Genomic DNA, 57,671 nt, shown 5'->3' on the forward strand with positions numbered 1-57,671 from the left:
AAAATCATTTCATATAGATGATGTAGTTACCAATTCTGGAGTCAATGGCTCTAAACGGCTTTTAAAACATCTAGGCATGTTAAAAACCGTTTTTAAATCTTCTAAACCTAAAAAAGAATGTGTTTTCATTGAAAACAGCAAATGGCTTCGCGCCAAATATTCTGGTATGTTCAAAGCTGTAATTCCTATCGGGTCGCATGTTGAAAAAGAAGATATTCTAGGACACATTACAGACCCATATGGTAAGTTTAATTATTTTGTTCGAGCTAGACATTCTGGTTTTATTATCAATGTGAACGAATCACCAATCGTATATCAAGGCGATGCATTATTTCATGTGTCTTTAGAATTGAAAAAGTAACATATGGTCAAGTCTGAATTACGCAAAACATACAAAGCGAAAAGAAATGAACTATCTCAAAATGATGTGGATAATTTAAGTCTTGACATTTCAAATCAACTGCTTGGACTGCCAGTTTGGAAGTATTCCTTTTATCATATCTATTTATCTATTCAAGAACAAAAGGAAGTTAACACTGACTATATTTTAAATATTTTATCAGGAAAGGACAAAAACATTTTACTTTCTAAGAGTAATTTTAAAACAGGCTTGATGACACATTTTTTGTTAACCGATAGTACGCACATCAAGAAAAACAGCTACAATATCCCAGAACCCATTGATGGTATTGAAATCTCGAATGATAAAATTGATGTGGTCTTTATTCCACTTCTTGCTTTTGACAAAATGGGGAACCGCGTGGGTTACGGCAAAGGGTTTTATGATCGTTTTTTGAATTCCTGCAAACCTGAAACTATAAAAATAGGCTTATCATTCTTTGAGGTTGAAAATGAAATAACTGATATTTTCGAGAGTGACGTTAGGTTGGATTATTGTGTAACACCCAAGCAAACCTATCGTTTTTAATTATTTATTACAGCTTTCGCAATACGTCTTTCTTAAAAACGCATTTTCCAACAATTGAAATGTAACCCCTCCTTCATTTACCGAGTCGAATAATTTACAAAAACGCTCTTTATTCATATTAATTGCGTTTAACATTATTGTTCGATAACTCTTCTCTCTAGTCAACTCCTTGTTTATAAGTGTAAGATTTAAGTAATAGAATAATAAATCTTCATCAATATCGATAGTTTTAGCCTTAGGATTTAATAAATCAATAGCCATATTTGGACTACCGTATTTATTAAAATACTGGGCTAAGTTTAAATAATCATTACTAGAAGAATTAAACTTTTTATAATTGGTATTAACATAATTCACAGAATTTTGTTTACTCGTACGGTCACCCTGAAGCAGAAAGTATTCAGAAAGAATAATATTTAAATTTGCTAACATCCTAGAAATATCTCCCTCAGAAATACCATATTTTTTTAATGAATAAATCTGAGTATTAAGATCCGTTTTTTGAACATTAGCAGCATCCCAATACAATAATTTTATTCTTACAGCGGCTAAATTATACTTAATAGCAGCGTTATTAGGAGCAAGTTTTTCAAGTTCTTGCAACTCATTATAAGTAATTAAAGCATAGGTGAAATCAGTCATATACCTAAAAGCCGAATTTTTATTTAAAATATCAACAAATTCCTTTTGTTTGGGGACCTTCATTTTATCTAAAAAGCTTAATCCCTTTGGGTTTCTCCTAATCCTTTCAAATATAGAGTTTTGAATACCTTTAGCGACTTCAATATTTTTCTTCGCAACCTCCTGATTAAACTTTAATAATAATTCATCCAGTCCCAAAGTACTATATTTATCTTTCTTCTCTATCTCCAATTCCACAACTGCTTTTCTGTGGTTTTTAAGAATAGGCTCCATTTCTCTTGAAATTGTTCCTGCAATCTCTTCTCTCACCTCATATTTACTTAAAGGTTTCAAGTACTGATACTTTGTTCCTTCAATGTCGTTAAAAAACTCTACCCAGTTTTCAGAAGCTGACACTTCAGTTTTTATAGCTGAACCTTGAAACTCTTGTAATGCTTTTACTATACTATTACCACGTTTTACTTGTAGAACTTTATTTCTACTTACTATTCCTTCAATAGAAGCATACGCCTTTATTTTAATACTTTTAATATTAAAATCTGTCAAACTTAAGGATTCATAAATAGGTTTAATATCAGCTTTAGAATATGTGACTTGATTTTTCTTAAATGGAATAATAAATTTTAATGATTCATCCTTAGCAAGCGACTGACTATCTGAAGACTGAATCTGTTTTGGATTAATGGTTAAATTATCCAAATACATTCCCATATCCAATAAGTCCCAATCATAAGATTTTAAATCATAGATAACATAATAGCGACACAGATTTTTATTACTTAAAAACAGAATATTATATTCTAAATCTTGATTCAACAAATCCATAGGTATCTTACCTAAATTAACTTGATAAATATTATTACTATTTAAATCTAGTCCTTTTTTTAAATCACGTGAGTAAACGGGTTCGAGTAAGTGACCACGAATTTCTTTAATTGGAAGAGATGGATTCTTACAACTATATTTGTCTTTAGCAACAATATCAACCGCTAAACCATCACCGGGATTTTTAAATAATCTATTAAACCAGTCTATATCATTAACTTGAAAAAAAAGATTTGCCCCTACTCTTTCAATTGAAAACTCAACCTCTTCAGGTTTTTGGTTAAATATCTGATAACAGGTTTTACATTTTTCACCTTCATCTTTTTCTGGAAAAACAATATCATAGGTGTTTTGGGAGAACGAAAGTTTAAAAAACAAAAAACAAACGATTAAGAATAGGCACTTACCTTTCATTAAAAACGAGGGAATTAGATTGAGTATAATAGCAAGAGATAAATATAATAAATAAACTTGATGTAGTAAATACTTACTTAAAATCTATTTCAAATTAATTCTTAGAAAATGCTTTTTTATTAAACACAATTAACATAATAAATCCAGTACTAATAGCCATATCAGCTACATTAAAGACTGGCTCAAAGAAATTAAAGCGCTTCCCTGCATAAAACGGAAACCATTCTGGAAAGTCTATTTCAAATAATGGGAAATAAAGCATATCAACAACATGGCCATGTAACAATGAGTCATAACCTCCCGATTCGGGCAAGAAAGTTGCTACTTGACTATAACTATCATCAAATAAAACACCATAAAACACAGAATCAATAATATTACCTAAGGCTCCTGCAAATATTAAAGCAATGGCCAAAATGAGTATTTTAGAATTTTGCTTTTTTGTAGAATCATAAAGCCAATAACCAATTCCAAAAATAGCAACTACACGAAATAACGTTAGGGCAATTTTAGCAGATCTATCAGAAATAAAGGAAGTGAAGTCACTAATTTTTGTTCCCCAAGCCATTCCATCATTCTCAATAAAATAGATTTTAAACCAACTAAAAACATCAACACTTTCATGAAGTGCAAAATGTGTTTTTATGTAAATTTTACTTATTTGATCAAAAAGTAAAATAACAACAATTAAGACTATAGATTTTTTAAGTGACATGTTTATTTAATTAATCTCTTTTTAAGCAGAAATAACAAAGTTTTGTAAATGAAAAACGTCTCAATACTGAGACGTTTTAAATATAAATTTCCACAAGATTATTGCATGTTTTTAGCTTCAATACTTAACGTAGCATGAGGCACAAGCTCTAGTCTCTTTTTGTTAATTAATTTTCCTGTTACGCGACATATACCGTATGTTTTATTCTCGATACGAATAAGCGCATTCTTTAAATCACGAATAAACTTCTCCTGACGAATAGCTAATTGAGAATTCGATTCTTTACTCATAACAGCACTCCCCTCATCAAAAGCCTTAAAAGTTGGCGACGTATCTTCTGTACCATTATTGTGGTCATTCATATACGCACTTTTAATAAGCTCTAAATCATGTTGTGCTTTCTCTATTTTATCAGAGATTAATTGCTTAAATTCTGCTAAATCTGCATCCGAATATCTTACACTATCTGTCATAATATTAATGTTTTTGGATAAATAATTTGGTATTTACATCATCAAAAGCAATTTCTATACCATCTTCTAATTTATCTATTATTTCTAATTCGTTAGTTAATGTTTCCGATTTAATGTAAGTCATATTTGCATCAACTGCATTAACAACTTGCACATCTTTTTGAAGCGTTACATCAATTCTATCAGTAACTTCAAAACCCGAATCTTTTCGCAAATTTTGAATACGGTTTACTAATTCTCTAGCAATACCTTCTTGTCGCAAATCGTCAGTTATAGTTACATCTAAAGCCACTGTTAAAGCACCTTCGTTTGCCACTAACCACCCTTCAATATCTTGCGATGTGATTTCTACATCGGTTTGCTCTAAAGTAATATTTTTTCCGTTTACTTCAACGTCTAAAATACCATTTTGTTCTATTTTTTTAATATCCTCTGAAGTAAAGTTATTAACTACTTGAGCCACAGCCTTCATGTCTTTTCCAAAGCGAGGACCAAGCACTTTAAAATTAGGTTTAATTTGCTTTACTAAAATATCTGAAGCATCTTCAAGAACTTCTATTTCTTTTACATTAACCTCTGATTTTATAAGGTCTGAAACAGCCAATATCTCATTTTTTTGAGTTTCACTACTAATAGGAATCATTATTTTCTGCAAAGGTTGCCTCACTTTTATCTTCTCTTTAGCTCTTAAAGACAAGACCAAAGATGAAATAATTTGAGCGCTTTCCATCTTACGTTCTAATGACTTATCAACATAAGATTCGTCAAAAACAGGAAAGTCAGCCAAGTGAACACTCTCAAAAGTTTCCTTTTTCGTAACCGCATTTAAATCTAAATACAACCTATCCATAAAAAATGGTGCAATAGGCGCGCTTAATTTCGCAATAGTAACCATACAATTATAAAGCGTTTGATAAGCTGATATTTTATCTTGTTGATAATCCCCTTTCCAAAAACGTCTTCTACTTAAACGTACAAACCAGTTACTTACGTAATCTTGTGTAAAATCTGAAATAGCTCTAGCCGCTTTTGTCGGTTCGTAATCTGCATAATAGGCATCCACTTTTTGAATAAGCGTATGTAATTCAGATAAAATCCAACGATCTATTTCAGGTCTTTCATTTAAAGCAATATCTGTTTCACTATAACTAAAACTATCAAGATTAGCATATAATTGAAAGAAAGAATAGGTGTTATATAGTGTCCCAAAAAACTTACGCTTTACTTCTTCTACGCCTTCTAAATCAAACTTTAAATTATCCCATGGATTTGCATTTGAAATCATGTACCAACGCGTTGCATCGGCACCATAATTACCTAAGGTTTCAAAAGGATCGACGGCATTACCAAGACGTTTGGACATTTTCTGTCCATTTTTATCCAAAACTAATCCGTTAGATACCACATTTTTATAAGCAACCGAATCAAAAACCATGGTTCCTATGGCATGTAAAGTATAAAACCATCCACGTGTTTGATCTACACCTTCTGCAATAAAATCTGCTGGGTATGTCGTTCCTTTATCAATTAAATCTAGGTTTTCAAATGGGTAATGCCATTGTGCATAGGGCATTGACCCTGAGTCGAACCAAACATCAATTAAATCGCTTTCGCGGAACATTTTTTGACCTGTTGGTGATACCAATACAATATCATCAACTATATTTTTATGTAGATCAATTTTTGCATAGTTCTCTTCTGAATGGTTTCCAACTTCAAAATCTACAAAAATATCTTCAGTTAAAACACCTGCTGATACAGCTTTAGCCATCTCACCTTTTAGTTCTTCCACAGAACCAACACAAAGCTCTTCCTTACCGTCTTCAGTTCTCCAAATTGGCAATGGAATTCCCCAATAACGTGAACGTGATAAATTCCAATCATTGGCATTTGCTAACCAATTACCAAAACGCCCTTCTCCAGTACTTTTCGGTTTCCAATTAATTGTATTATTAAGTTCATGCATTCTATCTTTTACATCTGTTACCTTAATAAACCAAGAATCTAATGGGTAATACAAAATGGGTTTATCTGTACGCCAGCAATTTGGATAGCTGTGTTTATATTTTTCAACCTTAAAGGCCTTGTTTTCTTCTTTTAATTTGATAGCCAATTCAACATCAATAGAACGTTCCGGTGCTTCACCATCATTATAATATTCATTCTTAACATACTTTCCGGTAAACTCAGCCATCTCAGGTCTAAATCTACCCTGCAAATCCACTAATGGCACCAAATTCCCATTATCATCTTTAACTAACATTGGTGGCACTTCTGGCGTTGCTTGTTTTGCAACTAAGGCATCGTCTGCTCCAAAAGTTGGCGCAGTGTGTACAATCCCTGTTCCATCTTCCGTAGTAACAAAATCTCCAGAAATCACTCTAAAAGCATCTTGAGGATTATCGTGAGGCAATGCATAAGGCAATAATTGTTCATATCGAATACCTACCAAATCTTTACCTACAAATTCTTTTATAATATAAAAGGGTATCTTTTTATCACCTGAATTATAAGATGATAATTCAGACTGATCATTTACTTGATTGAACTTTCCCGAAAATTGGTAGCTAACTAATTTCTTAGCTAACACCACTTTAACTGGTTCAAAAGTATATTGATTAAAAGTTTCAACTAAGACATAATCTATCTTAGGCCCTACGGTTAACGCCGTATTACTTGGTAACGTCCAAGGGGTTGTGGTCCAAGCTACAAAGTGTATATCACCTTCATTTTGTAAAAAGGCTGGCAAGGTATTAGCAATAGCTTTAAACTGTGCAACCACTGTAGTATCGGTAACATCTTGATAAGTTCCTGGTTGATTCAACTCATGAGAACTTAAACCAGTTCCAGCTTTTGGTGAGTAAGGCTGAATCGTGTAACCTTTATACAGTAGGCTTTTATTATATATTTGTTTTAATAACCACCATACAGACTCCATATATTTAGGCTCGTAGGTAATATACGGGTCATCCATATCTACCCAATATCCCATTTTTTCCGTCAAGTCATTCCATACATCTGTGTAACGCATCACTGCCTTTCTACAAGCTGCATTATACTCTTCAACCGAAATGGTTTTACCAATATCTTCCTTTGTAATACCTAATTCTTTTTCAACACCTAACTCAATAGGCAAGCCATGAGTATCCCAACCAGCTTTACGCTTTACTTGGTATCCCTTCATGGTCTTGTAACGTGGAAAAATATCTTTTATAGCCCGTGCCAAAACATGATGCACTCCTGGAAGTCCATTTGCAGATGGAGGCCCTTCATAAAACACATAAGGTTTTGCTCCTTCTCTAGTAGATACACTTTTCTCAAAGATGTTATTTTCTTGCCAATATTGCAGTATACTATCTGCTACATTTGGCAAGTCAAGTCCTTTATATTCAGGAAATTTCACGCTCATTTACTATTGATTCTTATAAGTTCGCGAATTTAAGAAATTTTAGTAAAAAAGAAGTTAAAATTAGAACGAAGTAATAAACTTAATATGCTGATAAGACTTTTTAAATTAAAGAATTCAAACAATGAAATCTATCAAATCCTCAATTTTAGAAATAAGTTGAATTCTAATCACCGTATTTTTAAGTGAAATCTTATTGTACTTGGACACAAAAATAGTTGTAAAGCCTAGTTTTTCTGCCTCTAAAATACGCTGCTCCACTCGTTGTACTGGACGGATTTCTCCTGAAAGCCCGACCTCAGCAGCGAAACAATAATCTTTTTGCAAGGATGTATCTTCATTTGAAGACAATATAGAGGCTACAACTGCTAAATCTATGGCAGGATCATCTACCGTAATACCTCCAGTTATATTTAAAAAAACATCTTTAGCTCCCAAACGAAAGCCTGCTCGTTTTTCTAAAACAGCTAACAACATATTCAATCGTTTAGCATTAAAACCCGTAGCACTTCTCTGCGGAGTACCATAAACGGCAGTACTTACCAAGGCTTGAACCTCAATCATAAGCGAACGTAAACCTTCTAGCGTAGCCGCAATAGCATTACCCGATAACTCCTCATCTTTTTCTGAAATAAGAATTTCAGACGGGTTAGAGACTTCACGTAAACCCGAACCTTGCATTTCATAGATACCTAATTCATTCGTAGATCCAAATCGGTTTTTATGTGCCCTTAAAATCCTAAAGACATGATTACGATCACCTTCAAATTGTAACACAGTATCTACCATGTGCTCTAAAATTTTGGGGCCTGCTATGTTACCATCTTTAGTAATATGGCCAATAAGTAAAACGGGGGTTGCTGTTTCTTTGGCAAACTTAATAAGTTCTGTAGTACATTCTTTAATCTGAGAAATACTCCCAGAAGAAGATTCGATATAATCACTATGCAAAGTTTGAATAGAATCGATAATTACTATATCAGGTTCTAAAACTTCAATTTGCTTAAAGATATTTTGAGTTTTTATCTCAGTTAATATGTAACAATTACTATGGTTTGGGTTTATTCTTTCTGCCCTCATCTTTATTTGCTTCTGACTTTCCTCACCAGAAACATAAAGCGTTTTATATGGCAGTTTCAATGAAACTTGTAGTAACAACGTACTCTTCCCTATACCAGGTTCACCACCTAAAAGTGTCAAAGACCCTGGAACAATACCTCCACCCAAAACACGATTAAACTCACCATCGAAAGTATCTAAGCGTGGTTCTTTTGAAGTATCAATCTCGTTAATTCTTAAAGGGACAGAAGCTCTTTTTGCTTTTGAAGTAGGTAATTTCCAATCACTTTTTTCCGGTTTCTGCACAAGCTCCTCAACAATGGTATTCCATTCCTTACAAGCATTACATTGCCCTTGCCATTTAGCGTATTGAGTTCCACAATTTTGACAAAAAAAAGTAGTTTTTACCTTAGCCATTAATTAATATCCAAAATCTTCTTTTATAGATTCTGCACGGGCCAGCGCATCATCTTTTGTTATACCAGCTATTTCATCTTTTAAAACAGCCGACTGAAATGTACGCATTGCTTTTTTAGTTTCTCCTGTTTCTTCCAAAAATCTTCCTAAATAATACGTGCCCAGCATAGTTTCTGGATAAACTTTCCTCGCAATTTTACCAAGTTCATCATATTCTTCGAATAATTCTTTCTTTTCAATAGCCGCTGCAATAGCTTTAAAATCATTGACTAATATTTTTTTATCTATGCCATATACCTCATAAATAGTTTCATACTTTTCCTTTAAATACACCACAGGAGAGATTTCTAAATTAAGAATAACCTCTTTATATTCCTTTTTAGTAATAGGCACAAAAACTTTAAACATTTCTTCTAAAGCGTTGGGAATAGCATGAGCTGGTACACCGTAATGTGACGGACTTTCAAAAGAGTCAAAATCATATGACAAATTAGTATTTTTAATAGCAGCAAGATCCCGATTTAGGGTTTCCGTCATTTTTTTTATTGAAGCAGAATCATTAGTAGTATTGGCTAAATAATAAAATGTTTTAGATTCTATTTCGCTTAGTGCGCGCGGTAAATAATCGACCATGTTAGGCGCTAATTCTGGACTAATAGCAATGTAGCTTTGAAACAAAGGGTCTGGTTTCAATAAATAATAGTTTATAAAATTAGCCGTCTCACCGTGTCCTACGGCCACTCTAAATTCTCCTGCGCGATATGTTTTTTCAATATAAGGAATAAGTTCCATGCCTATAAATTCAAAAAATGCAGCACCTCTTTCAACTGGAAAAGAATTTTGATCAGAATACATACAATCATCAAAACGCTTACCCCACTGATTAACACCAACCACAATGGCTTCTGGCATATCTTCCCAATAAGAATAATAATCAATATTTCCTGCGACAGCCTCGAACATATAATCCCCATCTAATACCACGAACAATGGGTAAGTTTTATTTTCATTTGAATCGTAATTTCTTGGTAATTGAATTTTCAATTGACGCTCTTCTTCTAATTTTGAAGACCGAATTGTTTCATATTTAATTTGAGCGAAAACGCCTTTTGGAACAAAAAATAACGTTAGTAGGATAACAGCTAGATGTTTCATTTTTATTTAAATTTGAGGTTTAATACTAAAAAGTAAACTATTTTTAATCTAAGATGCGCTCATAACTCACGACCTCTTCTTTCATTTCTTTACCCGCCACAGCTGGCTTGTAATTTTCAAAAACTTTTTCAACGCCTCGCGCAACTCCACTCATAACCATTGTATGATGTGACATATCGATAAAGTCATCAAAATAAAATTTAAAATGATTATTGTGGATATATTTTAGCTCTTTATTTACATTCAATGCATGGACTCTTCTTGATTTGGAATCGTTCATTGAACTGGCTATGTAATAGATAACATCACTATTCAAAGATTGAACTCTTTGGATAATTTTTTCGCTCATATCTTCTGTAAACTCAGGACTTAAATTCACGTATGCTTGAAATAGTGATTGTTCGTTTAGTAAAAATGAATTCATAAGGCTAGCACTGTGTTTATAACCAACAACAACTCTAAAATTATTTGAATTAAATTTTTGATCTAGATATGGCAACAACTCTTCTCCAATAAACTTTGAGAATTTAGCATCGTAACCCGATACTGAACTGGAGTTGTTATCCCCAACTTTGCTACCATTATAATTGGCTCCAACTATAATAGCTCCTGGCATATTCTCAAAATAAGCTTGAAAATCTGTTTGACCGATTACTGGTTTTAATAAATAATCTCCATCAAGTACTAAAATAATTGGATACTCTAAATCGCTATTTTCACCGTAATTTTTTGGTAATTTAATACTTATAGATTGCTTTGAATCCAGCACTTCAGAATCAATAGATTCTTGAGCTGTTTGAGCCATAACACTTCCATAAACAAATAGGAAGAGAACAAAGAGTAGGTCTTTCTTCATAATGTAGGTATAATTAGATTTGGTGCGTCAAAGATAATAAAATATAGATAAAGTGTTTATTTTTTTCGACGAAATGCAATAATTAAAATCTATCTTCCTTGATTTCGTATATTTTTTCGAGTAAAATATCCTTATCTATAAATTGAGAAGGTTTTAGCAACAAACCAGACTGAAACCTTTGTAAAGCTTTTTTGTAACTTCCAATGGCATCATAATAAATGCCATAATAATAAGCCCCTATCATTGATTCTGGGTAAGTTTTTCGAGCCAGTTTTGCCAATTTCAAAAGAGATTCATGATCGTCTCTCTTTTTACATGCAGCCGCAATGGCTCGTAAATCATTTTCTATTACAACTTTTTTAAATCCGTAGAAAAACTCAATCTCTTCATACTTTTTCTCTAAATACTCGAAAGTCGATCCTGTATAGGTTACCAACTCTTCCGAAAATTCCTTTTTACTTATAGGTTTATAGAGCTCAAATATTTCGTTCAAAGCACTAGGAATAGCGCGTCCTACAAGCGTGTAATGATTTGAATCGATAAAATCATCAAACTTATAATCGATGTTTGGGTTCGAAAATTTCTTTAATTTAGCGTTTGCTTCAAGAATAGAAGTTCGTAAAACTCTTATGTCCCCATCACCTGTAGCCAAATAATAGAACAACTTCTTTTCTCTTTCTATATTTGACAACCTTAAACTTAATCTATTTGATATTTCTGGTGCAAAATCAGGACTTATAGCTATATAGGCATCAAATATTGGCTCTTCTTTAAAAATATAATAGTTAATAAAGTTGGCTGCTAAATCATGTCCTGCAACAACCCTAAACGGCGATGTTTTGAACTCTGAATCAATATATGGTAATAACTCCATGCTTATAAATTCAAAAAAAGTCGCGCCGTCTTGAGATGGTAAATATGTTTCCGAGCTAAATTCAAAATCCGTAAGCCGCGTTTCTGCTTGATTTACCCCAACAATAATACAATCTGGAATCTCGTCCCAATAAGCCTGATAATCAACATTTCCAGCAATAGGCTCAAATAAGTAATCGCCATCAAAAACTATAATAACCGGGTATGTCATATCGTCTTCAGCATTATAATTATTCGGCAACCGAATCTTTATTCCTCTTTTTTTACCTAATTTATATGAATCAAATTCCTCAAATAAGGTTTGAGAATGAGCCATGTTATACAAGACGATAAAACAAACAAAAACTAATTTTAATTTCATTGAAAATACATTGATTTAGGCACCCACAAGTTAACAAATAGTTTTAAAGTAGCTCACTATTATTTTTTCCTATTATAAATAGGCAAATACGTTAACGACACTCCTCCAAATACAATTATTAATAGCGTTTGAGAGGCCCACATAATCCAACCAAAAGCAATACTAGGCTCTTCGGCTATTCCAAAAATTGAAAACGCCGCATATATAGCCAGAGGATATGATCCAATACCTCCATTTGTAGCTGCTATACTAAAGCTTGCCGAAATAAACCCAATTAAAATGGCTCCTAAAGACACCCCTTCTAAGTCCTTAATTGCAAATGAGGTAATATAAAACATAAGTACATACATACCCCAAATAAACAAAGTATGAAAAATAAATGCCCATTTCTTTTCCATTTTAAAAATACTAAATGCTCCTTCGATTAACCCATGAATAAACGACCTCATTTTTATCGCCAATTTAGACTGGCTCTTTTTAATGAATTTAAAAAACAATAAAACTATTACAAAGGCAAACGTAAGCATCAATAGTATTTTGGCTGGGTCAAACCTTTCCACTAAAAAACTGTAAATAAAATCGAATTGAAGAAATAACGTAATTGAAATTATACCGAGCATAACGATCAAATCTGCTATACGTTCTGCGACAATAGTCCCAAATCCTTTTTCAAATGGCACACCCTCATAGTTCGTCAGAATTGAAGCTCGAGCTACTTCACCTGCTCTTGGAATAGTATAATTAATTAAATATGTTGCAAAAACAGCCATAATACTATTGCCCAACTTAACATGATAACCCATAGGCTCTAATTGAAAACGCCACCGATACGCCCTAGATAAATGACTCAACAAGCCTAAAAACATTCCTAAAACAATCCATTTATAATTGGCATTTTTGGCATATACCCAAAGTTCTTCTAGAGACACTTTAGACAATGAATACCAAACCAAAAAAACTCCCAATAGGAGAGGGAGTGTGATTTTGATAATATTTTTTAGCTTTTTATTCAAAAGACTATTTCAACAGATTGGTCGCCTCATCCGGAAAAACCAATGACGGTTTAAAAGTTTTAGCCTCTTCAATATCCATAAAGGCATATGTAATTAGTATTAAGGTATCTCCAACTGAAACTTTACGTGCAGCAGCACCATTTAAAGTAATTTCCCCTGTATTTCGAGGTCCTGGTATACAATATGTTTCTAACCGTTCTCCATTGTCATTATTTACGATCTGAACTTTTTCTCCTTGTATAATATTGGCAGCTTCCATTAAATCTTCATCAATGGTAATACTACCTATATAATTAAGTTCTGCACCAGTGCATTTAACTCTATGAATCTTAGATTTTACTACTTGAATTTGCATGCGGCAAAGGTAATTAATTTAATGCGATATTATCAATTAGTCTAATATCATCTGCATATACAGCAATAAAGGCTCGATATGCTTTTTTATTCGATTTACGTTTAACAGGTTTTAAGGTTTTGGCATCTGCAATAATGAAATATTCTAAATCTAACAATTCATGACTAGCAAACTGTGCCTCAACCCATTCTGTTGTTTTATTAGCACTTTTTGTGCCAAATTTTTCTTTGGCAGTATTTAATGTCCTATAGATTAAAGGTGCCGCCTTTTTATATTCGACCTTTAATCTGGTATTGCGTGAGCTCATTGCCAAACCATTGGCTTCCCGATGAATAGTACAGCCCACAATATTTACAGGAATCTGATACTTTTCAACTAGTTTTTTAATAATTGCCAGTTGCTGAAAATCTTTTTCTCCAAAATAGGCGTTATCAGGTTTTACAATTTCAAAAAAACGTTTTACAATAGTTCCAACACCGTCAAAATGTCCGTTTCTAAATTTACCCTCCATTTCAAATTCTAATCCGTCAAAATCAAACTTTTCAGATACAGGATTACCATCATACATATCTTTAACAGTTGGAGCATAAACCAAAATAGAATCTTTGCTTAGGGTTTTTAATAAAGAAACATCCTCTTTTAATGTTCTAGGGTATTTTTCTAGGTCATCACTATTATCAAACTGAGTAGGGTTTACAAAAACGCTTACAACTACTTTCTCGTTTTCAGACAGAGCCTTTTTTACTAATTGCAAATGCCCTTCATGCAATGCCCCCATAGTAGGAACCAGTCCTATTTTCAAGTTTTCAGCTCGTAATCTATCGAGAGTTGATGAAATTTGCTGTTTTTCTGAATAAACTTCCACAATTTAATATAAAATTAACGCTTGCAAACTTAAGATTTTACCCGCAATTAGCATAAATTTTTGTATTTTTGCGTGTTTTTTATTTTCAACAATCAAAAAAAGCAGAACCCTTATAATTGAGCTTTATAATTTTCTTTTAGAAATAAAGAGATTTGTTATTGCCATTTATAAAGTCAAGTTTAAGTCAAATAAACCAAACATATGAAAGATAAGAGGATATTATATGTATCATCTGAAGTAGTGCCCTATTTACCTGAAACTGAAATTTCTTCCATGTCTTTTGAAGCACCTCGAATGGTGAATCAACAAGGTGGGCAAATAAGAATTTTTATGCCTAGGTATGGCAATATTAATGAAAGAAGGCATCAATTACATGAAGTTATAAGATTATCTGGAATAAATTTGGTTATCAACGACTTAGACATGCCCTTAATTATTAAAGTAGCTTCAATACCAAAAGAGCGCATTCAAGTTTATTTTATTGATAATGACGAATATTTCAAAAGAAAAGCAACTTTGACTGATGAAGACGGCAAGCTATTTTCAGATAATGATGAACGTGCTATTTTCTTTGCAAAAGGTGTTATTGAAACCGTTAAAAAATTAAACTGGGCACCCGATATTATTCATGTTCATGGTTGGCTAGCTTCTTTATTACCATTATATCTTAAAGAATTTTACAAAGACGAACCTTTATTTAGCGAAAGTAAAGTTGTAACATCTATTTACAACCAAGGGTTTGATGGAGCCTTGAATAAAGATTTAGTAAATAAAATTAAATTTGACAATATTGAAGAGGAGGCTATTAAACCTCTTGAAGAGCCTTCTTACAACAATTTAATGAAAATTGCTATTGATTATTCTGACGCTTTAATTGTGGGCTCTGAAAGTATTCCAGACGATTTAGATGCGCATCTTAAATCGGCAGACAAACCTATTTTAGAATACAAAAGTAAAGATGAATTTGGTGAGGCATACACAACATTTTTCAATAATTCCGTTTTAAGTTAAACAGCCTTATTCATTGTAAATAAATATGAAAAAGACAATTAAAGTCCTCAAATTTTCCATTGTTTTTATTTTAACAGCTATCACATTCATTGCCTGTGATAAAGATTTCAATATCATAGAAAGTGATGTTTTAAGTAATGAAAATTTCAACTTTGCTACTAAAGATTCAATATGGCCATTAACCGCATATAACAAAAAATTAGATTCATTACAAGTTAATAATTTAGTTTCAAACCTTCTAGGAGTATTTAATGATCCGGCGTATGGTCCAAATAAAGCGAGTATTATTACCCAAATCACGCCATCTATTTTTAATCCGGACTTTGGAACCGAGCCTGTTATTGATAGTGTTATAATGAGCATTCCCTATTTTAGTACTACCACTAGCACAGATGAAGATGGGTTTCCTATTTATAAGTTAGATTCGCTGTATGGAAATATAGATTCAGATATTAAGCTTACTATTTTCCAAAATGGTTATCTTTTAAGAGATTTTGATCCGAATAATGGACAGGATAACACACAAAAATATTATTCTAACGGAAGTAATTCGGCTAACTCAGCTTTAAACGGCACTACAACAATTCTATTTGATGACCATATTGTTAACCCCGAAACCCCACTATTAAATATTGACTCCTTTATACCAAGCAAGGACCCAATAATTACGACTGTGGGAGAAGGTGAAGATGCTGTAACTACGAGAGGAGAACCTGCATTCAGATACCCCCTTAATAATGAATTTTGGAAGGAAACCATAATCGAAAAAGAAGGCGATGCAGTTTTGAGTAATGCCAATAATTTTCACAACTACTTTAGAGGTCTATATTTTAAAGCCGAAGCAACAAATGAAGACGGAACCATGATTCAGCTAAATCTGGAAGGAGGTAGTATAACACTGTATTACACCAATGGAGAAGAAGGTTCGCGGTCGGAGCAAACTTACACACTAAACTTTTCCGGAAATAAGCTTAATACTTTTATCAATAATTATGATATCACGTTAGTAAATGGCGACAAAACTTTAGGTGATGCAAAATTATACTTAAAAGGAACTGAAGGCTCTATGGCGGTTGTTGATCTATTTAAGGGAATGGTAGATTGTGATGGCGATGGTATAGCAAATGACAATGCTCTTGACTGTTTTAAAAATACATTTCGACAACTTGATGAAGAAGGAGAACCTATTAAAGACCCTTTAACCAATAGGATTTTATTAAAACGAATTATTAATGAAGCGCATTTGGTGATTTTTGAAGATGAAAACCTCCCTGATGATGGTGGGCCTAATGATTATCATTTTTATGATCGTATTTATGCCTATGATCTTAAAAACAATATAACTACTGTTGATTACCAGATTGACCAAACTGAAAACACACAGCAACCGTTTAATTCCAAAATAGTTAGTCTTGGTCAAAGAAATCCCGATTCTGGGAAATATAAAATTCGTGTTACCGAGCATTTAAATAATATTTTAATTAGAGACTCCACGAATACAAAGTTAGGGCTTGTAACATCTACCAATGTAAATTACACTGGTAGTGGTGACATATTAAATAGTAGTGATGAAGTCACAGAAATTCCAAGCGCAACAATTCTATCTCCCAGAGGAACAATTATTTACGGTAGCAAGGGAACAGCCGGAAAAGAAAATAAAAAGTTGCAATTAAAGATATTCTATACAGAATCCAAATAACGATAAGTTATTGGTATTTAGATGAATAATTAGAAATCAAATTGTTTAAAATGAATTTCATCGTATAAATCATTGAGTTCATATAAAAATTAAAACTTCTAGTTATATATTTTACATATTTGTCTTGAATTAAAAACCCTAAATCAAAATAATAAAATTATGTGTGGAATTGTTGGATATATTGGCCCAAGAGAAGCTTATCCTATTGTTGTTGAAGGCTTAAAACGTTTAGAATACAGAGGCTATGATAGTGCTGGTATTGCGTTGTTTGATGGTACTAGCCTTAAAGTATCAAAAACAAAAGGAAAAGTCGCTGACTTAGAAGCTCGTGCTTCCGAGGAAATCACTCAAAACGGTAATGTTGGGATTGGTCACACAAGATGGGCAACTCATGGTGTTCCAAATGATGTAAACTCACATCCACATGTTTCTAATTCTGGTGACCTTGTTATTATTCATAATGGTATTATTGAAAATTATGAATCTCTAAAACAAGAATTAATTGCCAGAGGGTACACCTTTCATTCAGATACAGATACTGAGGTTTTAATCAATTTAATTGAAGACGTTAAAAAACAAGAAGGCGTAAAACTAGGCAAAGCGGTTCAAATAGCTTTAAACCAAGTTATTGGGGCGTATGCTATTGCTGTATTTGATAAAAACAAACCTGAAGAAGTCGTTGTAGCACGTTTGGGGAGCCCTCTAGCAATAGGAATAGGGGACAATGAAGACGAATTCTTTATAGCAAGTGATGCATCACCTTTCTTGGAGTACACAAAAAATGCTGTTTACTTAGAAGATGAAGAAATGGCAGTTATTAGATTTCATAAAGGAATCAAGATAAGAAAGATTAAGGATGACTCTTTGGTTGACACTTATGTTCAAGAGCTTCAAATAAACTTAGAGCAAATTGAAAAAGGTGGCTATGACCATTTTATGTTAAAAGAAATCCATGAGCAGCCTAAAGCCATTACCGATACCTACAGAGGTAGGTTATTAAGAAATGAAGCTATAATTAAGATGGCTGGTGTTGAAGACAACATGAAAAAATTTCTTAATGCTAATCGTATTATTATTGTAGCCTGTGGTACATCATGGCATGCAGGGTTAGTCGCTGAGTATATATTTGAAGATTTAGCTAGAATCCCTGTTGAAGTTGAGTATGCCTCAGAATTTAGATATCGTAATCCGATTATTACTGAAAACGACGTTCTCATTGCCATTTCCCAATCTGGAGAAACAGCAGATACACTGGCTGCTATAAAATTAGCTAAATCAAAAGGGGCATTTGTTTTTGGTGTTTGTAATGTTGTAGGTTCATCTATTGCTAGAGAATCAGATGCAGGAGCATATACACATGCGGGGCCAGAAATTGGAGTTGCATCTACAAAAGCTTTCACAACTCAAATTACAGTTTTAACTTTAATAGCACTAAGACTATCTAGAGCCAAAGGCACCATAAATAGTTCTGATTTCCGTCAACACCTTTTAGAATTGGAAATGATTCCAAAGAAAGTAGAAAAAGCCCTAGAATCTGATGGTCTTATTCAAACTATTGCCAATGTATATAAAGACGTTAACAATTTCCTTTACTTAGGAAGAGGCTATAATTTCCCTGTTGCACTTGAAGGTGCTCTAAAACTAAAAGAGATTTCATATATACATGCAGAGGGCTATCCTGCTGCAGAAATGAAACATGGCCCTATAGCTTTAATAGACGAAAATATGCCTATTGTTGTCATTGCAACTAGAAAAGGGCATTACGAAAAGGTGGTTAGTAACATTCAAGAAATCAAATCTCGAAAAGGAAAAATTATAGGTATAGTCACTGAAGGTGATACCCAAGTAAAAGAACTTGCGGATCATGTTATTGAGGTTCCTGAAACTCTGGAGTCACTTTCTCCTTTATTAACTACAATTCCTTTACAACTACTATCATATCATATCGCAGTAATGCTAGATAAAAATGTTGATCAACCTCGAAACTTAGCAAAATCTGTTACAGTAGAATAAAACAACATTTTACAATACTTTTTTAAATGCCATAGTCAATTTACTATGGCATTCCTATTTTCAGCACCTTCTTCTTATATAAAAACCAATAAATTCATACATTTTTTATTAAAAAATGCTATGCATGCATAATTTTTTATATTTTTAGCAAATAACAATGTCTTATATTTTTATATTTCTTTGTTATTAAACTAAAACTATACTTTTTAAATGAGAACATTCTTCCCTATTTTATTGTTGTTTATTGGTAGCCTATGCTATTCCCAAACAACCATTACTGGATCTGTAGTGGATGACAATGAACAACCTATTCCTGGCGCAAACGTAATTGTGGTAGGTACTTCCACTGGAGTGGTAAGCGATTTTGATGGAAACTTCACATTAACATACAGTCAGAATCCACCATTTTCTGTACAGGCTAGTAGCGTTGGTTTTGAGACTAACAACCAAGAAGTCACCTCTAATAATCAAATCCTTAAATTTGTTCTAATTGAAGGAACGGCATTAGATGAGGTCGTTATTTCGGCTTCAAGAACTCCTGAACGTATTTTCGAATCGCCCGTTACTGTTGAACGGTTAGGTCTTAAAGAAATCAAGAACACAGCTTCTGCCGACTTTTATGACGGCCTAGAAAACCTAAAAGGCGTTGATGTAAATACCAATAGTTTAACTTTTAAATCTGTCAACACAAGAGGTTTTGCCACTTTCGCCAATAATCGCTTTATGCAATTGGTAGATGGCATGGACAACTCTACGCCCGCATTGAATTTCCCTATTGGAAACTTAGTGGGTATGACCGAAACAGATGTTTTAAGTGTTGAATTATTACCAGGAGCTTCTTCAGCTCTATATGGAGCCAACGCATTTAATGGTATTTTATTTATGCGAAGTAAAAACCCATTTGATTATGAAGGCATCAGTGCTTCAATAAAAAGAGGTATTACCTCTCAAGAGGCTGCAGGTGATAATGCTTATACTGACTTAAGCATTCGAGCTGCTCATAAATTAAGTGACAAATTCGCGGTTAAAGTTAATTTTGGATACTTAAAAGGAACGGATTGGGCCGCAACCAGTGAAGTTGATAAAATTGACCCCAATAGAACAAGAGCAGATCTTGACTATGATGGTATTAATGTTTATGGTGATGAAGTTTCAGCAAATATTAGAACCGAAGCTCCTGAAAGTGTAAAAGGAATAATTCCAGATGTTGATGTTAGTAGAACAGGCTATAACGAAAAATATTTAACTAACTATAATGCTGAAAGTATTAAAGCTGACTGGGGTTTATATTATCGTCCATTTGAAGATGATTTTGAAATTGCTTATGTTGGAAAAGTGGGTACGGGATCAACGATATATCAAGGAACAAACCGATATAACATAGCAAATTTCTTTCAACAACAACACAAGTTAGAGATAAGAAATAATAATTTCTTTTTAAGAGGCTATGTAGTCGCTGATAAAGCAGGTGATTCATATGATATGGTTTTCACAGGAATAAATATTAATAGAGCTTGGAAAAGTGATGAACAGTGGTTTGAAGAATATATTACAACTTTTGCCGGAGCAACTTTGGGAGGAGCAACGGAAGATGAAGCGCATGCTGCTGCAAGAGCACAGGCAGAATCTGGCAGATATGAACCGGGATCTCCTGAATATCAGTCAGCATTCAACAGAAGTATTAACGACCCTGATTTAAGTACAGGTTCAAAATTCCAAGACGCCTCGAAGTATTATCATTCTGACGCTAACTACAATTTCAGTCATTTAATTGATTTTGCAGAAATCCAAGTTGGAGGTTCTTTCAGAAGGTATAGCTTAAACTCCTCAGGAACTATTTATACGGATCTTGATGGTCCTATTGATTACTCTGAATTTGGTTTATACACACAAATTCAAAAAAGTTTAGAACTCAATGAAAGTCTAGAATTAAAACTTACAGGCTCTGTACGCTATGATAAATCTGAATTTTTTGATGGATTCTTCTCGCCTAGACTATCAGCAGGTTTAACCGTAAATAGAAATCATAATATAAGAGCTTCAGTTCAAACAGGTTTTAGAAACCCGACTACGCAAGATCTATTCATAGGTCTTGATGCCGGAAGAGCCATTTTAATTGGAGCAGCCCCAAGTAACTTAGATCGCTATGTTCGAACATTTGAAATTAGTAATGAAGGACAAGCTATTGGTCAACCCGGTTCAGTTACTCAAACAGGACGAGTTGCTTATGAAAACTCATACAAAGCAAGTTCTGTACAGGCATTTGGAGACTCTAAAAATCCAGAAGACCTTAAAGTTGCCAATCCTGATTTAATAAAACCAGAGCAAGTAACTTCTGCAGAAGTTGGTTATAGAGGAAAATTTGACGGTGTCGTTGTAGATTTTAGTGCTTATTATAATAGTTATAAAGATTTTATATCTCAAGAAGTTGTTATATCTCCTTTTTATGGTACTGCGGGCGATGGTGGTCTTTCTATTGCTGCCATAGCTAATGATGATTACCAAGCATGGAGTACATATACCAATTCTCCGGCCGATGTTAATTCTTATGGAGCATCTATTGGGATATCAACTAAAATATTTGGGAATTTTGATTTAGGAGGAAGTTACACCTATGCCAAATTAGATTTTGATCGTCAAATGTTCCCAGATTTTACGACTAATTTTAACACGCCTGAACATAAGTTTAAGGCTTCTTTTGGTAATACCGATTTATTTAAAAATTTTGGATTTAATGTGGCGTATAGGTTTAGTGATAATTATTTCTGGGAAGCCACATTTGGTAATGGTTTAGTTCCAGAATTCCATGTTGTTGATGCTCAGATTAACCTAAGGCTACCAAGTTTTAAATCTTCATTTAAGGCAGGAGCTACCAATTTACTTGGAGAAGAATATTTTACAGCATTTGGTACTGGTAATATTGGGTCAATGTTCTATCTCTCATGGACAATTAATAACTAATAAAATGAAAAAGAAAATCATGAACACAAAATATATCGTCATTCTATTAATCTTTATGGGGGTTACAGCATGTAATTCTCCTGAAGACGTTTTAAGAGACAACAACATTCCTATTGAGGAAGATGTTCAGTTACCTGCATTGATTGCAGGAGAAGCAGATTTTTCTAAATATGTATCCGTAGGAAACTCTTTAACATCAGGACTTTCAGACGGCACCGTTTTTCTAGCAGCTCAAGAGAAATCATTTCCAAAAATTTTATCCGAAAAATTTGCTTTAATCGGTGGTGGAGAATTTACGCAACCACTTGTAAGTGACAATAATGGAGGTTTAGCACTTAATGGAACTAGAATTGCAAGTCCACGATTTGCTGTAGGTCAAAATGACTGTAGCGGAGATCCAACGCCTAAAAGGTTAGATGATATTATAGGCCCGGTAACAGTTTCCACAGATATTGTTCTAAATAACCCTACAGGCCCATTTAATAACATGGGGGTTCCGTTGGCAAAGAGTTTTCATTTACTAGCACCTGGATATGGAAACATTGCAAATTTCCCTACTGCTGCAAATCCTTATTTCATAAGAATGACTGGCTCTACACCAAATGCAAGCGTATTGGAGCTTTCTATGGCTCAAGCGCCAACATTCTTTTCTTTATGGATTGGAAATAACGATGTTCTAGGTTATGCAACTTCTGGCGGTGATGGCTCAAATCCTATTACTCCAGTTGATGGCCCACCAGGGGTTGGTTTTAATCAAACTTACGGAGCCATAATTGCCACTTTAACATCTGGTGGCGCCAAAGGTATTGTAGCTAATATTCCTTATGTAACAGATATTGCCCATTTTACTACCGTAACCTGGGATGCATTGGACCCTACCGATGAGTGTCAAGCGGATCTCGCTGAACAAATACCTCAACTAAATGCCCAATTATACGGTATTTTGAAAGATATTTTTACGGCTTATGGAGAACCAGACAGAGTTGACTTACTTACAACAGATGGCCCTAACCCCCTATTAATATACGATGAGACTCTAAAAGATTTATCAGAAGAAATAAGAACTATACTAAGTAATAGTCCTGAATTTGCTTTATTAGTACAATCGTTTGGTTTACCTGTTGAAGCTGTACCCCTTGTGGCCGGTCTTTTTGGAAATGCCTATGGAACTGTAAGGCAAACCAATGAAAATGATTTATTAGTATTAACAAGCGGCTCAATAATTGGAACGGTTAATGAATTCTCATCTCAGGCATTGCAAGGACTTGGATTATCAAAGGAAGTAGCCGACCAATTTTCAGTAGAAGGTATTACACTACCATTAATTGATAAATGGGTTCTTTTACCGAGCGAACAATCTGAGATTAAGATGGCTATTGATAATTTTAATACTACCATTGAAACTGCCGCAACTCAAGCTGGATTGGCTTTTGTTGATGCTAACGCATTGCTCACAGAATTATCAACCACAGGTATTACTTCAAATAATTTCACCTTAACCTCTGGTTTAATAACAGGAGGCGCTTTTTCTTTAGATGGTGTCCACTTAACCTCTAGGGGCTACGCCTTAGTTGCCAATGAATTTATGAAGGCTATTGATGCTACTTATGGGTCTAATTTTGAAGCTTCGGGTAATTTAGTAGACATTGGAACATATCCTACCAATTATTCTCCTTTATTACCACCACAATAAACTATCAAGAATATAGTAAAAAGACCTTCAAATTGAAGGTCTTTTTTTATTGCAAAAAAGCTAGAAAAAAGAACTTTCATTTTAAATTAAAAAATATATCTTTGCAGCGCGAAAACAAAAAGAGTTTTCACGCAATTAAGTCGCATAATATTAAACACATAAGTAATGTCTAAAGTTACAGGAAAAGTTGCACAAATAGTAGGACCAGTTATCGATGTTGAATTCGCTGCTGGATCAGAGCTTCCAAAAATTTACGATTCATTAGAAATTAAAAGACCCGATGGTTCTTTATTAGTACTAGAAGTACAATCTCACATTGGTGAAGATACTGTTCGTACCATCGCAATGGATTCTTCTGATGGTTTAAGTAGAGGAACTGAAGTTTCTGCAACCGGTGCTCCTATCCAAATGCCAATTGGTGATGATGTTTACGGACGTTTATTTAATGTAATTGGAGATGCTATTGATGGTCTTGGAGATTTACCTAAAGCAGATGATGCAGGTTTACCAATTCACCGTCAGGCTCCTAAATTTGAAGATTTATCAACTTCTACAGAAGTTTTATTTACAGGTATTAAAGTCATTGACCTTATTGAGCCTTATGCAAAAGGTGGTAAAATTGGTTTATTTGGTGGTGCTGGTGTAGGTAAAACAGTATTAATTCAGGAGTTGATTAACAATATTGCAAAAGGTCACGGTGGCTTATCAGTATTTGCTGGTGTAGGTGAAAGAACTCGTGAAGGAAATGATCTTTTAAGAGAGATGTTAGAGTCAGGTATTATCAAATATGGTGATGACTTTATGCATTCTATGGAAGATGGAGGATGGGATTTATCAAAAGTAGATAAATCTGCAATGAAAGATTCTAAAGCAACGTTCGTATTCGGACAAATGAATGAGCCTCCTGGAGCACGTGCTCGTGTTGCCTTATCAGGTTTAACGATTGCTGAATATTTCCGTGATGGTGCTGGAGAAGGACAAGGAAAAGATGTATTATTCTTCGTAGATAATATTTTCCGTTTTACTCAAGCTGGTTCAGAGGTATCTGCACTATTAGGTCGTATGCCTTCTGCCGTTGGTTACCAACCAACCTTAGCAACAGAAATGGGTGCCATGCAAGAACGTATTACTTCAACTAAAAGAGGTTCTATTACATCTGTACAAGCGGTTTACGTACCTGCGGATGATTTAACAGATCCGGCTCCTGCAACAACCTTTGCTCACTTAGATGCTACAACAGTATTATCTCGTAAAATTGCGGAGTTAGGTATTTACCCTGCGGTAGATCCATTAGATTCTACCTCAAGAATTTTAACTGCTGATATTTTAGGGAATGATCACTATGCTTGTGCTCAACGTGTAAAAGAGTTATTGCAACGTTACAAAGAATTACAAGATATTATTGCAATTCTTGGTATGGAAGAATTATCTGAAGAAGATAAAATGGCTGTAGGCAGAGCAAGACGTGTTCAACGTTTCTTATCTCAACCTTTCCACGTAGCTGAGCAATTTACAGGTATCCCTGGTGTATTAGTTGATATTAAAGAAACTATTAAAGGTTTTAACATGATTATGGATGGTGAATTAGATCACTTACCAGAAGCAGCATTCAACCTTAAAGGTACTATTGAAGAAGCTATTGAAGCTGGAGAGAAAATGCTTGCTGAAGCATAATTAGTTAACAGTTGTTAGTTACTGATTATTAAAAGACATTAACAACAACCAATAATAAATACCAATAAATATGTATTTAGAAATTGTATCACCAGAAGCCACCTTATTTAGTTCGGAAGTTGACTCTGTAACAGTACCAGGTATTAATGGTGAATTTCAAATGTTAAATAATCACGCACCTATTGTTTCTTTGCTAAAAGATGGTGTCATTAAAATTCACACACATACTCAAAGTCATTTAGTTTTTGATCAGCTACATGGTAAGGTATTACCACATGCTGATGATGACAAAGTTCTAACTGTTACAATAAACTCGGGAACTCTAGAAATGAAAGATAACAAAGCTATCATATTAGCAGACTAAGTTTCATTTCATACGATAAATAAAAAAAGCGAAATCAATGATTTCGCTTTTTTTTGTCTTTATTTATAACTAAACCTTTTTAATCACATTGGTAACAATACCCCAGACCACAAAGTCGTTATCTTCTGTAACTCTTATAATAGGGTAGTTAGGATTCTCAGGCTGTAACCAAATTTCTTCCTTATCAACTCTTAAACGTTTTACAGTGAACTCACCATCTAAAAAACATACAGCTATTTTATTATTAGCCGGCTCTAAACTCCTATCAATAACCAACAAATCATTATCCTCTAACCCTGCTCCAATCATAGATTGTCCACTTACCCGAGCGTAAAAAGTTGTTTCTTTATTTTTAACAAGCTCCGCATCTAAAGAAAGACGTTCCTGTTGCCCCAAATCCTCAGTAGGCGAAGGAAATCCACAAGAAATTCCGGTATCAAAAAACAAGGCACCAAGATCATCGGTGAATTTGGGATCAAAAAAAGTTAGTTCAGTAGGCTTATGTAATATCATTTTTTATCAATTTGAACGAAACAATGCATCTCTCTGCTATAAAGTTACTAAAGATTCTTAAGTATCTTCTTAATTTCATCTATATTTTCTTTAACAATCGTACTCATAGACTAGTAACAACTTTCTGTTAAGAATTAATCTACCTTCTCATTACAGTATTGGCTTTCTTATAGAAAGGTATGAAAACTAATGAAACAGTGGATTGCTAAAATAACTTCCCTTTTTTCATTATACTTGTCCCCATGCGTTTATAGGCCACCTTAACACCATTAGCACAAAAAATATAAGCACCGCTTTCTTTCTGTTCTTTATAGGATATTAAAATAACCTCGGCCTCAGTACAATTATAATCTTTTGCTACTTTCTTTTTTACATGCTTCATGGTAGCACGCCCTTTTTTTAATTGCGATTGAATTTTACTATTCAACTTTGGTTCAACAAAATCTGGAGCAAGATTACATGTTTTAGATATGGTTGGTAGGGTTCCAGCAACTATGGTAGAATCTGTAGATTTTTCAGCAGGAACTTCTAAATCTATATACTCCCATGTATAATCTGCTTTCAATAAAACACGCCGCCCATCCTCTGTTTTAACAATGTAATTGTTTTGAGCAAAACCAATACAAGAAATAAAAAATAGAAAAATAAAAAAATAAGTTTTCATTACGCTAAATATAGAATTGTAGATCACTTCAAAAATACAATTTTAATCTTCAACATATTCTAAAATATCAGCCGGCTGACAATATAAAGCCTTACAAACAGCTTCTAATGTAGAAAAGCGGACCGCTTTAGCCTTACCTGATTTTAAAATAGACATATTAGCAGTAGTTATGCCTATAATTTCAGCCAATTCCTTGCTTTTCATGTTGCGCTTAGTAAGCATTACATCTAGGTTTACTATTATTGGCATACTATATGGTTAATTTATTTTCTTCTTCAGTTTCCTTAGCACGTTTAAAAATCTCAGCTAGAATATAGAAAGCCAAACCTGCTGGAATTAGAAAAGTAAACTCTATTTTTAGTTCATTTAAAAAGTGAAAAGAATCTGCATTAAGTGCCGAGAGGAAATACCTAAGCACTAGTATATTGATCGTATAAGTGATAAACACATTACCAATTTTTTTAAAATTTTTAATATTCTTATCACTAAAATAATGACCTAACTCAACTTCTTTTAAAATGGGTAAAAAATGAGCAAAGCCATAAATTAAGTAACCTCGCAGAAAAAAGAGTCCAACGCTAATGGCATAGTAACTCCACTTAATCGCGTTTTCAGACCTAAACCAACTTTCATTTTTATTTACTGTACTAGTCCAGTTTTGAAATGCTTTAAACTGATTAAAATCAAACTCTCTTATGTCATTAAGCAGTATACTTGCCGATGCTACTAAAAGAACATATGTTATTATGGCTAAAATTTTGGTGTTATCTTTCATGATTATTGTTTAACGATAACAAATATATATTAAATTATCGAAAAACAATAATTTTTTATTAAAAATATTAAATTGATAAAAAACCTAAGCATTATTTATATTTGCTTTTAGATGAAAAACCTCCCTAAACAACTTCAAAAAAAAATAGAAGCTCGCAAAGCGAATAACGCATTGAGGCAACTTCGTGCCAAAACTGATTTGGTTGATTTCTCATCTAACGATTACTTAGGGTTTTCAAAGCATAAAACCATTTTTAAAAACAGCCATCAATTTTTGATTAAACATAACATCATTGAAAATGGATCTACAGGGTCTAGATTACTCTCAGGAAATCATCGTACTTATTCTATAGTTGAAGATATGATCACCAATTTTCATGGCAGTGAAGCCGCTTTAATTTACAACTCAGGTTATGATGCCAATATAGGCTTCTTTTCAAGTGTACCTTTACGTGGCGATATCATTTTATATGATGAACATATACATGCCTCTATTCGAGACGGAATGGGCATGAATCATGCTAAATCCTACAAGTTTAAGCATAATAATTTAGAATCCTTAGAACAATTACTTATTCGTTATTCTGAATTAATTTCAGAACCTACACAAACCGTTTATGTGGTTACCGAATCTGTATTTTCAATGGATGGAGACACTCCCAACTTAGGTAAACTATCCAAACTATGCACGGCATACAAAGCCCTATTAATTGTTGATGAAGCTCACACCATTGGTGTTTTTGGAGAACATGGAATAGGTCTTATTCAAGAATCTAATATTAAAACTTTTGCCCGTATTATAACTTATGGAAAAGCCATGGGTTGCCATGGCGCTGCTATTTTATGCAATGATTCCTTAAAACAATACCTAATAAATTTTTCACGTAGTTTCATTTACACAACGGCATTACCTCCGCATAGCTTAGCTACTATTCATGCTTCATATAACGAGTTAATAACATCAAATTCACAAAAGCTGCTGCATGAAAACATTAAACATTTCAAAACTGAGATTAAAAACAACACCCTAAAATCCATTTTTATTCATAGTAATTCCGCTATTCATTGTTGTGTTATTCCAGGAAATGATCATGTAAAATCTATCTCTAAAACATTGCAAAATTCAGGCTTTAACGTTAAGCCTATATTATCGCCAACCATACCAGAAGGTCAAGAACGTTTACGCTTCTGCCTTCATGCCTACAATACTAAAAAAGAAATTTCGGAAGTCTTAAGCTTGTTGGCTACCTTTGTTGCGTAAATTTAAATGGATGAATGATCATTTTACTGTGTTGGCAATATTTGAATATTCTAGCGAGGCACAAATCACAAAAGCAAAACTAGACTCAGAAGGGATTAAAACCATGTTGGCCGATGAAAAAACCATTGACACAGACCCTTTATTAAGTCAAGCTATTGGTGGTGTTAAGTTATTAGTTCATAAAAAGGATTTAGAAATAGCTACCGAAATCTACAATAATATAAGACGCTATCGTAAAGATGAAAATGGCAATGACATCCACTGCCCGAAATGCCAATCCACTAAAATATTAATGGCTCCTCCTGATAGAAAAAATATTTTTTATATGCTATTCCCTTTTTTCGAAAAGTCAAAGCACATGTGTAATAATTGCCAAACTATTTTTTAATGAGCACCTATTTTGTAACGGGCATATCAACCGATGTTGGAAAAACAGTAGCCTCAGCTATAATTACAGAAGCTTTACAAGCCGATTATTGGAAACCTGTACAAGCTGGCGAGTTAGATAATTGCGATACCAAAACAGTTAAACGTTTAGTTTCAAACTCCAAATCCAAATTTCACCTTAATGCTTATGCGCTAAACACACCAATGAGTCCGCATGGAGCTGCAGCTATTGATAATATTGAAATTGATCTCAACACTATTAAGCCTCCAAAAACAGATAACCATTTAGTGATTGAAGGTGCAGGAGGACTACTGGTCCCGCTAAATAACAAAAACACTGTTTTTGACTTAGTTAAACCCAGTTATAAAGTGATTGTAATTTCTAGACATTACTTAGGGAGCATCAACCACACACTTTTAACGGTAAACTTGTTAAAAAATAATGGGTTTGAGGTCGCTATTATTTTCAGCGGAAATGAACATAAGTCAACGGAAGACATTATAATTAAAATGACGCAAGTTCCTGTAATTGGTAGAATTGACGAAGAACCCTACTTTGATTCCAATGTAGTTAGAGAATATGCCGCATTGTTTAAAGATAAATTATGACATTAAAAGACCGCGATAAAAAACACCTTTGGCATCCGCTAAAACAACACCAGTTAAACCCTGAAAGTTTAGCTATTGTAAAAGCCAAAGGATGTATTTTAATGGATGAAGATGGTAATGAATACATAGATGCCATTGCATCTTGGTATACTTGCATGTATGGCCATTGCAACGACTATATTACTAGTCGAGTTTCAAACCAAATGCAACAGCTAGATCATGTTATGTTTAGTGATTTTACACATGAACCTGCTGTTAAACTGTCTGAAGAGCTCATAAAAATATTACCTAATAATCAGAATAAAATCTATTTTAATGACAACGGTTCTACAGCCGTAGAAGCTGCTATTAAAATGGCTCTGCAATTTTATTTTAATAAAGGTGAAAAGCGTTCAACATTTATAGCTTTTGAAAACGGGTTTCATGGCGACACTTTTGGAGCCATGGGAGTTTCAGGATTGTCTGTTTACAACGGTCCTTTTGAAGATTTTCTTATTGAAGTAAAACGCATTCCAACTCCAGATGGCACAAATCAAACAGAAATTTTAAATCTGCTAAAACAATACACGTCAGAATTTAAAATGGCAGGTTTTATTTATGAACCTTTAATACAAGGTGCCGCAGGTATGAAAATTCATGATGCCGTAGGATTAAACTTAATTTTAGAATACTTCAAATCTCAAAATATTCTCACTATCGCCGATGAAGTCATGACTGGTTTTGGTAAAACAGGCAACTATTTCGCTTCAGATTATATAGAAACCAAACCAGATATTATCTGTTTGAGCAAAGCATTAACCGCCGGATTATTGCCAATGGCCATTACATCCTGTACTCAAGACATTTATGATGGTTTTTTAAGTGATGATATTAGCAAAGGCTTTTTTCATTGCCATACCTATTCTGCAAATCCTGTAGCTTGTGCTGCTGCCATTGCGGGTATAGAATTATTAACTTCAGAAGACATTCAAAAGAGCATTAAGAGGATTGAGCAATCACATAAAGCTTTTAAAAACATAATTAAAAACCACCCTAAAGTAAAAACAGCTAGATTTCTGGGGGTGATATTTGCCCTAGACCTAAACACTAAAATGGATCGTTATGGTGATTTACGAGATAAACTTTTAAAGTTTTTTATGGATAATGGCGTCTTTTTACGTCCGCTAGGGAATACCATTTACATTCAGGTGCCTTATGTTATCACTAAAAAACAGCTAAATAAAGTTTACAGAATCATTGAAGATGCTTTGGACATCATTTAATTCTAAGTAAACATTTCATCATAAAAAAATTAACTTTTAGAAATGTCCGAATAATAAAGTGCTTCTAGAAATAGTTTAGAATCGAAGTCCTCATCCTTACTTGTTTTCAATTCTTTAAAAATACCTGCTACTTGAATTTTAGCTTCAGGAAGTTTTTCTTTACTTCTTGCGTGCGCTATTAAGAATACTTCTGAAGTTGAATGATCTCTCATTTCATAAACATCATACGCATCAATTAAAGGAACCATAGTAAATGTGGTGACTTTTCCAGCAACTATCGGAATCATTATAAAACCATTAAAATCTGTTTTGGAGGTTATCCATTTAGCAACCCCTGTAATAATAGCACTTTCAGTTAATTTAGCCCTATTATTTGCCTCAAATGGCAACATTTTAGATGGTCTAAATTTCTTGTAAGTATTCTGTAATTTACTCTCCAATTTAGAAAACACCATCTTTTTCTGACTATCGTTCAAATTAAACATAGCCATTTCTAAAAATAAAATCATTTTCTGCTTATCTGAGAATACGCCTCCAACTTTTCCTAATTCGGCCTGAGAAATAATGCCATCATTAGCCTTCGTTAAAACATTATAAAATCTACCTCCATTATCTAAAGCAGAAATAGCCTCATCAACATATTTATAGGCACTTACCTTTTTCATTTTACTTAATTTACACCAAATAGGTCTACAAAATTAGACTAATGTTACATCTAAAAATAATTTATTGATGTTTACCAAAATAGAAACCTTTAACTCTTATTTTTGTGAAAAATAAATGGCCTTGCAACAACCTATTTCCATTACTGCTATTTCATCTGTTTCTCCATTGGGAAAAACAATTGAAGAAACCTGGGAAACTTACCAAAACAACAACCATTGCCTAACAACTAGAGAAGTTATAGGCAAATCCATTGTTGTTGCTGAAATTCCTGAAAATGCAAAAAAAGATATTCAGACATTAAAACAGTCTGATAGTAAATATAAATCACTAGATAACTCCGTTTTATATGCTATTTATGCTTCAAGACAAGCCATAAAAGACGCAAATTGGAATGGTTCTGATAATTTCGGAATTAATATTGGATCTTCAAGAGGTGCGACTGCCCTTTTTGAAACCTACTATGATTCATTTCTAAAAAACAATAAAGCAGAAACTCTAAGTTCCCCAACCACAACACTAGGTAATATTTCATCATGGGTAGCTCATGATTTGCAAACTCAAGGTCCAGAAATTAGTCATTCTATAACCTGTTCCACAGCTTTACATGCCATGTTAAACGGCATTGCATGGATAAATTCAGGCATGTGTAATAAATTTTTGGTTGGAGGTAGCGAAGCACCTCTTACGCCTTTTACAATTGCCCAAATGCAAGCCTTAAAAATATACGCTCAAAAACAAAATGATTTTCCTTGTCGTGCTTTAGACTTCAATAAAACCAAAAACAGTATGGTTTTAGGAGAAGGTGCATCTATGGCCTGTTTAGAAAGCGGTGTTAAAAAAAATGCACTTGCTATAATTACTGGATTTGGTTATGCTACTGAAATACTGAAGCATAATATTTCTATTTCTAGCGATGCTAAATGCTTTCAAAAATCAATGAAAATGGCTCTAGGGTCGTTAGATCCAGATAAAGTAGACGCTATCGTCATGCATGCTCCGGGCACAGTAAAAGGAGATTTGTCAGAATTTAAGGCCATAGAAAAAATATTTTGTAACAAAACACCTGCTTTAACCACCAACAAATGGAAGATAGGTCACACCTTTGGAGCCTCCGGAGCTCTAAACATTGAATTAGCTGTTTTAATGCTACAGCATCAAAAATTCATTGGTATCCCTTATATAGAAGAACAAAACACACCGCAAACCTTAAAACATATTCTTGTTAATGCGGTTGGCTTCGGTGGAAATGCAGTTAGTATTTTATTAAGTAAAAACTAAAAACATATCGCAATATTATTAGTATTTTTGAATCGTTAATTAACATGAAGGCTTTATGAGCGAGACTAGACACAACTGGACTAAAGAAGAAATTCTAGAGATATATAACAAACCATTTATGGAATTGCTTTACGAAGCAGCTACAGTGCATAGAGTTAATCATGACCCTAATGTGGTTCAAGTAAGTACTCTATTATCTATTAAAACAGGTGGATGTTCTGAAGATTGCGGATATTGCCCGCAAGCGGCTCGTTACCATACAGATATTGAAGGGAATGATTTAATGTCTGTACAGCAAGTTAAAGCACAAGCTTTACGGGCAAAATCAACAGGAAGCTCTCGTGTTTGCATGGGTGCTGCATGGCGAAATGTTAAAGATGGTCAAGAGTTTGATCAAGTGCTTGAAATGGTACGCACTATTAATAAATTAGACATGGAAGTTTGCTGTACACTAGGTATGGTAACTGAAAACCAAGCAAAACGTTTAGCAGAAGCAGGTTTATATGCTTACAATCACAATTTAGATTCTTCTGAAGAATATTATAAAGAAGTAATCTCTACTCGTGGTTATCAAGACCGTTTAGATACTATTGATAATGTGCGTAAAACCAATGTAACTGTTTGTAGCGGTGGTATTATTGGTATGGGAGAAAATATAGAAGACCGAGCAGGAATGCTTGTAGCGCTCTCTACATTAAATCCGCAACCAGAATCAACCCCTATTAACGCCTTAGTTGCTGTTGAAGGCACCCCTCTTGAGGACCAAAAACCTGTATCCATTTGGGATATGGTGCGTATGGTTGCTACTACAAGAATAGTTATGCCAGAAACTCAGGTACGTTTAAGCGCTGGTAGAACGCAAATGACTCGAGAAGGTCAAGCTATGTGTTTCTTTGCAGGGGCAAATTCTATTTTTGCTGGAGATAAGTTATTAACCACTCCTAATCCTGATGTAAACGAAGATATGGAAATGTTTACCTTACTCGGAATGAAACCTCAAAAGCCATTTACTAAAAAAGTACAACCGCAAACGGTGGAAGCTCAAGATTCGCAGCTTGAAGCACTTGGTGAAAAACCTAAATGGACAAGACCAGAACATACTATTGAAAGAAACGAGGCTGCAAAAACGAAAGCTAAAGTGCTTAAATAACTTTATTTTTTTGAATATGTGTTTTGCGTTATTGATTATAGGATAAATCAAACATAAATGTGTGATTGAGAATTTCTAACCTATACCCGACTTGCAGGTTAACAGGCAAATAAGTATTTTAAATTAAGTCCCTTTTTCTTAACTTTGTTATACAAAACAAACTAAACTTTGGCATTAAATCTTAAGGAAGTTCCTCGAGTAAAAACCATTACTAAAGCGGATTTTTTAAACCATTATTTTAAACCACAAAAACCAGTTGTTATTGAGCACGCTATTGAAGATTGGCCTGCTTATACCAAATGGAGCCTTGATTATATAAAAAGCATTGGCGGGGATATTACTGTACAGCTCTATGATGATAGACCTGTAGATTATAAAGATGGGTTTAATGAACCACATGCTAAAATGAAGCTTAGCGCTTATATTGATTTGCTTAAAAGAGAACCTACTAAATTCCGAATTTTTTTATGGAATGCTTTAAAGGAAATACCTACGCTTCAAAAAGATTTTAGCTTCCCAGATTTCGGATTACGACTTATGAAAGGGATTCCAATGTTATTTTTTGGTGGACAAGATTCCCATACCTTCATGCACTATGATATAGATTTGGCTAATATTTTTCATTTCCATTTTGAAGGAAAAAAAGAGGTTATTTTGTTCGATCAAGACCAAAACCAGTATTTATATAAAATTCCGCATTCATTAATTACTAGAGAAGATATAGACTTTAAAAATCCTGATTTTAAAAAATGGCCCATGCTCAAAAAAGCTAAAGGCTTTAAAACAGAACTAAATCATGGAGAAGTATTATATATGCCCGAAGGGTATTGGCATTATATGCGGTATGTTACGCCAGGTTTTTCTTTAAGCCTGCGGGCTATAGCCAGAAATCCCAAAAACTTTAGTAAAGCTGTTTACAACGTTTTTATTATGCGCAATTATGATAATGTAATGCGCCGAATTAAAGGGCAAAAGTGGATTGATTGGAAAAATGATCAGGCCATTATAAGAACTCATAAACACTTGTAGTTTTTAGTTTGATTTCTTTTAAGTTATAATATCTTTACACGCTCAAACTAAAATCTCAAATCATGAAAAAGTCACTTTTTATAATCGCAGTTTTATGCGTTACATTTGTTAATTCTCAAGCATTTATTGGTGCTAACGACAATAAATTTCAAGTTGGTGTTAATCTGCAAAACAACGCAACGGGTATCAATCTTTCTTATGATTACGGTGTAGGAGAAAATATGTCAATAGGACTTTCAGGCGCTTATGCATTAGGGGTAAATGAAAATATTGACGCCGATTTTAAGGACCGTATAGATATAAAAGCTCGTTTTAATGCCAACTTAGGAAATGTTATTAATATTGATGAAAACTTTGACATTTACCCAGGTTTAAACTTAAGTTTAAAAAACTTTGGTGGACATTTAGGTATGCGCTACTTTTTTAGCAGTGGGTTTGGTGTTTATACGGAACTTAATGTGCCTTTAGCTAAATATGATACAGGAACACTCACGCCTGCAGAAAAAATTCATAATCAATTCACGGCTAATATTGGTGCTTCTTTCAACTTATAAGAACCAAAAAAGTCTAATAAAAAAGGGTAAAACAAATGTTTTACCCTTTTTTATTAATTAACGAATTCATTATTTAATCAGCTCATAAGCTTTTTCATAGACGAAATGCGACTCCCAACCACGATATAAAAAATAATCAATGAATTTTTTACGCCTTTTAAATACATTAGATTCTTTTAAACTATGCGCTTTTTTTTGAGCCAGTTCAGAAAACACCACCAAATATTGGGCGTCGTCAATTTCCGCAAGCGCATGATTGATGTTGATATTAGAAATATCTCTTTTCTTTAATTCTATTCTTAAACGTTGGCGCCCCCAATGCTTTATTCTAAACTTACCACGTACAAATGTTTCAGCAAAACGAGCTTCATTAAGATAATTATGCTCTAAAAGATGTACCATAATCATATCTATAGCCTCGGGTATCATGGACATAGCTTCAAGTTTTTGGCGTACCTCTTGATGGCACCGCTCTTGATAAGCACAATAATGTTCCATTTTTTTAGTGGCCTCTTGTACAGTGTAGGTTTTTTTGTTCATCATTTGATGTCTAAAATAAAAAGATTAACTTTACGGCATATAATTTCCCTCATAAATTTACTGTAATGAAAAAAACTACTTTATTATTACTCTTACTTTTAACCTTTAGTTTTGGGTTTGGGCAGACCATTCTTAGTGCAGGCGATATTGCTATTACAGGTATAAACGCAGAAACACAAACACCTTCTGATACAACTGACGAATTCTCTTTTATTTTGTTAACGGATATAGACAGTGGCACTGAAATTCATTTTACAGATTGTGGTTGGACATCTTCTGGTGCTTTTAGAAACTTAAATATAGGCACTGGCACTATAGGCGAAGGTGCTATTACTTGGACAGCTCCTAGTGCTTTAGATTGTGGAACAGAAATCATTATAGAAGAGACAGGTGCTAACACTTATACCGCATCAATAGGTACGGTTGCAGTATTAGATCTTGGATTTGATCTGTTAAGAAACGGAGACCAGCTATTTGCCTTTCAAGGGACCACTGTAGCTCCTACGTTCATTTTTGGAGTACATTTTGCAACTAATACAGGTTGGACAGATGCTACAAATACTAGATTTAGTGCTGTCCCATCTGGACTTACAGATGGAGTAAACGCCGTTTTTAGAAATAGAGATAATATTGTTTATAGATATAATGTTACAGGAAACGCTCCATCAATCTTGGCTGCTTTGGCTGATTCTGGTAATTGGCTTGGTAGTAATTCTGTCTTTCAAACCTTAGGACTTCCAAGTGGTCTTTCTTTTACTTGTGATGCTACCACTATTCTTGGAGCAGGTGATGTTGCTATAACTGGTGTTAATTCAGATGATCCTGACGAATTTTCGTTTGTATTGTTGACAGACGTTGTTAGTGGTACTGAAATTAACTTTACAGATTGTGGTTGGCAATCTGCCGGGAATTTTAGAAACTTTGCTTTTAACAATACTAATGGGAATCAAATTGGAGAAGGATTTTTGAAATGGATAGCTCCGGGGGATGTAAATTGTGGTGAAGAAATTATTATTGGTGAAACCTTTGCTGGTTCAAATGTATATACAGCCTCACTTGGAACAGCTGTTGAAATACAAGATGGATTTGCTCTTGGAGGTGCAGATCAAGTAATTGCTTTTCAAGGCACCATAGGATCCCCTACATTTTTATTTGGGACTCATTATGGTAATGGTAATGGTTGGACTGACGCTACAGGTGGTAGTTCTAGTGCGGTGCCAGCAGGATTAACCGATGGTGTAAATGCCTTTGCTAGAAATAGAGATAATTTTGTTTATAAGTATAATGTTACAGGAAATTCGTCATTAATCTTAGGGGCAATAACAACTCCTGGTGAATGGACTGGAGATAATAGTATACGTCAAACTTTAGGAATTCCTAGTGGTTCATTTACTTGTAACGCTACTGTCCTTTCTGCAGGTGATGTTGCCATTACTGGAGCTAATGCAGATGATCCTGACGAATTTTCTTTTGTTTTATTAGAAGATATCGTGAGTGGTACTCAAATCAACTTTACAGATTGTGGATGGATTGCCGCCGGGAATTTTAGAAATTTTAGTTTCAGCAATGCTAATGGAAATACAATTGGAGAAGGCTTCCTAACATGGACAGCATCTAGAGACCTGAGTTGTGGTACGGAAATTATAATTACAGATACTGGTAGCGATACATGGTCGGTATCTCCCCTTGCAGATGGAGTTGCTGTAGAATCTGAAACTAACTTTGCACTTGGTGCTGGTGGCGATCAAATTATTGCCTTTCAAAGTACTACAGAATCTCCTCAATTTCTTTTTGGATTTCATTTTGCCACTCCTACGGGCTGGACAGATGCTACTGGAAGTAGTTCAAGTGCGGTACCTGCTGGTTTAACTGATGGTGCAAATGCAATTGCTCTTTCTCAAGATAACGTTATTTATAATTACTCTGTTTTAGCAGACCAATCATTAATACTGGCGGCTACAGCAGATAACGCAAACTGGTCGGGAAGCAATGGGGTACGACAAACTTTAGGGCTACCTATTGGTGTTTTCTTTACTTGTACAATTCCAGGAATTTGTGCAGGAGGAACTGTAACATGGAGTGGAGGCGCTTGGTTTGGAGGAACGCCTGATGCAAGTACCGATGTTGTTATTGCAACTAGTTATATAACGGGAACAAATGGTAGCTTTAATGGCTGTAGTTTAACCATTAACCCAACAACAGGATCATTAACCGTTTCTGATAACACCTTTGTTTTTATTGAAAATGATGTTGTTGTAAATGGAACCTTAACGGTTGAAACTGGTGGGAATTTTGTTCAAAATGGTGTTGGTGCTTCAGCAGGAACGTTTACAGGAACAGCTACTTTAAACAAAACGACTCCAGTTAAAACAGAATGGTATTACTATACGTATTGGGGTTCTCCTGTAGTTGGAGAAACGATTGGCAATGTCTTCCCTAATGTACTATTTGATTGGAGCTATAGCTTTAATGCCGCTAATTTTGTAGATACCGATGGTGATGATATTGATGATGATGGTAATGATTGGGAAATTGCTGGAGCTGGTGATACAATGACACCAGGAATAGGCTTTGCTGTAGCAGGAGAACGTTCAAGTTCGGGATCATACCCTAGAGCAGATAATATTTCATTTACTGGTGCATTTAATACCGGAGACATCACCGTACCTATTACCTATGGGGCTGGAAATCCTAATATGCGTTGGAATTTTATAGGAAACCCTTACCCATCTGCTATTGATTTTGTGGCATTCCATTTAGCTAATAATTCTGTGTTAGAGGGAGTAGCTTACTTTTGGTCTCAAGCATCTCCACCAGATTCTGGCAACCCAGGTAATAATGCTGAAAATTTAAATCTAGACGACTACGCTGTATTTACTATTGGTACAGGAGGAACAGCGGGAGGTAGTGGCGTTGCGCCAAATGGTTATGTAGCCTCAGGTCAAGGGTTCTTTATCCCAGCTATAAATAGTCTTACTAGCCCTTCGGGGCATTCAGCCACGTTTACTAATGCCATGCGTTCAACGGACGCATCTAGTAATGGGCAATTCTTTAAAGGCTCTTCTACTAAAAAATCTAAAGTTAGTGCTAGTAATCCTTTGGAAAACAAACTTTGGGTAAATTTAACCTCTGATAATGGCGTATTTAATCAAATATTAGTGGGCTATGTGGAAAATGCTACTGATGCATTTGATGGCATGTCTTATGATGCTCCCAAATTATTAACGCCTGATTATGCTGCCGCATTATACAGCAGTATAGATAACGATGACACTAAGTATGTGATTCAAGGTAAAAATATGAATCGTATTAATGAAAATGAGGTTATTAAGCTAGGGTTAAGTACTACTATTGAGGCGACTACAACTTATACATTATCTATTGATCACTTTGAAGGTGAGTTCTTAAATAGTAACAGCATCTATCTTAAGGATAATTTATTAAGTGCAATACATGATTTAGGCGAATCTGACTATACATTTACATCTGAGGCAGGAGAGTTTAATGATCGTTTTGAGATTGTATTTAACGCAAATGCATTATCTATTAGCAATAATAGTTTAGAGAATAACTCTCTTAGAATTATTGACTTAAAGAACGATAAAATACAATTTAGTACTTCTGAAAATCTAACGATTAAAACAGTAACTATCTATGATCTTTTAGGTAGACAACTGTATGATTTAAATGGCAACACTAGCTCCGAAATTTATGAACTAGCAAACCTAAGTAATGCAGCTTATGTTGTAAAAGTTCAACTTTCAAATGGTGCTGTTATTACAAGAAAGATAATTAAGAATTAAGACGAACATTTAATAACTAAAAAAGCCCTATGATATATAAACCATAGGGCTTTTTATATTTAGAGACTATACTTTAAAGTAAAGATAAAATTCCTTCCAGCGGCCGCAATGCCTGATGAATATGTTCGATAACGTTGATCTGTCATATTTTCTAAACCTGCGCTAATTGTAGCTGACGATGTTAATTGATACTGCGTTCTAAAATTAATAGTGTACCAAGATGGACTATAAGGGTTTCCATTCAGATCTTTTGCATAAATATAATCTTTCTCAAGTTCAGACGGAGCTAATTGATTATTAGACAGTTCCCCGTTATAATTTGCAAATATATCAAGTTTCAACCTCCCATTTGTCCAAAGCAAATGAGAGTTTCCAAACTGAGGTGCAACATGCCTCACAGGGACTTCAATATCCCCCATAGTTTCGCTGCCCCTCGCTATACTATATTGCGATGTTAAATCAAGTTGTTTAGTCAATTTTACTTTCATACCAACCTCAAAACCATAAATCCAAGCTTTTGAGGCATTTTGTATAGCCTGCACATTACTTAATTCACCATCATATATTATGTCAGTCTCACCATTTAAAGTGTAATCTCTTCGCACTAAGGCATTATCCAAGTACGTATAGTATGTGCTCATATCCAATACAAACATATCATTAAAATTTAATTTTAAACCAAACTCACCTCCATAGGCATATTCCGATTTTAAATCATTATTAGGCACCACTACCGATCCAGGTTCTGAGTCAAACACTTTACCAATGTCATCAATATTTGGAGCTCTAAAAGCAGATGAAACATTTAATCGCCATTGCATTAACGAGCTAGGAGACCAGCTAATTCCAGCAGTCCCAGTAAGGGCATCTGATTCATTCTCTGCAGCACTAAACGGCAAACTTAAAAACACATTATTTTCTTCAAAATCAGCTTTCGAAGCCACATAATTATACCTAAGTCCTGATTGTAACACAAATTTGGTATTAGGTTTATATTTTATACTGGTATACAAAGCAGCAGATTGCCAATTAGATCCATTTGGATAACGAGATACTGTTTTCAATTCTTCCAAGCTAGAAATATTCACTTCTTTACCTTCTGACTTCACTTTATTGAAAAGATATTCCGCCCCATAAAACAACTGCATTTTTGGACTAATCGTTTTTTCTAAATCTAAATTGAAAGAAAAAACATTTACTGTTTCTTCTCTTATATTTCTAAAAATAGATTGAAAATTCCTATCTGTTCTACTTTCTTGAAAATTTTGATAAGCTATGGTGGTTTTAATTTTATCGTAGAGATTTGAATGACTGCTTAACTTTGTCACCTGTAAATTAGACATAAACCAATTTTGCGGGCCATAGTTCCATTCTGCCGATCGCAAATTGCCTCCATCGTATCTAATTAAACGATCGTAACGTGGAATATCTGAGGTGCTAGCATAATGCAACCCCAAATCAAAACTTAACCCTACAAAAGGCTCATATCTCACCTTTTGCGTCACATTTAACTGATTATATCCTGTGAATTTTTGAATTTCAGGGATATCATTATTCACAATAATATCTCCATCATCTTTTACCAAAACAAATTTTGAACGCAGATAATCGTCGGGTCCATGCGTTCCCATTTTTAAATCGCCAAAACTCGCATAACTTACACTGGTATTAAATCCCCATGTTTTTAAACCCATATTAAAATCGAAATGCCCAGTTTTCTCTTCGCTTGCAGATCCATATCGTATCAAAGCATTGGCGTGAAATTCCAACGAATCTGAATAGGACAACTTGGGTGTATGGCTATAAAAACTCATAACTCCGCCAATAGCATCACTACCATAAATTACCGATCCCGAACCTAATGTTACTTCAGTTTTCTGAATTGAAAAAGGATCGATAGAAATAATATTTTGTAAATTACCTCCTCTAAATATGGCGTTATTCATCCTAACACCATCAACGGTTATTAATAATCTATTAGTGGCAAATCCTCTAATCATAGGGCTACCTCCTCCTAATTGACTTTTTTGCACATAGACAAGCCCTGTATTCTCTAATAAATCTGCACTCGTTGGAGGGTTTATAAATTCAATACTTTCAGCATCAAGACTTAAAATTTTTTGAGGAATATCCTTTTCACTTTGTTCAAACTTGGAGGCGGAAATCACAATTTCCTTTAATCCTTGTGTATTTGATACTAAATAGACCTTATTGGATTGAATAATTTCTTGCTTGGTTAATTTTTTTAGCACATGCGATAAATGCTTAAAATAAATTACTTCATCATCTAAAAACTGACTCAATTCAACCTCTCCTCTAAAATTTGAGACTTCACTTTTAGACTTATCCAAATTGTAAATAGCAACACCAAAAATGGGTTCTTTTGTAATGCTATTAAGAACTTTTATATTTTGCGCCTGAATAGATACTGAAACAAGTAATAAGAAGAAAATAAAATTAAGCAACTTCATGTTTTAGCTAAAAACTTGATTAAATACCTGTAAAGACTTGGGAGGTTTAAAACTCCCCAAATGTAATTCAAAATAAAGCAAAAACATATTTAAAAATTGCCGTCTTTGTTTTGAATTGATTCTAATACTAGGAAGTGCATCAAATGTTGTGCCTAATAGCTGTTTTAATATTAATAAATTTTCGCCTGAAATGTAATATTTACTCGTTGGTTTCAATTCAAACACCCCTTCACTCAAATTAAAAATAGGGTAATCTATATGCTCCTCATCTGGATAAAACCCAAGATATTTAGTCAATTTTAAAAGAAACAGCAAGTGAAAATTTGAATAATCTGATTGAGAGTCTAACCAGAGTAATGTGTTTTCGAGATAACTATAAAGCAATTCATTTTTTTCTTCTTCTCTTAAAGTGCTGCTTAGCACCTCGGACAAAAACATAACAATGGAACTTTTGAGAATATGGGAATGAAGACTTAGATATACCGTATTGAGTTTAACCTCTTTTATGGATTGTAAAGACTTGTTTTTTTTATAATTTGTAGTGATTTGTAATTGCGTTAATGGCTGAAAATGAGCAGCCCTAGCATGTCCTTTTCTACTTTTTAAAACTCCACGTAACAGAAAACTAAGAACTCCTTTTTCTTCTGTATAACAATTAATAATTAAATCATGATCTCTATATTTTAACTTTGAGAGTACTATACCATTTGTAGTTATTAGCATTATCTCACCACCATTAGTTTGATTACTTTAGTCTCAAACGTATCTAAATCAGAAAGCATAATAAGATAAACTCCAGATGCCACCATATTATTCCCCAAGTTTCTTCCGTTCCAATAAGCTGTACCACCATCAATTTCTAAATTATAACCACCATAGCGCGGATTCGTTTTGGATTGTGCTTCAGCCACTAAATTCCCTTCTATATCGGTAATTTTAATATTAACATTTTCTGAAATATCTTTAATTTTTACCTTTTTATCAAATACATTAAACTCAGGTCTTACCGGGTTTGGATATACGAAAGCTTTATCCAAGCTTTCAACTGGTCCAGAACTTCCGGATTTAAAAGATAGTAACCCTTTCTCTGTGGCTATATAAATAATCCCATTTACCTCGTCAATTGACAAATCCCTAATACTATTTGTAGGTAAAGGAGAGTTATCTTTAGTAAAATGAAAAATAGTTTTCTGTCCATCTGGAGAAAAATAGAACAACCCTGAATCAGAAGTTCCTATCCATTTATTATTTGAACCATCCACCTTAATATCCGTTATGTTTTGTTGAAATAAGAGTTCCTTAGCAATTCCATCTTCTTCAATTATAATCTCATCAACCCTAATATTTTCATCTTCAAAAAAATTGGATGTATTGTATAGTACTCTCAGTCCTAATGTTGTTCCAATCCACAATTGATTTCTTTTGTCTGAGGCTAAAGCCGTTACTGTATAAAATGGAAAGTTCTCATCTTCACTACTAATACTCTTTATTAAAGGTCTTCCATTATTCTCAATAAACCCAATTAAACCAAAATTAAAACTACCTATCCACTTAACTTGATTTACTTCATCAACAATTAAATCTGAAAATCCCAAGTTTTGATTTATAGGATCAGATATCAAACTTGAAAAATCATAACTTCTCCAACTATTTGAAGCTAAATCAAAAGACTTCAGAGGTTTTGCGATTAAACATGTGGTCGTCCATAACACTCCATTTTCATCAAAAGCTGATCCAGACAACCTTAAACTAGTAAAATCTGGATCTCCTGGCATCTCTATAGATTCTAAACCGCTATTTGTCTGATCGTACCTTATTACAGGCTGATCGTCAACAATTTCCAATATTCCATCTAAAAAAGAATTAATAAACACCTGTTCATTATTATAAGGATTAATAGATATAGTATTCAAATTTCTAGAACCAAACAAACTATCATAAGGAATATTTTTCCATCTATTACTTCTTAAGTGGCTAACACCACTTCTTTTTACGGGAGAAGGGTTATATCTATTTGAATAATCACCGAACGACACCCATACTCCATTTGGTAAAGACTCTAACGAAAAAGGAGTATTTAATAGCGGTCCATCTGGATGAATTTCTTGAAAAGTTAAAACATTACTAACCTCTGTTTTTAACAGACCAAATAATTCTGTTCCTATATATGAGTTCTCCTTATTGATTGTTGCAACATTAAACTTTGTTTTATAATCCTCATTTGCCGTGATATTTGATATAAGATTAAAGTTAATATCATAAATAGATACATCATTTTCAGTGGTAACTACTAAATTTTGATCAACGGACCTTAAATCAAGTGGGATAGTGGCGTATGTAAATAACTCTTTAACAGAACCATTTTCAACTTCATATATTATTCTATTAAAGTTTGTTGCATAGAGCCTATCTAAATGGGCCTCAACCCCATTCCAATTACCTGAACTAATAGTTTCCCAATTTTTAAAATCAATTAAATCTGGTCTAGAAATATCGGCTTTTTTGAGTCCGTTATTGTCTATGGTAGATGCATAAATAAAATCTTTATAAATAGCCGTTTGAGTGACCGGGATCTGAGCTCCTCCGTTACCAATAAAATAAGTATCTCCAAACTCTAACCGTTCTAAGTGTAAAACAGTAATACCATAATTTGTTGATATATAAACAACATTTTGGTCGGCATTAAAGTGATTAATTCTTTTACTTGTAGGCGATATAGTAGGTTTATCTAAAATATCTACGAAAGCCAAAACCTTATTATCATTATCAAAAACAATTTCAATGAGCCCATTTTCATAACCTATAACCAGTAATTCATATATATCGCTATAAAAAATAGAGGATATGGCTTCCCCTGACAACCCATTAACTGCTGTTAACTCTTCAATTTCATTCGTTTGAGTATCAAGAATAAAAATAGAATTATCTGCACTAGCATATATTTTTCCATTACCTTGACTAACATCCTTAATATTATTATATGAAAAATGACCTTTCCACGATGCCGAGAAATCTTGAGAAAAATGCAATAAAGGGAATAGGCAAATTAGTAATACAATAAATCTTTTAAACATAGGATGCTTTTGATTATTCAAATATATTTATAACTAACGAGTTTTACTTTAAAATAATATATTTTGTAGTGTATCATTTTAATTTCAATGTCCAAAAATATTATCTTAGAAATCAATTTACTGGTTATGAAAAAGTATATCATCTTAGTTTTTATTCTCGCAATCCATTCAAAACATTTTAGCCAAGACATAAGTGCTCAAGAATTATTAAATAAATCTATCGCTTATCATGACCCAGAAGGTGCTTGGAATACTTTTAGCAGTAAATTTCTTGTAACCATGCAAATACCAAATAAGTCGAACCAAGAAAGCAAGATCGAAATCAATTTACCAAAAGAATACTTCAAATTGGTCACTAAACGTGATTCTGTCTCTGTAACGTATACCCTTGACAAAGGAAAATGTATTATTTCAAAAAACGACTCTATACGGATTTCAAAACAGAAAGAAAAACCAAAACGTTCTCATTGTGAAATGACTAAACTCTATAAAGACTATTACACCTACCTTTATGGTTTACCTATGAAATTAAATGATCCGGGAACCATTATCAGTGAAAAGGTTGAGCACAAAACTTTCAAAGGAAAAAAATATTTAGCCTTTAAAGTAAATTATGACACAAAGGTAGGAAAGGATGTTTGGCACTTCTATTTCAACCCTGAAACATATGCCATGAAGGTTTATCAATTCTTTAAAACTAATGAAGACGGCAAAGTAAAACCAGAAAGCGGAGAATATATAATGCTCTCTGAAGAGGCTATTATAAATAATATTAAAATGCCCAAAATAAGAGCTTGGTATTATAACGCAGATGACAAATATTTAGGCACTGATATTTTAAATTAGGAATCACAAACTACTTTATATCTTAAATATCTTCCTGAACAATTCCTATTTGATCTAATTCGTTTTGAGCTCTAATTTTGGCTTCAAATCTGGTAATATCTACAACGTAAGTTTTAGAAATAGTATCATGCCATCCTCTACCTTCGGCCCCAAGAAAAGAGAATGCTTCAAAGGGAATTATTCTCGAAAAACTTCGCTTTAAATAATCTAAAGCTGTTGGTTTAGATCCATCTGCTAATACAACTCTCGTTTTTGTTATGAATTTACCAATACTTCTGCCTCTAGTAAAAAATTCAAGTGCAAAATATATCAAAGCAAGTGCAACACTTGTGATCAGTCTATCTAATAAAGGACTAATCGTTTCTTCTTCATTTAAATATGCATCTACCGCTGTAGTATCTTCTGCATATGAATAATAAAAATAACTGGAAACAAATACAAATACTAAAAAAATAACGACTATAAAAATAATATCAACTATATAATTGGTGAATCGATTTCCTTTGGTAGCATATAAATCTGGAGTAACGTTGAAAGAATTTGGCATAATCTAGCATAAATTAACAAAGCTAATATAAGTAAAAAAGCACCTCAATTGAGGTGCTTTCTAAAAATTTGGGGTTCCCCCTTTCGAGGGAACTCGCCCAATAAATCAAAACCTTATTATGATCCACACATTAAACAGTCATCACCTTCAGCTTCCTTAGCTTGGGCTATGAGTGCTTTCATTTCCTCGGCCGTCATTGGCTCTACTTCTGGTTCATTTTTCTTTGCAAATTTAGCAGCGTTTTGAGCAGCTAATTTCTTTTTCTTTGATTCTTCTTGTTTTGTTACTGCAGTATCTACCTGAACAATCTCTACAGCTTCTGCAACAGGTTCTTCTTTCTTGGTTGTTTGAAGCGTAAATTTAATGGCATCAACAGCGCTCTTTGTACGTAAGTAATACATCCCTGTTTTTAAGCCACTTTTCCAAGCATAAAAATGCATTGAAGTTAGCTTAGCCATAGTAGCTCCTTCTAAGAATAAATTAAGTGATTGTGATTGGTCAATAAAGTATCCTCTTTGACGAGACATATCAATAATATCTTTCATACTTAATTCCCAAACCGTTTTATAAAGGTCTTTAATATCTTGAGGAATAATATCAATATGCTGAACAGAACCATTCGCTCTCATTATTTCTTGTTTTAAGCCTTCATTCCAAAGTCCTAATTCAACAAGATCTTCAAGCAAGTGCTTATTCACTACAATAAACTCTCCAGATAGTACACGACGTGTATAAATATTAGAAGTATATGGTTCGAAACACTCATTGTTTCCAAGAATCTGAGATGTAGATGCCGTTGGCATTGGAGCTACTAATAACGAATTTCGAACTCCATTTTTAAGTACTTGTTTACGCAGCTTTTCCCAATCCCAATTTCCGCTTAACTCATCATCGTTAATATTCCAAAGATTATGTTGGAAATCACCTTTACTTATTGGCGACCCTTCATATGTTTGATACGGGCCATCTTTTTTAGCTTCTTCCATACTTGCTGTAACGGCAGCATAATAAAGTGTTTCAAATATATCTTGATTTAGTTTTTTAGCCTCATCGCTTGTAAAAGGTAAACGTAATTGAATAAAGGTATCTGCTAATCCTTGCACCCCTAAACCAATTGGTCTATGACGCATATTTGAGTTTTCAGCTTCAACTACCGGGTAGTAATTTCTATCAATGACTCTATTTAAATTTTTAGTTACACGTTTTGTAATTCTAAATAATTCTTTATGATCAAACGCTCCATTTTTAATGAACATTGGCAATGCAATAGAAGCCAAGTTACATACAGCGACCTCATCTGGAGAAGTATACTCCATAATCTCTGTACATAAATTTGAAGAACGAATAGTTCCTAAGTTTTTCTGGTTAGACTTACGGTTAGCAGCATCTTTATAAAGCATGTAAGGCGTACCTGTTTCAATTTGAGATTCTAAAATTTTCTCCCAAAGTTCGCGTGCTTTTATAGTTTTACGCCCTTTACCTTCTGCTTCGTATTTTAAATATAAAGCTTCAAACTCTTCACTATGTGTTTCTGGTAGCCCAGGGCATTCATTAGGACACATAAGAGTCCAATCTCCATTTTCCTGAACTCGTTTCATAAATAAATCTGAAATCCACATCGCATAAAATAAATCGCGCGCACGCATTTCTTCTTTACCATGGTTTTTCTTCAAGTCTAAGAAATCAAAAATATCAGCATGCCAAGTTTCTAAATAAATAGCAAAACTTCCTTTTCGTTTACCTCCACCTTGATCAACATATCTGGCTGTATCATTAAACACACGTAGCATAGGTACTATACCATTACTCGTTCCGTTTGTTCCAGCAATATAACTACCCGTTGCTCTTACATTATGCATAGCTAAACCAATTCCGCCGGCAGATTGAGAAATTTTAGCGGTTTGTTTTAATGTATCATAAATCCCATCAATACTATCTTCTTTCATTGTTAAAAGAAAACATGACGACATTTGAGGTTTTGGTGTACCTGAATTGAATAAAGTTGGTGTAGCGTGTGTAAAATATTTTTTTGACATTAGCTCATAAGTTTCAATAGCTGCATCCAAATCATCTAAATGGATCCCTATTGAAACACGCATAAGCATGTGCTGTGGACGTTCGGCAATTTTTCCATTTAATTTTAAAAGGTACGAACGTTCTAATGTTTTAAAACCAAAAAAGTCATATCCAAAATCGCGGTTGTAAATTATGGTAGAATCTAAACGATCCTTATTATCCATAATAACTTTATATACTTCGTCTGAAAGTAATGGTGCGTCTTTACCTGTTCTTGGATTTACATATTTATGCAAATCTTCCATCACATCACTAAAAGTCTTTTTAGTGTTTTTATGTAAGTTTGAAACAGAAATACGAGCAGCTAAACGCGCATAATCAGGGTGAGCAGTAGTCATTGTAGCAGCAACTTCAGCAGCAAGATTATCAAGTTCACTCGTAGTTACACCGTCATAAAGCCCTTCTATAACGCGCATAGCTACTTTTAATGGATCCACTAATTCATTTAATCCGTAACATAATTTTCTTACTCTAGCAGTAATTTTATCGAACATAACTTGCTCTTTTCTGCCGTTTCTTTTTACTACATACATACTTTTACACTTTTTATAATTTCCTGATACACCTTCAGAAAATGGGTTAGTTAGTTATTCTAAATACTGATCTCTATGAGGGGAGACCAAATTCAGTTGGTTTAATTAATTCAATAAATGGTATTTTGTTAATTTCCCGTCTAGGGAATATCATTTTAATCTTTAATTCAAAACATCTTTGAATATGAAAAGAGTTTTTTGACTAAAAATCGGCGTCAAAACTAAATTTATCTTCCTCTTCTTCTTTATTAAGCACTCCTGCTTTTTGATATTCTGACACACGTTTTTCAAAGAAATTTGTTTTTCCTTGTAAAGAAATCATATCCATAAAATCAAATGGATTAGCTGTATTGTACTCTTTTTCACAACCTAATTCACTCAACAATCTATCAGTTACGAACTCTAAATATTGTGCCATTAAAACAGCGTTCATTCCAATCAAACTAGCTGGCAATGATTCTGTTATAAATTCACGTTCAATATTTAAAGCATCAATTAAAATTTCTCTTATTCGCGATTTTGGAACTTTATTTACTAAATGCTTTTCATGTAAGTGCACTGCAAAGTCGGCATGTACACCTTCATCTCTAGAAATCAATTCATTTGAGAATGTTAATCCTGGCATTAGGCCTCTTTTCTTTAACCAGAAAATAGAACAAAATGCCCCAGAAAAGAAAATACCTTCTACAGCAGCAAAGGCAATTAACCGTTCTGCAAAGCTTGGAGACTCAATCCATTTTAATGCCCAATCTGCCTTTTTCTTGATGGCAGGGAAATTTTCGATCGCATTAAACAACAAATCTTTTTCTTTTTCGTCTTTAACGTAAGTATCAATTAAAAGTGAATAGGTTTCACTGTGGATATTCTCCATCATAATTTGGAACCCATAGAAAAATTTCGCCTCACTGTACTGTACTTCGTTTACAAAATTTTCAGCTAAATTTTCATTTACTATACCATCACTGGCAGCAAAAAACGCTAAAATATGTTTTATAAAATATCGTTCATCATCATTTAGCTTCGTAGACCAATCTGTAAGATCTTGATGCAAATCAATTTCTTCTGCTGTCCAAAAACTTGCCTCAGATTTTTTATACCATTCCCAAATATCATGATGTTGAATTGGAAAAATAACAAAACGATCTTTGTTTTCTTGAAGAATGGGTTCTATTGCTTGAGACATTGTAAATTGATTTATTTAAAAATTAAACGAAAATTTTGTTTCAACTTCGGGTTAACAAAGATTGTAAAATGATTGATACATTTTCAAAAAAAAGAAGAAACCTTTTCAACAAGTTTTTAACAAACAATAAAAACACTATAAATCAGGAAGTTTACAAAAAAAATAAGTTAAAATATTGATTTTAAGCATTTTATGTTTTTTTAAAATTCAAAAAGTTTACAAAAAAAAATCAAGTTTTAACGTTATAAAGCCTTTACCCACAAGGCTTTTTAAGCAATTTTTATAGGTGAATTTTTAGTGTTAAAAAGTTTCTGCAACCTTTTCCAATTCCATATACCAATCTTCACCAAATTTTCTTATTAAGGCCTCTTTTACAAATTTATAAATAGGAACGCCCAATTCTTCTCCTAACTGGCAAGCGTCATCGCAAATTTGCCATTTATGGTAATTAACTGCAGAAAACTCAGTGTAATCCTGAACTCTAATAGGATATAAATGACAAGACACCGGTTTCTTCCAAGAGACTTCACCTTGATTGTAAGCTTCTTCAATAGCGCAAAGCGCCACGTTTTTTTCATCAAAAATCACATAAGCACAATCGGCTCCACCTATAAGAGGCGTTTCTAAGTCATCATCTTCTGTTTTAATATAAGTTCCTTGAGACTCAATAGCATCAATACCTTCTTGACGCAAAAAAGGTTTTACTTTAGGATAAATATCTTTTAAAATTTCAGCTTCGTCTGCATCAAGAGGTGCTCCTGCATCGCCATCAATACAGCAAGCCCCTTTACAAGCACTTAAATTGCACAAAAAGTCCTTTTCAATAATCTCTTCTGAAACAATAGTCTTCCCTAATTGGAACATAAAATTATTTTTTTTAACAGTTGCAAAAATAGATAAACTTTGATATAATTTTTTAAGATAATTAAGCAATAAAGGTATATTTTTGCGGAAAATTTAAAAACACAAAGTTATGCAGTTCAATTTTAAAGAAATATTTACCGCATTCATGGTTTTGTTTGCCGTAATTGATATTGTTGGAAACATTCCTATTGTTATTGATTTAAGAAAAAAAGCAGGCCACATTCAAAGTGAAAAGGCTTCTATTATTGCTGGAGTCATTTTGATCGTCTTTTTGTTTTTAGGAAATAGTATCTTAAACCTTATTGGCATTGATGTAAATTCTTTTGCTGTTGCTGGCGCATTTATTTTGTTTTTTATTGCCTTAGAAATGATTTTAGGCATAACACTTTATAAACAAGATGAAAACGCTTCTATGACCACTGCGGTTTTTCCTTTAGCCTTTCCATTAATAGCAGGTCCTGGTAGTTTAACCACCTTGCTTTCTTTAAGAGCAGAGTTTAGCATAGAAAATATCATTATTGCTGTTATAATGAACGTAATCATCATTTATATTGTACTTAAAACCTCGGCAAAAATTGAACGCTTTTTAGGAGCTAATGGTATTAACATAATCCGTAAAGTTTTTGGTGTTATTTTATTAGCGATTGCGGTCAAGCTATTTGCGCATAACATAAAAGCTTTATTTGATATTGCTTAAATTTGCAAAAATTCAACTCCAATGAAATACTTCATTTATTTTATAATTCTTATTTCTGCGGCATTAGGTATTTATAATGCCACAAAAATTAATTTAAGCGCACCATTAGAAGGAGACAGTACTGTTGGACTTATAACGGTTTTAGCCTCTCTCTGTGCCATCTTATTAATGATAATTCTTTTAGTCTCAAAACGTATTGAGAGAAAAGTAAAAGAACGTAAATAATGTTTGATTCTTTAATAATTGGTGGTGGCGCAGCAGGTATGTCATGCGCTTTAGTTTTGGGATCTGCAAAAAATAAAGCTTTTGCAGCAAATAAATCCATAGGTATTATCATGCACCAAAAAACATCTCACCTGCAGACTGCTTTATTTAATAATGTTTTGGGTTTAGCACCAGAAACCACAGGCGCTTCCATATTGGAAAGTGGCAAAACCCAACTTATCAATTTATACCCGCATGTTGAACAAATAGAAAAAGAAAAAGTTCTTGAAATATCTAAATCTAATGGTGCTTTTATTATTAGAACAAACAAGAACACACACCACTCTAAATTGGTGGTAATTACTGTGGGCTACACGAACCTTATGACCATTAAAGGTTTGGACAAATATGTAGAGCCGCATCCAAAAGCAGCTATAGAAAAGAACCGCATTTGGTTAAAAAACACAGATCATCTTATTGAAGAAAACCTATATGTGGCAGGAACATTAGCGGGGTGGCGCAGTCAATTTGCTATGGCTGCAGGAAGCGGATCACATGTAGCCACTGATATTTTAACGCTATGGAATAATGGAAAACATGTTAAAGTACATGATAAAATTAATATTTAATTGCGCTTAAATAAACATTACTTTAGAAGCTGCGCCTACAGCTAAACTCAAATTATAAATATTACAGCATAATAATCTAGATTTATCTTATTCAAAATGAAAATAACAATTAAACAATTTATCTTATTCGGGTTATTTATAGTAATAACATTTCAAACTAAATCTCAAACTCCCATCCAATTAAGCAACAATCAATTTACTTTTACTGAAGGACCTGTTTGGGATGGAATAGAACATATATACTTTACAGATATACCAAAACAGGAGGTAATTAAGTACAATATAAACACAAAAGTTTTTTCTTTAGCATACGAAAATTCGGAAAGAGCAAACGGACTTATGTTTGATATTAATGAAAAATTAATAGTATGCGAAGGAGGCACTGGAAAAATAACCCAAAGGGAATTAGACGGCACTTTAATTGAAACCTTAGCATCTACTTTTAACGGAGTAAGATTTAATGGCCCAAATGACTTGTGCATAGATGAAAAAGGAGGCATATACTTTACCGATCCATCTTTTGAAGGAACCACTCAACCATCAACAGGAATATATTATGTAAATACTTCGGGAGAGGTATTACAGCAAGACACTTTTGGATCTACAAACCCCAATGGAATCATTATTAGTCCAAATGGAAAGACATTGTATGTAAACAATACTTCAAATAAAAATATTTATAAATATGATATTAATGAAACTACAGGAGCTTTAAGTAATCGTACACTTTATGGCGAAGTACCGGATGCCTTACCCATATCTGAAGCAGATGGTATGGCCATAGACACTAACGGCAACTTATATGTAACAGCCAAAGCTAAAATTCATGTTTTTAATGGAAATCAATTAGCTCCAATAAATACTATTTCGTTTCCAGAAAAAGTTACAAATTGCACTTTTGGAGGACCTGAACAAGACATCTTATACGTAACAGCAAGCAATAATATTTATCAAGTTTCATTAACTGGAGTAACAGGCATAAGACATCCTTTTGACTTATCTAACCCTTTAAATACTTCAAATTTCAAGAACACATTTAAGGACAATACCATTTACCCTTTACCTGTTGTTAACAATACTATTCACATAACCAACATAAAAAAATTGGATGCCAAATCGGTTAAATTATTTAATCTCAATGGCAAAGTAATACCCTTAACTAATATCACAAACAAACATGATACGCTCGAAATTTTATTGAGTAACAAAATAGCTAACGGAATCTACCTTTTACATCTAAAAAAAGATAATGAGCTTTTAATTCGTAAGGTGATTTTACAACGTTAATTAGTCGTAAAAGTGTCTATCAAAAAAAGGAAGCCATGATTATAATCATAGCTCCCTTTTTTAATTATTTTTTTCCGCCTAACTCATTCTTCCTCACTCAACTTAATCACCTCATCAATCATAATATCACGCTGATTAAAAACTTCTTCGAAAGCACCTGTTCCAAAAAGTTGATCGGCTAGTGTGGCTTTTATGTATTGTTTAACTTCATCATGATAAGCCACAAATGTTACTTTTGAATCTGATCTTAGGTTTAAGTAATCCTGAAAAGCATATACCAAATCTTCACCCACTTTAAAAGTATCAATAAAATCTTGTCTTGAAATACCGTCATACGCATGTCTATCTCGCTCTAACTCTTCAAAAACAAAATTACCAAAGTATCCTCTGCGTTGTAAAAAAGATAAAGTTTCGTTTTGCATACTACTATCAATAGGAACAAATACATCAGGAATAATACCTCCCCCTCCATAAACAATTTTACCTTTTGGTGTTGTAAACTTTAATGAATCATCTACTTTAATTTTTCCAGGATCTAAAAGTTCTCCACTTTCCAACCTTTCAAAAACTTCATCATAATAGTCTGCATTCCCATTATTATATGGTCGTTGAATAGAGCGCCCCGTAGGTGTATAATACCTCGATACGGTTAAACGCACCGCGCTACCATCACCTAAATCCATTTCACGTTGTACCAATCCTTTTCCGTAAGAACGACGCCCAACAATAGTACCCCTATCGTTATCTTGTAACGCTCCTGCAACAATTTCGCTAGCCGAAGCCGAATTCTCATCAATCAATACATATACATCTCCTTCTTCAAAATCTCCTTTTCTGGTAGCATAACTCTCTTCAATATCACCGCGCTTGTTTTTAGTAAAAAGGATGAGTTTATCATTCTCTAAAAATTCATCTAGAATTTGCTCAGCAATACTCAAAAACCCTCCAGGGTTATCCCTTAAATCTAAAACAATATCTTTAGCACCTAAATCTTCTAGGTGATCAAGCCCTTTTTTAAATTCTTTATAAGTAGACTCAGCAAATCTGTTGATTTTTATGTAACCCAACTTTTCAGTGAGCATATAAAAAGCATCCACACTTTTAATGGCAATTTTACCCCGTTTTACTGTAAAATTTAAAAGTTCTGGCTCTCCTCTCCTATAAACTTTCAAGTTTACTTTAGTATTTATTGGCCCTTTTAATTTTTTCACCAATTCACCGTCCTCTAAGCTATCACCATAAAGAGAGTCGCCATTGGCCATAATAATTCTATCACCCCCTTTAATACCGGCTCTCGCACTAGGCCCGTTTTCAATAGCCCTGATTACAGCAATGGTATCTTTATAAGTATAAAAACTCACCCCAATACCTACAAAATCACCCTTCATCTCTTCGGCAACACGTTCCATATCTTCTTTAGGAATATAAACTGAATGTGGATCTAAATTTTCCAAAATTCCATTAACAGTAACGTCAACAATGCTATCGGTGTTTATATCATCAACATAATCATATTCAATGTAATCAATAAGTCTGTTAAGCTTATCTTTTTTACTATTAGTAGAAAATAACCTATCTGGTGCATCTGTAAAACTCAACTTTCCACCAATAAAAATGCCAGTTGCAATAGCAACACCTAAAACTAAGGGTAAATATTTTTTTTGATATGGCATTATGCTTTTAAATCTTCAATTTGTTCGAGTTCTATTCCTGCTTTTTCTAAAAATTTAAGTCCAGAATCATCTTTATAAGCCTCATGATAAACTACTTTCACCACTCCTGCCTGATGAATTAATTTACTACACTCTTTACAAGGCGACATCGTAATGTAAAGCGTTGCTCCCTTGCATGATTGTGTTGATGAAGCTACTTTTAAAATAGCGTTCGCCTCGGCATGTAAAACGTACCATTTGGTATAGCCTTCATCATCCTCGCAAAAATTTTCAAATCCCGAAGGCGTACCATTGTATCCATCAGATATTATCATCCTATCCTTTACTATTATGGCTCCAACTTGCCTGCGCTTACAATAAGACAGTTTCCCCCACTCTTTTGCAATTCTCAAATAAGCCTTATCGTACTTACGCTGTTTATTTTCTGGCATTATTACTTTTTATAATTATGGCGTTACCCTCATATCAAATTTGAAAGTTAACACTACTTTTCTATAATTCGGGCCAGGCTTTACGTTCTAATCTTTTGCAAAAAAGCAAAAGGATTTCCACTGCAATCCTTAACGCGAAACAATATAACGAATATACTCGCTTCGTATTTTAATTACAATGGTGGCTGCGTTAAAGTTTTACGAAAATTAAGCTAAAAAATCACTATTTAATATCATAGGAATTACTAGACCAACGACTATTGCAGACACAACCATCACCCAATCTCGTTTAGAGAACCTAAATATAGTTTGTATTACATATCCTAAAAAAAGCACAACAAACACAATAATAACCTGAGCTAATTCAATACCCAAAGCAAACTCTAAAAGCAGTACCAACTTATTATCTGTATCTCCCAAAAGCATATGAAATTCACGTGCAAAACCTAAACCATGTATTAAACCAAAAAACAAAGTAGATAAAAACAAAACTCCAATCTTTTCTTTTTGCGCACCTTTTCCCGATGTAAATACATTAAAAAGCGCAACAACCATAATAGTAATAGGAATTAAAAACTCCACGACAGTCGCATTTACACTAATTACATTATATGCTGCTAACACCAAAGATAGTGTATGCCCCAAAGTAAACATTGAAACCAGAAGAAGGACACGCTTCCAATCTTTAAACACATAAGGAACCGTTAAAGCTATAAGAAATAAAACATGATCATAAGCATTAACATCAAGTACATGATTAATACCATACTCCACGTTGAACCAAAAATTGTCAAGCATAATAATTAAGATTTAGGGAACATCAAAGATACAATTTAATATATTTTCTATCATACCTAAATAACACCCCTCAATATAAACTAAAATTTTATTGAT

The 57,671-nt window shown here is 33.6% G+C and carries 50 protein-coding genes (1 of these 50 only partly in view); 23 read left to right on the plus strand and 27 right to left on the minus strand.

The features are described 5' to 3' along the window. Positions 1 to 361: the final stretch of a succinylglutamate desuccinylase/aspartoacylase family protein gene (locus tag Q0857_RS02075; protein WP_298531414.1), read on the plus strand. Its footprint begins 614 nt before the window's first position; only the last 361 of its 975 coding nucleotides appear in the window; the start codon falls outside the window, past its left edge; its stop codon occupies positions 359 to 361. A 3-nt stretch (positions 362 to 364) separates the two neighbouring features. Further along, positions 365 to 928, plus strand: a complete 564-nt coding sequence (locus Q0857_RS02080; RefSeq protein WP_298531417.1) for a 5-formyltetrahydrofolate cyclo-ligase — start codon at positions 365 to 367, stop codon at positions 926 to 928. Here Q0857_RS02080 and Q0857_RS02085 read toward each other — a convergent pair whose 3' ends face one another. From Q0857_RS02085 to panC, 11 genes are all read right to left on the minus strand, one after another. Next, positions 929 to 2,773, minus strand: a complete 1,845-nt coding sequence (locus tag Q0857_RS02085; RefSeq protein ID WP_298531420.1) for a hypothetical protein — start codon at positions 2,771 to 2,773, stop codon at positions 929 to 931. It lies immediately after the preceding gene. A gap of 130 nt (positions 2,774 to 2,903) precedes the next feature. Beyond that, a complete protein-coding gene (locus tag Q0857_RS02090) occupies positions 2,904 to 3,524 on the minus strand; it encodes a lipoprotein signal peptidase (protein WP_298531423.1) in 621 nt (206 codons plus the stop codon). Positions 3,525 to 3,622: 98 nt separating this feature from the next. Next, complete coding sequence (locus Q0857_RS02095) at positions 3,623 to 3,997, minus strand: TraR/DksA C4-type zinc finger protein (RefSeq protein WP_298531426.1); 375 nt, start codon at positions 3,995 to 3,997, stop codon at positions 3,623 to 3,625. A gap of 4 nt (positions 3,998 to 4,001) precedes the next feature. Continuing rightward, positions 4,002 to 7,406: an isoleucine--tRNA ligase gene (gene ileS, locus Q0857_RS02100; protein ID WP_298531429.1), complete on the minus strand. Its 3,405-nt coding sequence runs from the start codon at positions 7,404 to 7,406 to the stop codon at positions 4,002 to 4,004. A 114-nt stretch (positions 7,407 to 7,520) separates the two neighbouring features. Beyond that, the gene (radA, locus tag Q0857_RS02105; protein ID WP_298531433.1) at positions 7,521 to 8,879 is read right to left on the minus strand and encodes a DNA repair protein RadA; all 1,359 of its coding nucleotides are present in this window, start codon (positions 8,877 to 8,879) and stop codon (positions 7,521 to 7,523) included. A 3-nt stretch (positions 8,880 to 8,882) separates the two neighbouring features. Next, positions 8,883 to 10,034: an alpha/beta hydrolase-fold protein gene (locus Q0857_RS02110; protein WP_298531436.1), complete on the minus strand. Its 1,152-nt coding sequence runs from the start codon at positions 10,032 to 10,034 to the stop codon at positions 8,883 to 8,885. A gap of 43 nt (positions 10,035 to 10,077) precedes the next feature. After that, positions 10,078 to 10,890, minus strand: coding sequence for an alpha/beta hydrolase-fold protein (locus Q0857_RS02115; protein WP_298531441.1), 813 nt, complete (start codon positions 10,888 to 10,890; stop codon positions 10,078 to 10,080). Between the two features lie 82 nt (positions 10,891 to 10,972). Beyond that, complete coding sequence (locus tag Q0857_RS02120) at positions 10,973 to 12,124, minus strand: alpha/beta hydrolase-fold protein (RefSeq protein WP_298531444.1); 1,152 nt, start codon at positions 12,122 to 12,124, stop codon at positions 10,973 to 10,975. Between the two features lie 59 nt (positions 12,125 to 12,183). Then, on the minus strand, positions 12,184 to 13,137 hold the full coding sequence (locus Q0857_RS02125; protein WP_298531447.1) for a lysylphosphatidylglycerol synthase transmembrane domain-containing protein: 954 nt from the start codon (positions 13,135 to 13,137) through the stop codon (positions 12,184 to 12,186). A gap of 4 nt (positions 13,138 to 13,141) precedes the next feature. Then, on the minus strand, positions 13,142 to 13,492 hold the full coding sequence (panD, locus tag Q0857_RS02130) for an aspartate 1-decarboxylase (RefSeq protein ID WP_298531452.1): 351 nt from the start codon (positions 13,490 to 13,492) through the stop codon (positions 13,142 to 13,144). A 13-nt stretch (positions 13,493 to 13,505) separates the two neighbouring features. Then, positions 13,506 to 14,357: a pantoate--beta-alanine ligase gene (gene panC / locus Q0857_RS02135; protein WP_298531455.1), complete on the minus strand. Its 852-nt coding sequence runs from the start codon at positions 14,355 to 14,357 to the stop codon at positions 13,506 to 13,508. A gap of 201 nt (positions 14,358 to 14,558) precedes the next feature. Between panC and Q0857_RS02140 the strand changes: the two genes are divergently transcribed. From Q0857_RS02140 to Q0857_RS02170, 7 genes are all read left to right on the plus strand, one after another. Then, the gene (locus tag Q0857_RS02140; RefSeq protein WP_298531457.1) at positions 14,559 to 15,368 is read left to right on the plus strand and encodes a glycogen/starch synthase; all 810 of its coding nucleotides are present in this window, start codon (positions 14,559 to 14,561) and stop codon (positions 15,366 to 15,368) included. Between the two features lie 25 nt (positions 15,369 to 15,393). After that, a complete protein-coding gene (locus Q0857_RS02145; RefSeq protein ID WP_298531460.1) occupies positions 15,394 to 17,067 on the plus strand; it encodes a DUF4270 domain-containing protein in 1,674 nt (557 codons plus the stop codon). A 159-nt stretch (positions 17,068 to 17,226) separates the two neighbouring features. Beyond that, positions 17,227 to 19,080, plus strand: a complete 1,854-nt coding sequence (gene glmS, locus Q0857_RS02150) for a glutamine--fructose-6-phosphate transaminase (isomerizing) (protein WP_298531462.1) — start codon at positions 17,227 to 17,229, stop codon at positions 19,078 to 19,080. Between the two features lie 210 nt (positions 19,081 to 19,290). After that, positions 19,291 to 22,041 (plus strand): TonB-dependent receptor, encoded by a 2,751-nt coding sequence (locus Q0857_RS02155; protein ID WP_298531466.1) that lies wholly within the window; start codon positions 19,291 to 19,293, stop codon positions 22,039 to 22,041. A gap of 19 nt (positions 22,042 to 22,060) precedes the next feature. Continuing rightward, positions 22,061 to 23,734: a G-D-S-L family lipolytic protein gene (locus Q0857_RS02160; RefSeq protein ID WP_298531472.1), complete on the plus strand. Its 1,674-nt coding sequence runs from the start codon at positions 22,061 to 22,063 to the stop codon at positions 23,732 to 23,734. A 165-nt stretch (positions 23,735 to 23,899) separates the two neighbouring features. Continuing rightward, positions 23,900 to 25,408, plus strand: a complete 1,509-nt coding sequence (gene atpD / locus Q0857_RS02165) for a F0F1 ATP synthase subunit beta (protein ID WP_298531476.1) — start codon at positions 23,900 to 23,902, stop codon at positions 25,406 to 25,408. Positions 25,409 to 25,478: 70 nt separating this feature from the next. Further along, positions 25,479 to 25,772, plus strand: a complete 294-nt coding sequence (locus Q0857_RS02170; RefSeq protein WP_298531480.1) for a F0F1 ATP synthase subunit epsilon — start codon at positions 25,479 to 25,481, stop codon at positions 25,770 to 25,772. 69 nt (positions 25,773 to 25,841) lie between these two features. Here Q0857_RS02170 and Q0857_RS02175 read toward each other — a convergent pair whose 3' ends face one another. From Q0857_RS02175 to Q0857_RS02190, 4 genes are all read right to left on the minus strand, one after another. Next, positions 25,842 to 26,285: a LexA family transcriptional regulator gene (locus Q0857_RS02175; RefSeq protein ID WP_298531483.1), complete on the minus strand. Its 444-nt coding sequence runs from the start codon at positions 26,283 to 26,285 to the stop codon at positions 25,842 to 25,844. Between the two features lie 205 nt (positions 26,286 to 26,490). Beyond that, the gene (locus Q0857_RS02180) at positions 26,491 to 26,949 is read right to left on the minus strand and encodes a DUF3157 family protein (protein WP_298531486.1); all 459 of its coding nucleotides are present in this window, start codon (positions 26,947 to 26,949) and stop codon (positions 26,491 to 26,493) included. 42 nt (positions 26,950 to 26,991) lie between these two features. Beyond that, the gene (locus Q0857_RS02185) at positions 26,992 to 27,198 is read right to left on the minus strand and encodes a helix-turn-helix transcriptional regulator (protein WP_298531488.1); all 207 of its coding nucleotides are present in this window, start codon (positions 27,196 to 27,198) and stop codon (positions 26,992 to 26,994) included. Position 27,199: 1 nt separating this feature from the next. Continuing rightward, positions 27,200 to 27,724: a DUF2975 domain-containing protein gene (locus Q0857_RS02190; protein ID WP_298531491.1), complete on the minus strand. Its 525-nt coding sequence runs from the start codon at positions 27,722 to 27,724 to the stop codon at positions 27,200 to 27,202. A 111-nt stretch (positions 27,725 to 27,835) separates the two neighbouring features. Between Q0857_RS02190 and Q0857_RS02195 the strand changes: the two genes are divergently transcribed. The 4 genes from Q0857_RS02195 to bioA are packed head-to-tail and all read left to right on the plus strand — an operon-like array spanning position 27,836 to position 31,242. Further along, positions 27,836 to 28,984, plus strand: coding sequence for a pyridoxal phosphate-dependent aminotransferase family protein (locus Q0857_RS02195; protein ID WP_298531493.1), 1,149 nt, complete (start codon positions 27,836 to 27,838; stop codon positions 28,982 to 28,984). A gap of 10 nt (positions 28,985 to 28,994) precedes the next feature. Further along, positions 28,995 to 29,372: a DUF2007 domain-containing protein gene (locus Q0857_RS02200; protein ID WP_298531495.1), complete on the plus strand. Its 378-nt coding sequence runs from the start codon at positions 28,995 to 28,997 to the stop codon at positions 29,370 to 29,372. Further along, positions 29,372 to 29,980, plus strand: coding sequence for a dethiobiotin synthase (bioD, locus tag Q0857_RS02205; RefSeq protein WP_298531498.1), 609 nt, complete (start codon positions 29,372 to 29,374; stop codon positions 29,978 to 29,980). The genes Q0857_RS02200 and bioD overlap by 1 nt, the downstream gene beginning before the upstream one ends. Further along, complete coding sequence (bioA, locus tag Q0857_RS02210; protein ID WP_298531501.1) at positions 29,977 to 31,242, plus strand: adenosylmethionine--8-amino-7-oxononanoate transaminase; 1,266 nt, start codon at positions 29,977 to 29,979, stop codon at positions 31,240 to 31,242. Before bioD ends, bioA begins: the two co-directional genes overlap by 4 nt. 29 nt (positions 31,243 to 31,271) lie before the next feature. On the opposite strand, the gene Q0857_RS02215 is transcribed toward bioA, so the two are convergent. Further along, the gene (locus Q0857_RS02215; protein WP_298531504.1) at positions 31,272 to 31,907 is read right to left on the minus strand and encodes a hypothetical protein; all 636 of its coding nucleotides are present in this window, start codon (positions 31,905 to 31,907) and stop codon (positions 31,272 to 31,274) included. Between the two features lie 121 nt (positions 31,908 to 32,028). On the opposite strand from Q0857_RS02215, the gene Q0857_RS02220 reads away from it, so the two are divergent. The 4 genes from Q0857_RS02220 to Q0857_RS02235 all read left to right on the plus strand — a co-directional run bounded on the left by Q0857_RS02220 (position 32,029) and on the right by Q0857_RS02235 (position 35,919). Further along, positions 32,029 to 33,186 carry a beta-ketoacyl synthase N-terminal-like domain-containing protein gene (locus Q0857_RS02220; protein ID WP_298532159.1) on the plus strand — a complete coding sequence of 386 codons (1,158 nt, stop codon included), beginning with the start codon at positions 32,029 to 32,031 and terminating at the stop codon, positions 33,184 to 33,186. Positions 33,187 to 33,241: 55 nt separating this feature from the next. Continuing rightward, positions 33,242 to 34,336: a biotin synthase BioB gene (gene bioB, locus Q0857_RS02225; RefSeq protein WP_298531506.1), complete on the plus strand. Its 1,095-nt coding sequence runs from the start codon at positions 33,242 to 33,244 to the stop codon at positions 34,334 to 34,336. A gap of 168 nt (positions 34,337 to 34,504) precedes the next feature. After that, entirely contained in the window at positions 34,505 to 35,365 is an 861-nt protein-coding gene (locus Q0857_RS02230) for a cupin-like domain-containing protein (protein ID WP_298531509.1), read from the plus strand. A gap of 62 nt (positions 35,366 to 35,427) precedes the next feature. Next, complete coding sequence (locus tag Q0857_RS02235) at positions 35,428 to 35,919, plus strand: DUF6646 family protein (RefSeq protein WP_298531512.1); 492 nt, start codon at positions 35,428 to 35,430, stop codon at positions 35,917 to 35,919. 69 nt (positions 35,920 to 35,988) lie between these two features. Here the strand turns inward: Q0857_RS02235 and Q0857_RS02240 are convergent, their stop codons facing one another. Continuing rightward, a complete protein-coding gene (locus tag Q0857_RS02240) occupies positions 35,989 to 36,462 on the minus strand; it encodes a regulatory protein RecX (protein WP_298531515.1) in 474 nt (157 codons plus the stop codon). Positions 36,463 to 36,524: 62 nt separating this feature from the next. On the opposite strand from Q0857_RS02240, the gene Q0857_RS02245 reads away from it, so the two are divergent. Further along, positions 36,525 to 40,262 carry a T9SS type A sorting domain-containing protein gene (locus tag Q0857_RS02245; protein ID WP_298531517.1) on the plus strand — a complete coding sequence of 1,246 codons (3,738 nt, stop codon included), beginning with the start codon at positions 36,525 to 36,527 and terminating at the stop codon, positions 40,260 to 40,262. A gap of 59 nt (positions 40,263 to 40,321) precedes the next feature. On the opposite strand, the gene Q0857_RS02250 is transcribed toward Q0857_RS02245, so the two are convergent. Genes Q0857_RS02250 through Q0857_RS02260 form a run of 3 tightly spaced genes read right to left on the minus strand, consistent with a single transcriptional unit; the run spans position 40,322 to position 45,807 of the window. Further along, complete coding sequence (locus tag Q0857_RS02250; protein ID WP_298531520.1) at positions 40,322 to 42,733, minus strand: TonB-dependent siderophore receptor; 2,412 nt, start codon at positions 42,731 to 42,733, stop codon at positions 40,322 to 40,324. A 3-nt stretch (positions 42,734 to 42,736) separates the two neighbouring features. Beyond that, entirely contained in the window at positions 42,737 to 43,456 is a 720-nt protein-coding gene (recO, locus tag Q0857_RS02255; protein WP_298531522.1) for a DNA repair protein RecO, read from the minus strand. After that, the gene (locus Q0857_RS02260) at positions 43,456 to 45,807 is read right to left on the minus strand and encodes an ABC transporter substrate-binding protein (RefSeq protein WP_298531525.1); all 2,352 of its coding nucleotides are present in this window, start codon (positions 45,805 to 45,807) and stop codon (positions 43,456 to 43,458) included. The genes recO and Q0857_RS02260 overlap by 1 nt, the downstream gene beginning before the upstream one ends. A gap of 126 nt (positions 45,808 to 45,933) precedes the next feature. On the opposite strand from Q0857_RS02260, the gene Q0857_RS02265 reads away from it, so the two are divergent. Then, positions 45,934 to 46,653 carry a DUF6503 family protein gene (locus Q0857_RS02265; protein WP_298531528.1) on the plus strand — a complete coding sequence of 240 codons (720 nt, stop codon included), beginning with the start codon at positions 45,934 to 45,936 and terminating at the stop codon, positions 46,651 to 46,653. Between the two features lie 22 nt (positions 46,654 to 46,675). Here the strand turns inward: Q0857_RS02265 and Q0857_RS02270 are convergent, their stop codons facing one another. The 4 genes from Q0857_RS02270 to Q0857_RS02285 all read right to left on the minus strand — a co-directional run bounded on the left by Q0857_RS02270 (position 46,676) and on the right by Q0857_RS02285 (position 51,856). Next, on the minus strand, positions 46,676 to 47,200 hold the full coding sequence (locus Q0857_RS02270) for an RDD family protein (RefSeq protein ID WP_298531531.1): 525 nt from the start codon (positions 47,198 to 47,200) through the stop codon (positions 46,676 to 46,678). Between the two features lie 116 nt (positions 47,201 to 47,316). Beyond that, positions 47,317 to 49,809 carry a ribonucleoside-diphosphate reductase subunit alpha gene (locus tag Q0857_RS02275; protein ID WP_298531533.1) on the minus strand — a complete coding sequence of 831 codons (2,493 nt, stop codon included), beginning with the start codon at positions 49,807 to 49,809 and terminating at the stop codon, positions 47,317 to 47,319. A 202-nt stretch (positions 49,810 to 50,011) separates the two neighbouring features. Further along, complete coding sequence (locus Q0857_RS02280; protein WP_298531536.1) at positions 50,012 to 50,992, minus strand: ribonucleotide-diphosphate reductase subunit beta; 981 nt, start codon at positions 50,990 to 50,992, stop codon at positions 50,012 to 50,014. Positions 50,993 to 51,292: 300 nt separating this feature from the next. Next, positions 51,293 to 51,856 (minus strand): DUF3109 family protein, encoded by a 564-nt coding sequence (locus Q0857_RS02285; protein ID WP_298531538.1) that lies wholly within the window; start codon positions 51,854 to 51,856, stop codon positions 51,293 to 51,295. 109 nt (positions 51,857 to 51,965) lie between these two features. Here Q0857_RS02285 and Q0857_RS02290 point away from each other — a divergent pair, with 109 nt between their 5' ends. The 4 genes from Q0857_RS02290 to Q0857_RS02305 all read left to right on the plus strand — a co-directional run bounded on the left by Q0857_RS02290 (position 51,966) and on the right by Q0857_RS02305 (position 54,673). Next, on the plus strand, positions 51,966 to 52,553 hold the full coding sequence (locus Q0857_RS02290; protein ID WP_298531541.1) for a MarC family protein: 588 nt from the start codon (positions 51,966 to 51,968) through the stop codon (positions 52,551 to 52,553). 21 nt (positions 52,554 to 52,574) lie between these two features. Continuing rightward, positions 52,575 to 52,778, plus strand: coding sequence for a hypothetical protein (locus Q0857_RS02295; protein ID WP_298531543.1), 204 nt, complete (start codon positions 52,575 to 52,577; stop codon positions 52,776 to 52,778). Then, on the plus strand, positions 52,778 to 53,386 hold the full coding sequence (locus Q0857_RS02300) for an FAD-dependent oxidoreductase (RefSeq protein WP_298531545.1): 609 nt from the start codon (positions 52,778 to 52,780) through the stop codon (positions 53,384 to 53,386). The genes Q0857_RS02295 and Q0857_RS02300 overlap by 1 nt, the downstream gene beginning before the upstream one ends. Before the next feature lie 96 nt (positions 53,387 to 53,482). Then, positions 53,483 to 54,673, plus strand: a complete 1,191-nt coding sequence (locus Q0857_RS02305) for an SMP-30/gluconolactonase/LRE family protein (RefSeq protein ID WP_298531548.1) — start codon at positions 53,483 to 53,485, stop codon at positions 54,671 to 54,673. Between the two features lie 83 nt (positions 54,674 to 54,756). Here the strand turns inward: Q0857_RS02305 and Q0857_RS02310 are convergent, their stop codons facing one another. The 3 genes from Q0857_RS02310 to Q0857_RS02320 all read right to left on the minus strand — a co-directional run bounded on the left by Q0857_RS02310 (position 54,757) and on the right by Q0857_RS02320 (position 57,575). Beyond that, positions 54,757 to 56,346: a S41 family peptidase gene (locus tag Q0857_RS02310; protein WP_298531550.1), complete on the minus strand. Its 1,590-nt coding sequence runs from the start codon at positions 56,344 to 56,346 to the stop codon at positions 54,757 to 54,759. Next, positions 56,346 to 56,777, minus strand: a complete 432-nt coding sequence (locus Q0857_RS02315; RefSeq protein WP_298531551.1) for a dCMP deaminase family protein — start codon at positions 56,775 to 56,777, stop codon at positions 56,346 to 56,348. Before Q0857_RS02315 ends, Q0857_RS02310 begins: the two co-directional genes overlap by 1 nt. Before the next feature lie 207 nt (positions 56,778 to 56,984). Next, positions 56,985 to 57,575: a HupE/UreJ family protein gene (locus Q0857_RS02320; protein WP_298531553.1), complete on the minus strand. Its 591-nt coding sequence runs from the start codon at positions 57,573 to 57,575 to the stop codon at positions 56,985 to 56,987. Positions 57,576 to 57,671: the final 96 nt, after the last annotated feature.

This window comes from uncultured Algibacter sp. (assembly GCF_947495925.1).
Taxonomy (GTDB): Bacteria; Bacteroidota; Bacteroidia; order Flavobacteriales; family Flavobacteriaceae; genus Algibacter_E.

What these genes read in the sequence shown, in the direction of transcription:
- Q0857_RS02160 (WP_298531472.1), top strand. Translation starts at nt 22,061, where the DNA reads ATGAACACAAAATATATCGTCATTCTATTAATCTTTATGGGGGTTACA.
- Q0857_RS02275 (WP_298531533.1), bottom strand. Translation starts at nt 49,809, where the DNA reads ATGTATGTAGTAAAAAGAAACGGCAGAAAAGAGCAAGTTATGTTCGAT.
- recO (WP_298531522.1), bottom strand. Translation starts at nt 43,456, where the DNA reads ATGCTAATAACTACAAATGGTATAGTACTCTCAAAGTTAAAATATAGA.
- Q0857_RS02250 (WP_298531520.1), bottom strand. Translation starts at nt 42,733, where the DNA reads ATGAAGTTGCTTAATTTTATTTTCTTCTTATTACTTGTTTCAGTATCT.
- Q0857_RS02175 (WP_298531483.1), bottom strand. Translation starts at nt 26,285, where the DNA reads ATGATATTACATAAGCCTACTGAACTAACTTTTTTTGATCCCAAATTC.
- Q0857_RS02155 (WP_298531466.1), top strand. Translation starts at nt 19,291, where the DNA reads ATGAGAACATTCTTCCCTATTTTATTGTTGTTTATTGGTAGCCTATGC.
- bioB (WP_298531506.1), top strand. Translation starts at nt 33,242, where the DNA reads ATGAGCGAGACTAGACACAACTGGACTAAAGAAGAAATTCTAGAGATA.
- Q0857_RS02270 (WP_298531531.1), bottom strand. Translation starts at nt 47,200, where the DNA reads ATGCCAAATTCTTTCAACGTTACTCCAGATTTATATGCTACCAAAGGA.
- bioA (WP_298531501.1), top strand. Translation starts at nt 29,977, where the DNA reads ATGACATTAAAAGACCGCGATAAAAAACACCTTTGGCATCCGCTAAAA.
- bioD (WP_298531498.1), top strand. Translation starts at nt 29,372, where the DNA reads ATGAGCACCTATTTTGTAACGGGCATATCAACCGATGTTGGAAAAACA.
- Q0857_RS02140 (WP_298531457.1), top strand. Translation starts at nt 14,559, where the DNA reads ATGAAAGATAAGAGGATATTATATGTATCATCTGAAGTAGTGCCCTAT.
- Q0857_RS02235 (WP_298531512.1), top strand. Translation starts at nt 35,428, where the DNA reads ATGAAAAAGTCACTTTTTATAATCGCAGTTTTATGCGTTACATTTGTT.
- Q0857_RS02080 (WP_298531417.1), top strand. Translation starts at nt 365, where the DNA reads ATGGTCAAGTCTGAATTACGCAAAACATACAAAGCGAAAAGAAATGAA.
- Q0857_RS02090 (WP_298531423.1), bottom strand. Translation starts at nt 3,524, where the DNA reads ATGTCACTTAAAAAATCTATAGTCTTAATTGTTGTTATTTTACTTTTT.
- atpD (WP_298531476.1), top strand. Translation starts at nt 23,900, where the DNA reads ATGTCTAAAGTTACAGGAAAAGTTGCACAAATAGTAGGACCAGTTATC.
- Q0857_RS02290 (WP_298531541.1), top strand. Translation starts at nt 51,966, where the DNA reads ATGCAGTTCAATTTTAAAGAAATATTTACCGCATTCATGGTTTTGTTT.
- Q0857_RS02285 (WP_298531538.1), bottom strand. Translation starts at nt 51,856, where the DNA reads ATGTTCCAATTAGGGAAGACTATTGTTTCAGAAGAGATTATTGAAAAG.
- Q0857_RS02280 (WP_298531536.1), bottom strand. Translation starts at nt 50,992, where the DNA reads ATGTCTCAAGCAATAGAACCCATTCTTCAAGAAAACAAAGATCGTTTT.
- ileS (WP_298531429.1), bottom strand. Translation starts at nt 7,406, where the DNA reads ATGAGCGTGAAATTTCCTGAATATAAAGGACTTGACTTGCCAAATGTA.
- Q0857_RS02115 (WP_298531441.1), bottom strand. Translation starts at nt 10,890, where the DNA reads ATGAAGAAAGACCTACTCTTTGTTCTCTTCCTATTTGTTTATGGAAGT.
- Q0857_RS02185 (WP_298531488.1), bottom strand. Translation starts at nt 27,198, where the DNA reads ATGCCAATAATAGTAAACCTAGATGTAATGCTTACTAAGCGCAACATG.
- Q0857_RS02110 (WP_298531436.1), bottom strand. Translation starts at nt 10,034, where the DNA reads ATGAAACATCTAGCTGTTATCCTACTAACGTTATTTTTTGTTCCAAAA.
- Q0857_RS02295 (WP_298531543.1), top strand. Translation starts at nt 52,575, where the DNA reads ATGAAATACTTCATTTATTTTATAATTCTTATTTCTGCGGCATTAGGT.
- Q0857_RS02190 (WP_298531491.1), bottom strand. Translation starts at nt 27,724, where the DNA reads ATGAAAGATAACACCAAAATTTTAGCCATAATAACATATGTTCTTTTA.
- Q0857_RS02120 (WP_298531444.1), bottom strand. Translation starts at nt 12,124, where the DNA reads ATGAAATTAAAATTAGTTTTTGTTTGTTTTATCGTCTTGTATAACATG.
- glmS (WP_298531462.1), top strand. Translation starts at nt 17,227, where the DNA reads ATGTGTGGAATTGTTGGATATATTGGCCCAAGAGAAGCTTATCCTATT.
- panD (WP_298531452.1), bottom strand. Translation starts at nt 13,492, where the DNA reads ATGCAAATTCAAGTAGTAAAATCTAAGATTCATAGAGTTAAATGCACT.
- Q0857_RS02315 (WP_298531551.1), bottom strand. Translation starts at nt 56,777, where the DNA reads ATGCCAGAAAATAAACAGCGTAAGTACGATAAGGCTTATTTGAGAATT.
- Q0857_RS02215 (WP_298531504.1), bottom strand. Translation starts at nt 31,907, where the DNA reads ATGAAAAAGGTAAGTGCCTATAAATATGTTGATGAGGCTATTTCTGCT.
- Q0857_RS02245 (WP_298531517.1), top strand. Translation starts at nt 36,525, where the DNA reads ATGAAAAAAACTACTTTATTATTACTCTTACTTTTAACCTTTAGTTTT.
- Q0857_RS02200 (WP_298531495.1), top strand. Translation starts at nt 28,995, where the DNA reads ATGAATGATCATTTTACTGTGTTGGCAATATTTGAATATTCTAGCGAG.
- Q0857_RS02095 (WP_298531426.1), bottom strand. Translation starts at nt 3,997, where the DNA reads ATGACAGATAGTGTAAGATATTCGGATGCAGATTTAGCAGAATTTAAG.
- radA (WP_298531433.1), bottom strand. Translation starts at nt 8,879, where the DNA reads ATGGCTAAGGTAAAAACTACTTTTTTTTGTCAAAATTGTGGAACTCAA.
- Q0857_RS02170 (WP_298531480.1), top strand. Translation starts at nt 25,479, where the DNA reads ATGTATTTAGAAATTGTATCACCAGAAGCCACCTTATTTAGTTCGGAA.
- Q0857_RS02320 (WP_298531553.1), bottom strand. Translation starts at nt 57,575, where the DNA reads ATGCTTGACAATTTTTGGTTCAACGTGGAGTATGGTATTAATCATGTA.
- Q0857_RS02305 (WP_298531548.1), top strand. Translation starts at nt 53,483, where the DNA reads ATGAAAATAACAATTAAACAATTTATCTTATTCGGGTTATTTATAGTA.
- Q0857_RS02195 (WP_298531493.1), top strand. Translation starts at nt 27,836, where the DNA reads ATGAAAAACCTCCCTAAACAACTTCAAAAAAAAATAGAAGCTCGCAAA.
- Q0857_RS02180 (WP_298531486.1), bottom strand. Translation starts at nt 26,949, where the DNA reads ATGAAAACTTATTTTTTTATTTTTCTATTTTTTATTTCTTGTATTGGT.
- Q0857_RS02265 (WP_298531528.1), top strand. Translation starts at nt 45,934, where the DNA reads ATGAAAAAGTATATCATCTTAGTTTTTATTCTCGCAATCCATTCAAAA.
- Q0857_RS02240 (WP_298531515.1), bottom strand. Translation starts at nt 36,462, where the DNA reads ATGATGAACAAAAAAACCTACACTGTACAAGAGGCCACTAAAAAAATG.
- Q0857_RS02145 (WP_298531460.1), top strand. Translation starts at nt 15,394, where the DNA reads ATGAAAAAGACAATTAAAGTCCTCAAATTTTCCATTGTTTTTATTTTA.
- Q0857_RS02260 (WP_298531525.1), bottom strand. Translation starts at nt 45,807, where the DNA reads ATGTTTAAAAGATTTATTGTATTACTAATTTGCCTATTCCCTTTATTG.
- Q0857_RS02300 (WP_298531545.1), top strand. Translation starts at nt 52,778, where the DNA reads ATGTTTGATTCTTTAATAATTGGTGGTGGCGCAGCAGGTATGTCATGC.
- Q0857_RS02310 (WP_298531550.1), bottom strand. Translation starts at nt 56,346, where the DNA reads ATGCCATATCAAAAAAAATATTTACCCTTAGTTTTAGGTGTTGCTATT.